The organism is Tyzzerella sp. An114 (assembly GCF_002161055.1).
Lineage (GTDB): Bacteria > Bacillota > Clostridia > Lachnospirales > Anaerotignaceae > Fimicola > Fimicola cottocaccae.
Genome location: NZ_NFLT01000006.1, coordinates 57,672 through 115,342, shown reverse-complemented (window position 1 = coordinate 115,342; position 57,671 = coordinate 57,672). Strand labels below are relative to the sequence as shown.

Here is a 57,671-nt window from a genome sequence, read left to right as displayed (position 1 = left end):
AAAATTTTGATACTTCTTTTACAAGTACAGTTTATATTGATTTTGATTGGACTGAAAAATTTGATGTTAATTCAACAGAAAAAGGTGTCTTTAATAATGCTGATGGAACAAAATCAGATGTTATGTTTATGAATAAACTTTTGACAACTTCACAGTATTATAAAGATAATAATGTTGAGGCTGTTGTTCTTGATTATGTTGAAGATGCAAACAAAGGTGATTATAAAATGGTTATTGTCACATCAACTGATAATATTACAGCGGATGACATTAAAAATATAAACAATAATTCAACTGATAGATATGTAAAACTTAAAATGCCTAAATTTAGAATTGATAATACTGTTGATTTGGAGGAAAGTTTGAAAAATATGGGTGTAAATACTATATTTACAGATAGTGCAGATTTTTCAAATATGACAGATGAAAGTATTAATATATCTTCTTTGACACAACATAATATTATTGATGTGAACGAGGAGGGAACTACTGCTAGTTCTTTCACAGAAGCTACATATTACAGAGATGTGCCTGAAAATATTGTTGAAATTAATATTGATAAGCCTTTTACATATTATATATTTGAAAAAACATCAGGACAGATTATATTTGCAGGTAAATATAATAAAGGGGTTAATTAATTATAAGGGGGATAAAATCCCCCTTTTTTAATAATACTTTTTATATATATCTTCTCTGCGGTCTAATTTTAATTTGAATGATTTTCTGTATTCAACAGCTTCTTTAGGTTCTATATCATATATTATAAGGCTTTCTTCTTCTGTTAATTCTGTCAGACTTTCACCAAAAGGATTTATTATTCTAGAATGACCGTTATAATTTAATGTAATGTCCTTTCCTGTTCTATTTACTCCCACTATAAAACATTGATTTTCAATAGCTCTTGATTTTAATAATAAATCCCAGTGGTTTATCCTCTCTGAAGGCCAATTTGCTATTACAAATATTATAAGGCTTTCTTTTGAACATATTTGAAAAATTTCGGGAAACCTTAAATCATAACATATTAAAGGTGAGCATTTTATTCCTTTTAATGAGAAACTTTCAACACTATCTCCGCCCATATAATAGTCTTTTTCCATTCCGAAGGAGAAAGGGTGTATTTTGCTGTAATTACAAATTATATTGCCTTTGTCATCACATACAATAAACTTGTTTAATGATTTTTCATTTTCTTTTATTGATAAACCAAAGCCAATATATATATTATATTTTTTTGACATTTCAGAGAAAAATTTTATTGTTTTGGAGTTTTCAAAATTTTCAGACATTTTTTCTGTATTCATTGTAAATCCTGTAAGGCTCATTTCTGGAAAAACTATTATGTCACAATTATTTTTTGATGCCTTTTCAATCATTGTTTTGCATTTTTCAATGTTTTTGTCTTTATCTTCCCATATTATATTTGTTTGTCCTAAAGATATTTTCATATTATCACACTCCTTTATTAATAAGTATACTTTTTTTATGTAGATTAATATATACTTTTCTGTTAAAATTAAAAAAATAATAATTTATTTAAGGAGTAATGTATTTATGAAAATGATTTCTTGGAATGTAAATGGTCTTAGAGCCTGCGTTGGAAAAGGCTTTGAGGACTTTTTCAAAAATATAGATGCTGATATTTTTTCAGTGCAGGAAACTAAACTTCAGGAAGGACAGATTGATTTTAAGCCTGAAGGATATTTTGGTTATTGGAACTATGCAGATAAAAAAGGATATTCTGGTGTTGCTGTATTTACTAAAAAAGAGCCTTTATCTGTTTTTTATGGAATGGGTATTGATGAACATGACCATGAAGGACGACTTATAACTCTTGAGTTTGATGACTTTTATCATATTACAGCCTATGTTCCTAATTCTCAAGATAAACTTGCAAGAATTGATTATAGAATGAAATGGGAAGACGATATACTTTTATATATGAAAAAACTTGAGGAGAAAAAGCCTGTTATACTCTGCGGTGACCTTAATGTGGCACATAATGAAATTGACCTTAAAAATCCTAAAACAAACAGAAAAAATGCAGGTTTTTCTGATGAGGAAAGAGAAAAATTTACAAATTTAATTAATAGTGGTTTTATAGATACATTTAGATATTTCTATCCTGACAAAGAGGGTATTTATTCTTGGTGGAGTTATAGATTTAATGCAAGAAAAAATAATGCCGGTTGGCGTATAGATTATTTTATTGTTTCTGAAAGTCTTAAAGATAGACTTGTTGATGCTAAAATTCATACTGAAATTATGGGAAGTGACCATTGTCCTGTTGAGTTGGAAATAAAATAAAATTAAAAGCAGACTAAAATTTTTAGTCTGCTTTTTTATTAAAGTTCTGATGTACAGTTTGGACAGCGAGTAGCATCTATATGTATGTTTGTTTTACAGTAAGGACATTCTTTTGTTGTTATTTTTGGTGCTTCTTCTTGTTTTTTCTTAAATCTTGTTATGATTTTAAGTGCAACAAATATTACAGCTGCCATTATTAAAAAGTCTAAAACTTGTGATATAAAAAGTCCATAATTTATTGTATCTGTAACAGCTTCTGCCTCTGCTATTGTTGCATATTTGTTTCCGTCAACAGCATAAAAAAGTCCGCTGAAATCTGCCCCACCTGTGAATATACCTACTATTGGCATTATTATATCATTTACCAAAGATGTCACAATTTTACTAAATGCTCCACCTATTATAACACCCACTGCCATGTCTACTACATTGCCTTTAAAGGCAAATTTTTTGAATTCTGCCAGTGTAGTTTTAATTTTCTCCATATTTCCTCCTGTTACTTTAATTTAGTATATTTTTCTATGACATTATATATAATATAAATACATTTTGTCTATAAAATTTTTCTTAAATTTATTTTATATAAATTAAACGCTTTTTTAACCTAATTTTAAAAATTTTTGGTGTATAATAATGTTGACGTAAATTTTAATAGATAATATACTAATAATAAGTATGTTTATATACTTTTTTGAAAGTAATTTATTCGGAGGTGAACAGTCATGGACGGCAGTGGAAGTAGTTGCGGTGATGGTATACCGTTGTGTGAGTACATAATATATTGTTTGAATTTCGGCGAAGCTGCGTACATGGACGGTCGCCTTTATCAGTATGCCCTTTTTTGACCTGTCTTTAACCAGTACGATTTTTTTCTTTTTATGTCTAAATGAAAATCATTTCGCCACAACATTTCAATATTTTTGAAATGTTTTTTTGTTTGACTAATATTATGTGCTCTGTTGATAGAAAATATAAACTATAAACGGAGGTGGCATAAGTGGAAGAAATGGAAGTAGTATTTGATGAATATATAAAACTTATGGAGTCTGGAAATTATATTGAACTTAAAAGGGAGCTTAATGATGAAAATGCTGCAAACCTTGCAGAGTTTTTTGAGGAGCTTCCTGCTGATAAACAGCTTTTTATTTTCCGTCTCTTAACAAAAGATAATGCAGCTGATGTATTTTCATATATGGACTCTGACACACAGGAGCATATTGTGAAATCTATCACTGATAATGAGGTTAGAAATATTGTTGATGAGCTTTGCATGGATGATACTGTTGACTTTTTAAGTGAAGCTCCTGCAAATCTTGTTACAAAAGTTCTTAGAAATACAGATGAAAACAAAAGAGAGCTTATAAATAAATTTCTTAACTATCCTGAAAACTCAGCAGGAAGTATTATGACTATTGAGTTTGTTCAGTTTCATGAGCTTATGACTGTTGCAAGGGCTATGGAACAGCTTAGAAAAACAGGTGTTGACAAGGAAACAATTTATACTTGTTATGTTGTAGATAGCTCAAGAAAACTTCAAGGGGTTTTGCCTCTTAGAAGACTTATTTTAGCTGATGATGACACAATAGTTAAAGAGCTTATGAATGATGATATTATTACTGTTGGAACTCTTGATGACCAGGAGTATATATCACATCTTTTTAAGAAATATAATCTTATAGCTATGCCTGTTGTTGATAAGGAAAATAGACTTGTTGGAATTATTACAGTAGACGATATTGTGGACGTTATCGAACAGGAAAATACAGAGGATATTGAGAAAATGTCCGCTCTTTTGCCTTCTGATGATGAATATCTTAAAACAAGCGTTTTTGAACTGGCAAAAAATCGTATACCTTGGCTTTTGGTTCTTATGATTTCTGGTACAATTTCTGGAGCTATTATGGGATTATATGATGACCTTCTTGCTAAAGTTATTGCTCTTTCAACATTTGTTCCTTTACTTATGGGTACTGGAGGAAATGCAGGAAGTCAGGCTTCTACCCTTATAATTCGTGGTATGGCCCTTGGCGAAATTGAGATGAAAGATATTTTGAAAGTAATATGGAAAGAGTTCCGTGTAGGTATAATAAGTGGTGCAATACTTTCTATTGTTAACTTTATAAGACTTACTGTTATGCATCCAGAACAATTCTTTGTAAATATTACAGTTTCAGTAAGTATGCTTTGTGTTGTTGTGGTTGCCAAATCAATAGGTTGTACTTTGCCTATATTTGCTAAAAAATGCGGATTTGACCCAGCTATTATGGCAGGTCCCCTTATTACTACAATAGTTGATTCTGTTGCTTTACTTATATTCTTTAATATAGCAGGTATTCTTGTTTAAATATTGTTTAAATAAATGTGAGGTGAGTTTTATGGATGGCTGTGATGGGTGCAGTTATATTTATTTTTTGACGTTAAAATTTAATATTGTACACAGCAAAAAAAGCCTTCTATAAACATTTATATATTTGTTTTCCACAGGCTTTTTAATGCTGTGGGAAAGAGATATGGTGGCATATATGGATAAATTACTTGTTATCAAAGAACTTTTTAGACTTTTTCAGTCACAGGATTATGATACTCTTGTAAAAGAAATTGCTGATACAAATGCTGTTAATGTTGCAGAATTTTTGGAGGAGCTTTCCGATGAAAACAGAATTTTTGTTTTTAATATTATGGATAGCGAACAGTGTGCCGAAGTTCTTACATATATTGACGAGGATATCAGAGAAGATATTGTTGAAAAAATATCTGATGAAAAATTAAAAGATATTATAGACAATGCTTTTATAGATGATGCTGTTGATTTCTTATCAGATGCTCCAGCAGAACTTGTGTCAAAGGTTCTTAGAAATACTGACACAGGAAGACGAGAAATTATAAACAGACTTCTTAATTATCCTGAAAATTCAGCAGGAAGTATTATGACAGTAGAGTATGTTGAGCTTAATATTAAAAATACTGTCGATGAAGCTATGAAAATAATAAAAGTAACAGGTGAGGACAAAAAAACACTTTATAGCTGTTATGTTACTGATGATAACAGAAATTTGAGAGGTGTTGTTTATCTTAAAACTCTTATATTTTCAAAAGGTGATGAGATTATAAAAAATCTTATGAATGATGATTATATAAGTGTTAATGTTGATGATGATAGAGAGTATGTAGCACAGCTTTTTAAAAAATATAATCTCATAGCTATGCCTGTAACAGATATGAAAGGTGCTCTTGTGGGAATTATAACAATAGATGACATTGTTGATGTTATTGATGAGGAGAGTACAGAGGATATTGAAAAAATGTCCGGTCTTGTGCCTTCTGAAGACGAGTATTTAAAAACAAGTGTATGGACACTTTCTAAAAATAGAATACTTTGGCTTTTAATACTTATGGTTTCTGGAACTTTGACAGGAAGTATTATAGGAAAATATGAGGATATACTTTCCTCTGTTGTTATACTTGCCTCATTTGTTCCTTTACTTATGGATACTGGCGGAAATGCAGGAAGTCAGGCTTCTACTCTTATAATTCGTGGTATGGCTTTAGGCGAAATAAGAACAAGAGATATTTTTAGAGTAATATGGAAAGAAATGAGAGTTGGTGTTCTCTGTGGTTTATGTCTTGGTAGTGTAAACTTTTTAAGACTTATGATATTCAGTCATCAGAATTTTTTAATTAATTTTACTGTTTCACTGAGTATAGTTTGTGTCGTTGTTGTTGCAAAAACTGTTGGCTGTATATTGCCTATAATAGCAAAGAAATTAAAAATTGACCCGGCTATTATGGCAGGTCCTTTTATATCAACTGTTGTTGATGTTATTACTCTTCTTATATTTTTTAATCTCTCAAATATATTTATATTCTAAAATAAAAGACGGATTTTTCCGTCTTTTTTTATTTGTTATTGTTTTATAAAGTTTTTTTGAATATGTATTATGTAATGTAAAGTAGCTTTGTAATATATAGTGGTGTTTTACGCTAACAAAAAATTTGAATGATGTTTTTTATGTGTTTAAAATGGTCTTATAAATGTTTGGGAGGTTTTTAAAAATGATACTTACTCTTTTAAATATATGCACAAAAAAGACAGAGTTTATACGTGAAAGTATTGAAAGCGGAAAACAATTTTATTTGGATAGAGCTTTGAATATAAAAAATAGTTTTTTTATGAATTTTTTTGAGTTTTCAATAGAAAGTACTGAAGCTGATATATATGAGTATTTTGTTGAGACAGAATGTGAAAATAATTTTTTCTATGACAATATATTTCTTATGGATAGGGAGAGAGGAAGACGGTTTTTTAAAGTTATGGCAATTCACAATGCTTTGAAAACTGTTAAACTTGATAGTAAAGTTATAGATGCAAAATCTATGGAGAAATATATATTTAATGTGTTTCTTTTTAATGAGGGAGAAAAGAAAGTTTATAGACTTTTATATAAATGTATAATGGAATATGAAATGGAGTTTCAAAGACTTTTTTCCATTACAATAGCAAAATATGTTTTTCAAAGAGATAAGCTTAGCCCCTTTGCATTAGCCTTTATTGAAAATTTCTGTTATAATTCTTTTAACGAATTCTATAATTCATTTACAAAATATATTTCAATAAGTAGAAGACTTGAAAGAGTTGTTGAATAAATTAAAGGTAATTAATAAAGAGGTGTTAAAATGGGACAGGGAACTTGGACAAATGAACAATGGCAGGCTATAAATGAGAGAAATGGAGATATTCTTGTGGCAGCAGCGGCTGGTTCTGGAAAGACTGCTGTTTTGGTGGAACGTATAATAAGCCTTATAACAGAGGGTGAAAATCCTCTTGACATAGACCGACTTCTTGTTGTTACATTTACAAAGGCGGCGGCTGGTGAGATGTGCGAGAGAATAGGCGATGCCATAATTAAAAAACTTAATGAGGACCCTGAAAATCCACATTTACAAAAACAGCTTACTTATATAAATAGAGCCGATATAAAAACAATAGACTCATTTTTTCTTAAAATAGTTAAAGAAAATTATAATATTGCAGGAATAGACCCTTCTGTCAGAACTGCTGATACTGCGGAGACAGAGCTTTTAAAATCTGAAGTTATGGACGAACTTTTCGAGGAACTTTATAACAGTGAGGATAACGAAAAGTTTTTAGCCCTTGTTGAAAGCTATGGTGGAGGTACAAAGGATACGGGACTTCGTGATATTATTATGAAGGTTTATACATTTTTGCAGAGCAATCCTTATCCTGAAAAATGGGCTAATGAAATACTTGAGGATTTTGATATTGATGAAAATATTTCTATTGATGATACAAAATGGGGAAAACTTATATGTGAAAATATAAAGTTTGAGACAGAAGGAATAATTAACGATATTAAGGGGGCTTTTAATATAATTAATTCCCCTAGTGGTCCTGAAGGTTATAAAAATGCTGTTACAGATGACTATAATGCTCTTATGGATTTTTATAATAATATGGGTGATACTTTTTCATCATGCTATAATGCCTATCAAAATGTTGAGTTTGCAAAAAAGATAGGTATGTATAAAGGTGAGTATAAAGATATTGCCGAAATGGTAAAAAAATTGAGAAATGATGCTAAAGATAATTTTGTCAGTTTGGGAGAGAAGTATTTTAAAGTTGAACCTGAATTTTCTCTTTCTCTTATATCAAAAATGGCACCTGTAATAAAAGAACTTATTCGTGTAACGATGGTGTTCACTGAAAAATATAATAATGAAAAACGTGAAAGAATGATTATGGACTTTAACGACTATGGTCATTTCTGTATAAAAATTTTACTTGAGGAAGGTTCTACAATAGATAATCCTATACCTTCAAAGGTTGCTAAAGAACTTCAAGAAAGATATGATGAAATACTTATTGATGAATATCAAGACAGTAATTTTATACAGGAAATGGTTTTGTCTGCAATATCTAAAAAAGATATAGGAGAAAATAACAGATTTCTTGTTGGTGATGTAAAACAGAGTATATATCGTTTTAGATTGGCTAAACCTGAAATATTTATGGATAAATATGAAAAATTCAGTGTTGAGGGTAAAGGTCTTGAAAAACGTATTGACCTTTTTAAAAATTTTAGAAGTAGAGATAATATTCTATATGGCACAAACTTTTTGTTCCGTCAGCTTATGACAAAAAATTTAGGTGAGATTGTTTACGATGACAGGGCAGCTTTATATCCCGGTGCAAATTTTCCAGAAACTGAATATAATGTGGGGGGAGATATTGAACTTCATGTTATAGAAAAGAAAAATAGTGAAAATATTTCTGATGATGTGGCAGAAGTGGGAACTGCTGAGATTGAAGCATATTTCACTGCAAAGAGGATAAGAGAACTTATTGATAGTGGATATATGGTTTTTGATAAGAAAACTAAGGAATATAGAAAAGTAGAGTATAGAGATATTACTGTACTTTTGAGAAGTAAGAAAAATTGGACTGATGCTTTTTCTGAAGTTTTTGAAAAAGAACTTATACCTGCCTATGCTGAGGCGACAGCCGGATATTTTGACACTGTTGAAGTTGAAACTATAATGGACTTTCTTAAAATAATTGATAATCCATTACAGGATATACCTTTTATAGCTGTTTTAAGGTCTCCTGTTTTTAGATTTAATGGTGATGAACTTGTTGATATTAAACTTGCAGGAAAAAGTGAAAATTTCTTTGACTGTGCTAAAAATTATATAACTGCTGATGAAAATAATAATAAAACAGCTGAAAAACTTAAACATTTCTTTGATATACTTGAATATTTTAGAGATTTGTCAGAGTATACTTCTGTAAGTGAGATTATAAGAGAGATATATAATAAGACAGGATACTTTGACTATGTAGGTGGAACTTATGGTGGAAAAATAAAACAGGCTAATTTGAGACTTTTGATTGAAAAAGCTGAAGAATATGAAAATAGTAGCTTTAAAGGTCTTTTCCACTTTGTTAGATATATTGAGAGAGTAAGAAAAAATGATATTGAGGCGGGAGAGGCTTCTATAACAGGTGAAAATGATAATATAGTTAGAATTATGTCTATACACAAAAGTAAGGGACTTGAATTTCCTGTTGTAATAGTTGCTGGTATGGGTAAAAACTTTAATAAAACTGATATAAGAGACAGTCTCCTTCTTCATCAAGATTTGGGAATTGGTGGGGATTATATTGATTTTGAAAATAGAGCTAAATATTCAAATATAACAAAATTTGTACTTGCTCAAGAAATTGACAGAGAAAATATATCAGAAGAACTTAGGGTTTTATATGTTGCCTTAACTAGAGCTAAAGAAAAACTTATACTTATGGGAAGTATATCTGATATTTCTAAAAAATGTATGGGATATATTACTGATACATTGGGAGCTGGTCTTACACTTTCACCTTATAAAATGCTTAAAGCTTCAAATTATATGGATTGGGTTGTGCCTGCTCTCGTTAGACATAGAGAAGGTCAGAAAATATTTAATATTGCTGGTGCTGAAAATATTTCCTTTAACAGAGAGCTTTTTGATGATGTTTCAAATTGGAGTATATACTTCCGTGATAAAAGTGAAATTGAGTCCATGATTAAAAAAGATGATACAGAAAATATTTATGATTTTGATTTTAGAAATTTTGACAGTGAAAAAGATTACAGTGGTCATAAAAATGAAATAAGAGACAGAATGAATTGGACTTATCCTAATATAAAAGCTACTGTTCTTCCTTCAAATATATCTATATCAGAGATAAAAAGAAATGCCTATATAAGTGAGTATTCAGAGGACAGTATATTCTCAACAGATGAGGATTTTGAAATTCCTGATTTTAATAAACAAAAAGAGATTTCAAAAAAGGCTAGAGGTACTCTTATTCATACTGTTATGGAGAAAATTGATTTTTCAAAGGATTATACTATTTTGGAAATACAAAATTTTATAGATAGTCTTTTTGATGAAGGTATATTTGATAGTGATGAGGTTAAGGCTGTAAAGAATTATCCTTTTGTAAGATTTTTTAAATCTGAAACGGGAAAGAGAATAAGACAAAGTAATAAGGTGTTTAAAGAAATTCCTTTTACATTAAGTCTTACACCTTTTGAGGTCTTTGGTACAGATGAATACAAGGATATGAATGAAAGTATTATGATACATGGTATTATTGACTGTTATTTCTATGAAGGTGATAGTATTGTTCTTGTAGACTATAAGAGTGATAAAGCTGATGTTGATGAAATTAAAAAGAGATATAAAATACAGCTTAAACTCTATAAAAAAGCTCTTGAGAGAATAACAGGAAAAGTCGTTAAAGACTGTATAATATATTCCTTTGAAAATAATTGTGAGATATATATTTAATAAAAAAAAACAGCCATATTTTTATGGCTGTTTTTTTATTATTAAAATTTTATTAAGATATTTGTTTAATATTGACTTTAATAATATTAAAGTTTATACTTAATATTATTAAAGAAAGAGGTGATATAGTATGAATATTGTACCTGATTGGATGAATAATCTTGAAGATGAGGACATTGTTTTTATTAAAAAATTTATATTGGCTTCAGGTTCTTTAAAGGAGATTGCATCAGAATATAATGTAACATATCCTACTGTTAGACTTAGACTTGATAGACTTATTCAGAAAATAAAAATAAGTGAAGATACAGCTAATGAGCCTTATATAGCTCTTATAAAACGTTTAGCTATAAATGATAAAATTGATTTTGATACTGCAAAAATACTTATATCAGAATATAAAAAGATTAAAGATAAATAGTTTTGGGAAGGGGAGTTGTTTATGGAAACTATAACAAATGCAGGTGGAATGAATACTGCTGCTATAATAATTGCAGTTTATTTGATTATTACGATTTTGACACCTATTATATGTGTTTTGGTTCAGCGTAAATTGATAAAGAAAAAATCAAAAGGAGCTTTGTATTTTCCTATTGGTGTTTTGGCTTGTTCAATAATTTTTGGACTTTATACAATTGTTATTGCAGCAATTCTTTTTATTATGTATTATATTGATGATAAAAATTCAAAATCTAAAATTGATGAAATTGATAAAATGAATAAGCAGGATTTAGAGTGATTTTAAGGAGGCTTTTGCCTCCTTTTTTAATTTGTGGGTAATCTTGACATTAATTATATAGATTGTTATAATTTCATCAAATGAATAAATGTTAATTTAGTATAATTTTTTTATAATAAATCAAAATATTTATAAATTTTATATTTGGAGGGTTTTGTTATGAAGTTAAAAAAATTTACAGCATTGTTTTTAACAGCTTTTTTAACTGTGGGGGCTTTAGCTGGCTGTGGAAACAGTAATAATAATTCTAATAATTCTTCTGAAACTCAAACACAAAACAATGTTACAGAAGAAAATAAAGTTGAAAATAGTGAAAAAACAAATATAAATATTGCTGTTTTAAAAGGTCCTACGGGTATAGGTGCTGTTAAACTTATGGAGGATGACGAAAAGGGCACTTGTGATAATGATTATAACTTTACAATAGTTGCTTCTCCTGATGAGATTAACGCTAAAATTATAAATGGTGAAGTTGATATTGCTGCTGTTCCTACAAATCTTGGAGCTGTTTTATATAATAAGACAGAGGGAGAAGTGGAACTTGCCGCTTTAAATACTTTGGGTGTTTTATATGTTGTTGAAAAGGGAGATACAATTAAATCTATAAATGACCTTTCAGGAAAAAGTATTGTTGCTTCTGGAAAGGGTTCTGTTCCTGAATATGCTATAAACTATATACTTGAGAAAAATGGAATTACTGATGTTAATATAGATTATAAAACTGAACACGCTGAGGCTGTAACTGCTTTAACTTCCGGTGATGCTACAATAGCTCTTATACCTGAACCAAATGTTACTGCTGCTCTTGCTGCTGACCCTGAACTTAGAATTGCTTTAAATATCACTGATGAGTGGAATAAGGTTTCTGACGGTAGTGTTCTTTCTATGGGTGGAATAATTGCAAGAAAAGATTTTATTGATAATAATAAAGAGGCTTTTGATAATTTCCTTGATGAGTATGAGGACTCTATCGAGTTTGTAAATGAAAATAGTGATGAGGCTTCACAGCTTGTTGCTAAATACGGTATTATGCCAAAAGCTGAATTGGCTTTAAAAGCAATTCCAAATTGTAATATAGTTTATATTGATGATGAGGAAATGAAAAATAGTATTGAAGGATTTTATGAGGTTTTATATAGCTATGAGCCTAAATCCGTAGGAGGTAAACTTCCTGATGAAAATTTCTACTATATTTCAGAATAAAAGATTTATAAAGATATCTGTTATATTCATATGGATTTTAATATGGCAGCTTATATATAAAGCTGTGGGAAAGGAGATACTTATAGTATCTCCTTTTGATATGTTTATGAATTTATATGAAAAACTTTTTAAAGCTGATTTTTGGATTACTTGTTTTTATTCTGTATCAAGGATATTAAAAGGATATTTTTTAGGTATATTTTTAGGTGTCATAACGGCTTTTATATCCTATAAAGCTAAATGGTTTTACTATTTTGTGTATCCTTTTTTTAGTGTTATAAAATCAACTCCTGTTGCATCTTTTATAATACTTGCTCTTGTGTGGATAAAAACTGATAATGTGCCTGTGTTTATTGTTTTTATTATGGTAATGCCTATTGTGTGGACTAATATATATGAAGGCTTAATAAAGACAGATAAAGAACTTATTGAGACAGCCTTTATATTTGAGTTTAATATATTTAAAAAATTGAAATACATATATATTCCAAACCTTATACCTTATATTTCTGCAGCTTGTACAGTGTCTGCCGGTTTGGCTTGGAAATCTGGTATTGCAGCGGAGGTTATAAGCTCTCCTAAAATTTCAATAGGCTCTGCTATATATGACAGTAAAGTATATCTTGAAACCTTAGAGCTTTTTACTTGGACTTTTACTGTTATTATAATAAGTATTATTCTTGAAAAAATCATTGTATATTTAATAAAAAAGATTTTTGAAAGGAATTTAAAAAATAATGATAGAACTTAAAAATATATGTAAAAAATATGATGATAAAATTGTAATTTCAAATTTATCATTTCAATTTAAAGAAGGTTTAAAATATTGCTTTTTTGGTCCTTCTGGTATAGGTAAAACTACACTTTTTAGAATACTTATGGGACTTGAAAATATTGATTGTGGTAGCATAATACATAAAAAATGTAGAAAATCAGCTGTTTTTCAAGAGGATAGACTTTTTTTAAATTTTACAGTTGTTGAAAATTTGTTGGCTGTAAATAGTGATAAAAATTTTTGTGTTGATATAATTAAAAAAATGGGACTTTCGGGGGAGGAGAACACTCTTTGTAATAACTTAAGCGGTGGAATGAAAAGGAGAGTGTCTATTGCAAGAGCTTTGGCTTTTGGTGGTGACGAATATTATTTTGATGAACCTTTTAAAGGGCTTGATGAAAATATTAAAAAAGATGTTATAAAAACTGTAAATTGTATTACAGAGGGTAAAACTTGTTTTTTTATAACTCATGATATTAATGAAGCTTTTAATATAGCTGATGTTGTTATAAGTATAGATAAAACCCCTATTGAAAGTATTAATGTATTAGATATGTAAAAGGGGAGAGTTTTGTGAGAAAAAATATGGCTTATATACTTATACTTTTGGCGGCTATTATGTGGGGGACTTTGGGCGTTTTTACAAAAAATCTTACTTCTTTAGGTTTTTCAACAGTGGATTTGCTTTTTGTTAGAGCTGTTGTGACTTTTTTAGTTGCTTTTATAGCTTATTCTATAAAATATAGTAGTGAACTTAAACTTAAAAAAATTTCTGATATAAAGTATTTTATAGGAACAGGAATTTTTAGTTATCTTTTTTTTAATATGTGCTATATGAATGCTATTATTGAAACAAGTATGGGAGTTGCTGCTATACTTTTATATACAGCTCCTGCTATTGTTATGATTATATCTGTAATACTTTTTAATGAGAAAATTACATATAAAAAAATAATAATAGTTGCTATTACCTTTGGGGGCTGTTGTATGGTTACAGGAATAGGTGGAGGAAATTCTGTATCATTAAAAGGTATTATTTTAGGTTTATGTTCAGGTCTTGGATATGCTTTATATTCTATATTTGGAAAGTTTGCTATAAAAAGAGGTTATTCTTCAGCCGTTATAACTACATATACATTTCTTTTTGTTGCAATAGGTATATTGCCTTTTACAGATGTTTTTAGTCTTGTAAATCATATAAATCATGAAGGTGTATGGCTTCAGTTTATATTTTCAAGTATATTAACTGGTGCTTTGCCATATTTTGCTTATACTAAAGGTCTTACTTCTGTTCCTGCAAGTAGTGCTTCTGTCATGGCGTCTTTGGAGCCTGTTGTGGCTTCTATTTTAGGTGTAGTTGTTTTTTCTGAAAGTTTATCTTTTATGAAAATTTGTGGAATATGCCTTGTTATGGCTGGAGTTTTTGCTTCTGCTAAAAATTAAATTTTTACTGTTTTTATGTTGTAAATATAATAAAAACAATATAAAATTATTAGATAAAGTCTATATAAGGAGGAAAAATAATGGCTACTATAAAAGCTTTTAAAGGAATACGACCTGCAAAAGAGTATGCAAAAGATGTGGCAGCACTTCCATATGATGTTGTAAACAGTGATGAGGCAAGGGAAATGGTTAAGGGGAAACCATATTCATTCCTTCATGTCGATAAGGCTGAAATTGATTTGGATAAAAATATTGATATATATGATGATGCCGTTTATGAAAAAGCTAAAGAAAATCTTTATGGTATGATTGATAAGGGAATACTTGTTAAAGATGACGAGGATTGTTTATACATATATGAGCTTGTCATGGACGGAAGAAAACAGACAGGTTTAGTTGTTTGTACTTCAATAGATGAGTATATTGACGGTACAATAAAGAAACATGAGCTTACAAGAGAGGATAAGGAACAGGACAGAATTCGCCACGTTGACACTTTAAATGCCAATACAGGTCCTATATTCCTTGCATATAAAGATAGCTATGATATTGATACTGTTATTGAAAATTGGAAAAATACTCACCCTTGTCAGTATGATTTTGTTACTGATGAAGGTACAGCCCAGAGAGTTTGGGTTATAAATAACAGTGATGTTATAGAAAATCTTGTAAAACTTTTCGGTGATGTTAAAAATTTATATATTGCAGATGGTCATCACAGAAATGCTTCTGCTGTAAAAGTGGGACTTAAGAGAAGAAAAGAAAATCCTAATTATACAGGAAAAGAAGAATTTAATTATTATCTTTCTGTTTTATTCCCAGATAGTCAACTTAGAATTCTTGATTATAACAGACTTATAAAGGATTTTAACGGTTTATCAAAAGACGAATTTATTGATAAACTTTCAGAAAAATTTGAAATTATGCCTTTTGATGGTGTATATAAACCTTCAAGAAAACATACTTTTGGTTTTTATACAGATAAAAAATGGTATAGTATGAAGGCTAAACCTGAAATTATAAGTGGTGATGTTATAGAAAGTCTTGATGTTTCTATACTTCAAAATAATGTGCTTGTACCTTTACTTGGCATTGATGATATAAGAACAAATAAAAGAATTGATTTTGTAGGGGGAATAAGAGGTCTTTCTGAGCTTGAAAGACGTGTTGACAGTGGTGAAATGGTTGCCGCTTTCGCTATGTATCCAACTTCAATGGAAGAACTTATGGCTGTGGCTGATGAAAATAAAATTATGCCTCCAAAATCAACATGGTTTGAGCCTAAACTTCAAAGTGGTCTTTTTATACATTCTTTAGATTAAATAAAAAAAGTGCATTTACAATTTAATTGTAGTGCACTTTTATTTTTTAGTATCCATATATAATACTGTCGATGTCTTCAATAATATTTTTAATCTCATTGTTAATCCTTATTCTATCATCATAATTATCTTTCCATATATAGTAGGCTTTCATTCCGAGTCCTGGCTTTGTTGCGTTATTCCAATCCCATTTTACAAGGTCTAAAAGCTCATAGGAGTATTCACTGCCGCTTTTTATGCACATTTCAACATTTCTATTCATACGTTTTAGTATATTATAAAAGTCTGGAGTATTTCCTGTAATATTTACATCTATTACCTTAATAAATCTTTTTACAAGGCTTTCTAGTTCAAAAAATTCATATTCTTCAATATATTTCATAGTTTTACTCCTTTCTTTAAAATCAAAACCATAGTTCCAATTCTATGGAACTATGGCTTTTTTTATTAAAGTATACTACCTATTGTAATAAATAATGGTGCGAACACAAGAGAAACCACTGTCATAAGTTTTATGAGAATGTTTATTGAAGGACCTGATGTGTCTTTGAAAGGGTCACCTACTGTGTCGCCAACAACTGCTGCTTTGTGAGCTTCACTTCCTTTTCCACCATGATTTCCTTCCTCAATATATTTCTTTGCGTTATCCCATGCACCACCAGAGTTTGACATGAATATTGCTATAAGTACTCCTGTTACAAGAGAACCGGCAAGAAGTCCGCCGAGGGCACTTGTTCCAAGAAGTATTCCCACAACAAGAGGAGATATAACAGCCATAATTCCCGGTACAAGCATTTCTTTTAATGCTGCTGTTGTTGATATGGCAACACAACTTTTATAATCTGGTTTTGCTGTGCCTTCCATAATTCCCGGTATTGTTCTAAACTGGCGTCTTACTTCTTCTATCATCTGAAAAGCTGCTTTTCCAACTGACTGCATTGTAAATGCTGAGAAAAGAAATGGTAACATTCCACCTATGAAAAGACCTATTATTACTCTATAATTTAAAATGTCTATTGATGTAAGCTGTACAGCTTGAGCGTATGAAACAAAAAGAGCAAGGGCTGTTAATGCTGCTGAACCTATTGCAAAGCCTTTTCCTATGGCTGCTGTTGTGTTTCCAACTGCGTCAAGTTTATCTGTTATTTCTCTTACAGAATGGTCAAGACCGCTCATCTCTGCTATACCACCGGCGTTATCAGCTATTGGACCATAAGCGTCAACAGCTACTGTTATTCCTGTTGTTGATAACATTCCCACAGCTGCAAGGGCTATACCATAAAGACCTGCAAAAAAATATGCAACAAATATTCCTACACATATAAGTATTACTGGAAAGGCTGTTGACTCCATTCCAACTGCAAGACCACTTATTATTGTTGTTGCTGGTCCTGTCTCTGACTGTTCGGCTATTTTCTTTACTGATTTGTAATCTCCTGATGTGTAAATTTCTGTTATTATTCCTATTATTATACCTACAATTAATCCTGCTATAATTGCTATTGCATAATTAAATGTACCAAAAAACATATTGCTCAATATTAGAGATAATATAACTACAATTATACTTGCTACATATGTACCTGTCTTTAATGCTTTGTGTGGATTTGATTTTTCATCTCCTCTTACAAAGAATGTTCCTATTATTGCAGACATTATTCCAACAGCTGAAAGAATAAGAGGGAAAACCGCTCCGGCAAGAGTAAATTTTGAACCTGCAACACCTATTACTCCTAAAGTTATGGCTGAAACTATTGAACCTACATATGACTCAAAAAGGTCAGCTCCCATTCCAGCAACATCTCCAACATTGTCTCCAACGTTGTCAGCTATAACAGCCGGGTTTCTTGGGTCGTCCTCTGGTATTCCCGCCTCAACTTTTCCAACAAGGTCTGCTCCAACGTCTGCCGCTTTTGTATATATACCTCCGCCAACACGTCCGAAAAGTGCTATTGATGAGGCTCCAAGGCTGAAACCTGAAAGAACATTAACATTATTTGTTATGATATATACAGCACTTACTCCTAAAAGTCCTAAGCCTACAACAGACATTCCCATTACAGCACCGCCAGAAAATGCTATTGACAAAGCTTTGTTCATTCCACTTGTTCTAGCTGCATTTGCTGTTCTTACATTAGCTTTTGTTGCAACATTCATACCAAAATACCCAGCCAAAGTAGAGAATATAGCACCTACAATAAAACATACAGCTGTTATAACATTGATACCTATTGCTATAAGTATAAATAAAACAATGGCAAATATAATAAGTATCTTATATTCTGCTGTGAGAAATGCATTTGCCCCTTCGCGTATTGACCATGCTATTTCTTTCATTCTGTCTGTTCCTTCGTCCATTTTTCCTACCTTTGAGGCTAGTACAAAGGCGAAAAGTAGGGCGATAATACCCATTACAGGTGCAACATAAATCATACTTTCCATATTGTCATCATTCCTTTCAATTTGTATTTAATATATTTATGAAAACAGAAAACTGTATACATAAATAATTATGATTTAATTATAAACTATATTTCTAATAATACCCAGTAACAACATTAACTAAAATATTATGTTTATTTTATTAACTTATATGAAGTAAAAATATACAATAAATAACTTAGTATGCTAACTAAAATTAATATAAAGTTTATTAAAATAATGTCTTAAAAATGATATATTTTATATAAAAATAAAAAAGACCATATTTTAAATATGGTCTTTTAATAAATTTATTTAATTATAAGCTTTTCATTAAGTTTATCATTTCTATTGCAGATACTGCACAGTCAAAGCCTTTGTTTCCAGCTTTTGTTCCTGCTCTCTCAATTGCCTGTTCTATTGTATCTGTTGTTAAAACTCCGAAAAGTACAGGTATTTCTGTCTCAAGACTTACAGAGGCAATTCCTTTTGAAACCTCTGCACATACATAATCATAGTGGCTTGTAGCTCCTCTTATAACTGCCCCAAGACATATTACAGCGTCATATTTTCCTGATTTTGCCATTTTCTTTGCTGTTACAGGAATTTCAAAAGCTCCCGGAACCCATGCAACTGTTATGTCATCATCTTCAACTCCATGTCTCTTTAAACCGTCAACAGCTCCTGAAAGAAGTTTTCCACCTATGAACTCATTAAATCTTCCTACTATTATTCCTATCTTTGGATTTTGTGCTATAAGTTTTCCTTCTATTATATTCATTTTAAAATACCTCCTATGTATTAATATTTTTATTTTTAAAATTTTTTATTGGAATGTTTCAAGAATATGTCCCATTTTATGTTTTTTTGTTTCCATGTAAAATTCACATTCTGGTTTATGTACTGTTTCAATTGGAACTCTTTCTGTTATTTCAAGACCGTATACTTCAAGGTCATATATTTTTTGTGGATTGTTTGTTAAAAGACGAATTTGATTTACTCCTAAGTCTTTTAAAATTTGTGCTCCAACTGTATAATCTCTTAAATCAGGTGGGAAACCTAAAGCAACATTTGCTTCTACTGTGTCCATACCCATATCCTGAAGGGCATAGGCTTTGAGTTTATTTATAAGTCCTATTCCTCGTCCTTCCTGTCTTAAATATACTAAAATTCCTCGTCCTTCTTTTGCTATACTTCTCATAGCTGCGTCGTACTGGTCGCCACAGTCACATTTTGCAGAGCCTAAAGCATCACCTGTCAAACATTCTGAATGTACTCTTGTTAATACTGGACCGCCTTTTGATACATCTCCCATTACAAGGGCAATGTGATGTTCTCCGTTTCTTTTGTTCTGATAGCCATAAATTTTGAATTTTCCATATTTTGTTGGAAGATTTGCTTCAACAACTCTTTCCATTATTTTTTCACGTTTTCTTCTGTAATTTTGAAGGTCTTTTATTGTTATAAATTTAAGATTATGTTCTTTTGCAAATTCTATAAGCTCTGTTTTTCTCATCATTGTTCCATCATCTGCCATAATCTCACAGCAAACGCCTATCTCTTTAAGTCCGGCTAATTTCATAAGGTCAACTGTGCCTTCTGTGTGTCCGTCTCTCTCTAAAACTCCATTAGGTTTTGCTATAAGTGGAAACATATGTCCCGGTTTTCTGAAATCTTCAGGTTTTGCACTATCTTCTGTGGCTTTCATTATTGTTAAAGACCTTTCATAGGCTGATATTCCTGTTGTTGTGTCAACATGGTCTATTGAAACTGTGAAGGCTGTTTCGTGATTGTCTGTATTCTTTGCAACCATTGGATAAAGTCCAAGTCTGTCAGCTTCTTTTTCGCTTAAAGGCATACATATTAAACCTTTTGCATATTTTGCCATAAAGTTTATATTTTCTCCTGTGGCAAATTCTCCTGCACATATAAGGTCACCTTCGTTTTCTCTGTCTGGGTCATCTGTGCAAAGTATCATTTTTCCTGCTTTTAAATCTTCAAGGGCTTCTTCAACTGTATTAAATTCAAACATATTTAACATCTCCTTAAAATCCACATTTTTGTAAAAAATCCATGCTTATTGATGAACTTGTTTTTTCTTCTTTTTCTTTGTTAAAACCTAAAAGTTTTTCAACATACTTTGAAATAACATCATTTTCAAGATTAACCATATCACCAACTTTTTTTGAGAGTAGGGTGGTTTCTTCTCCTGTATGAGGTATCAATGAAACTTTAAAACAATTATTGTCAACATAGGCAACTGTAAGACTTATACCGTCTATGGCAATTGAACCTTTTTCGACTATGTATTTTAATATTGAACTGTCTGCTGAGATTGTTACCCAAACAGCATTTTTTTCTGCCTTGAAACTTTCTATTTTCCCTCTGCCGTCAATATGACCGCTTACTATATGTCCTCCAAATCTTCCATTGGCTTTCATGGCTCGCTCAAGGTTTACTTTACTTCCTGTTGAAAGCATACCTAAATTTGTTCTTCTCATTGTCTCTGCCATGACATCTGCTGTAAAACTTTTTTTTGTAGTTTTTTCAAAACTTGTCACTGTTAAACATACTCCGTTTACAGCTATACTATCACCTATGTTCATATCTTCAATTATTTTGTTGCACTTTATTCCTATTTTTCCGCACTCTCCATCAATTACTTTTAGAACAGTGCCGATTTCTTCAACTATTCCTGTAAACAAATATGTCACCTCTTACTGTTTCTTTTTGACGTAACCTGTAATTACAGTATCATTAAAAATATTTTTAACTGTTATATCTGAAAGCTCAACTGCATCTGAAATATGTTCTATACCTTTTCCCATAACAGATGTTTTTGCTTCCTTTCCACCTAATATTTTTGGAGCTATAACAGTTATAACTTTATCAACAATACCTTCTTTTAAAGCTGAAAAATTAAGTTCTCCACCACCTTCAATTAATATACTGTCAATTCCCATATTACCAAGTATTTTCATAAGCTCTTTAAGGTCAACTTGGTTTTTTCCGACTTTTATAATTTCAATTCCTTTTTCTTCAAATCTTCGGCATTTTTCAGAGTCCGCTTTCTCTGAAACGGCTATAATACATCTTCCTGTTGATATATCAAGAACATTTGAATTTTCAGGTGTTCTCAATGTGCTGTCTGTTATTATTCTTATAGGGTTTCTTCCACCTTCAATTCTTGATGTCAATTTTGGATTGTCGGCTATAACTGTATTTACACCTACCATTATTCCGGAAAGACTGTTTCTAAGTTTATGTACATATTCTCTTGATTTTTCATTTGTTATCCATTGAGATTCTCCCGTTACTGTTGCTATTTTTCCATCAAGAGTTACTCCTGTTTTCATTACTACAAAGGGGAGTTTGGTTTCTATATATTTTAAAAATACTTCGTTTAACTTTATACACTCTTGTTCACATATTCCACAAAAAACGTGTATTCCTGCATCTTCTAATATTTTTATACCTTTACCAGCTACTAGAGGGTTTGGGTCTTTTGTGCCTATAAATACACTGTTGAATTTATGTTTTACAAGAGCAAGAGCACAGGGTGGAGTTTTGCCGTAATGGGAACAAGGTTCTAATGTTACATATATGTCAGCTCCCTCAACACTTTCTGTTGCATTGTTTATTGCATCTATTTCTGCATGAGGTCCACCGAAATATCTGTGAAAACCTTCACCTATTATTTTTCCGTTTTTTACTATTACAGCTCCAACAAGAGGATTTGGATTTACTTTTCCTTCTCCCATTTTTGCAAGTTCTATGGCTCTTTTCATGTATTCCATATATAAAACACCCCCAAAATAAAACAATAAAAGCCATGAGAAAAAATCTCAGGGCTTACAAAAAATACCTTATAATAAGGTTGTATGTCTATTTATCTATTTTAGATTTTATACAAATAAAAATAAAAAAGCCTGAGAAAACATTTTCTCAGGGCAAAATTTTAACAAAAATAAATGTATATAAAATAAATAAAAAATAAAATTATACATACAAAAAAGTTGCTATCTTCTTCTATCCAGACTTTAACTGTTGGTTTTGGAATTGCACCAAATCATGCAAAAATGCTCGCGGACTTTACCGCCAATCGGGAATTACACCCTGCCCTGAAGATTATCCGTTATTTAATTACAAGTACATTATAGTACTATTTTTAACTTTGTCAATGGTTTTTTACAAAAACTTTAACATATAAATTTATTTTTATAATTTATTTTTGTGCATAAATACTCTAAAATCCTTTTAAATTAAAGGTTTTTGTTGACAATAAAAAAACAGGCATAAGCCTGTTTTTTTAAAATATTATTTTGAAAGTTTTTCTATACCAACAGCAATTCTTCTTAATGTCTCTTCTTTTCCAAGAATGTCTGCAAGTTCTATTGCTCCACCTGGAGATGTAGGCTCACCGGAAAGAGCTGTTCTTACTGGCCATAAAAGCTGTCCGTTTTTCATTCCAAGTTCAGCAACAAGAGCTAAAAGTTTATCGTGTATTGTTTCTTCGTTCCAAGTGTCAATACCTTCAATTACAGGTACAGCAGCTTTAAGAGCTGTAAGTGCAATTTCTTCTGTTGTTTTCATCTTTTTGTGAATATAAAGCTCTGTTCCATACTCTGGAAGTGTGTCAAAGAAATCCACAAGACGTGGAATATCGTTTAATGTCTCAAGTCTTTTCTGTAAGAGTGCAGCAATTTTTCTAAGGTCTAATGTTTTTGTTTTAACTGCTTCTTCAAGACGTGGTTTTACTAATTCAAAGTATTTTTCAAATTCCATGTTTTTAATGTATTCACCATTCATCCATGTGAGTTTCTTTATATCAAATATTGATGGTGATTTGCTTAAACCTGAAATTGTGAATTTTTCTATAAGTTCATCAAGTGAGAATATTTCCTGATTGTCTGATGGACTCCAACCAAGAAGAGCAATATAGTTTACTATTGCTTCTACAAGGAAACCTTCTCTTACAAGGTCTTCAAAAGATTTATCTCCATGACGTTTTGAAAGTTTGTTGTGAGCATCTCTCATTACTGGTGGAAGATGAACGTATTCTGGAGCTGTCCAACCAAAAGCATCATATAAAAGATTGTATTTTGGTGTTGATGAGAGATATTCGCTTCCTCTTACAACGTGTGTGATTTCCATAAGATGGTCATCAACGACATTTGCAAAGTTGTATGTTGGGAAACCGTCAGCTTTTATAAGTATCTGGTCATCAAGTTCAGAGTTATCAACTGTTATGTCTCCATATACAACATCGTGGAATGTTGTTGTACCTTCATTAGGCATTTTCTGACGAATAACGTAAGGCATACCTGCATCAAGGTTTTTCTGTATTTCTTCTTTTGAAAGTGAAAGACAGTGACGGTCATATTTTGCGAAAGCGTCACCTTCTTTGTTGCTTACTTTGAGACTTTCAAGTCTTTCTTTTGTACAGAAACAGTAGTATGCTTCACCTTTTTCTACAAGCTGGAGAGCATACTGAAGATACATTCCCATTCTTTCACTCTGAATATATGGACCATAATTTCCGCCGATGTCTGGACCTTCATCATGTTTAAGTCCTGTCATTTTAAGTGTATTGTAAATTATTTCAGTAGCACCTTCAACATAACGTTCCTGGTCTGTATCCTCTATTCTAAGTATAAACTTACCGCCCTGTGATTTTGCAATAAGAAACTCATAAAGTGCTGTTCTTAAATTTCCGATATGCATATAACCTGTTGGGCTTGGTGCAAATCTAGTTCTTATTTCCATTAAATTTCGTCCTTTCATTAGATATTAAACGTAATTTTCAATAAATATAATATACTTTTATCGTTAATCTGTAAAGGTCTTTACGTGTCACTATTTAAGATATTTTTAATAATACTATTTGAAGTTCTTAAGAATGTAGATGTTATAATATATATAGCTATAATTGAAAGGGGCGTATTCTTATGGAGAGTGAATTTGAATTAAAAAGAAGGAGAAATGAAATAAATAAATCTAATCCATTTAAAATTATAATAGTACTTATTTTGATTATATTATGTATTGTGTTTTTGATTGGGAAATTTGGTATTAATGTTATTGATAATTTAAGTAGAGACCCTAATAGAATAGATGTTATTGTTAAAGATGAAATTGTTCCCGATGAACTTTCTATATACATTGTTGATAATGAAAAATATTTCTCTGTTGATTTTTTAAAAGAATATATTGATGATACTGTCTTTCCTGAAGCTGATGATAATACTTTGACTATAACTAATGAAAATAGTGTTATAAGACTTAGCACTGATGAACTTACATATTATGTGAATAGTGAACCTTTATCTCTTGAAATGCCTATAATCACAAAAGATGAAGTTATGCTTATTCCTTGTAATCTTACAGCTTCACTTTATAATCTTAATATAGAGTATATTGATGATGAAAAAACTGCTGTAATAGACTTTTATGGAGAAGAAATTTCAACTTCTGTATTACAGAAAAATGTTAAAATGTATTCTGAACCGGATATAAAAAGTCATACTGTAACGAGGGTTAAAAAGGGTAGTGAGATAACTATTTTTGGTAATGAAAATGGTTTTTATAAAGTTAGGTTTAATGAGTATGTCGGATATATTGAGGAAAAATATATTACTGATATTGTTAAAACTAATTTTGTAAATAATGAAGAAAATTATGTATCTTTGGGATTTACTCCTGAAAATGGTAAAATAACAATGGTTTGGGACCAAGTTTTTAATGTATCTCAAAATAAAAATGATAGTAAATTTACAGCAATAGAAAATCTTGATGTTATATCTCCAACGTGGTTTGCTATTTCTGATAATGAAGGTAATGTTTCTAATATTGCTGATAAAAGTTATGTTGATTGGGCACATTCTCAAGGTTATCAAGTTTGGGGTCTTTTATCAAACAGTTTTGACCCTGATATAACTCATAATACTTTGAGTAGCCCTGAAATAAGAGAGAAAATTATTAAACAGGTTCTTGCTTATGCTGAACTTTATGAGCTTGACGGAATAAATATAGATTTTGAAACTATAAGAAGTGATGACGGAGAATATTTTGTTCAGTTTGTAAGAGAGATAACACCTTATTTAAAAGCTCAAGGCTTGACTGTAAGTGTAGACCTTTCAAGACCTGAAGGTTGGAATTATTATTATGGCATGGAGGAGATAGGAGAGACTGTGGATTATGTTGTTCTTATGGCTTATGATGAGCATTGGGGAACTAGTCCTGAAAGTGGTTCTGTTGCCTCTATGGGTTGGACAGAAGAAAGTATAACTTCTACTCTTGATATGGTTTCACCTGAAAAAGTTATTCTTGGCATACCTTTTTATACAAGATTATGGGAAGAAAAAAATGTTGATGGAAATTTAACTGTTTCTTCTTCATCATTGGGAATGCAGGCTGCTTTAAATTATATAAATGAAAATAATATGGAAATAGTATATGATGAGGAGAGTGGTCAAAATTATTCATCTATTGAAAAAGATGGAACTACCTATAAAATTTGGCTTGAAGATGAACTTTCATTGAGAAAAAGAATGGAGCTTGTTGAAAAATATAATCTTGCAGGTTGTGCCGGTTGGAAAAGACATCTTGAAACGGATAATACTTGGAGTATTATAAATAGTTATATGAAAAATTAATTTAAAAAATAAAAAAGGCATCTTTTAAAGATGCCTTTTGTTTATTATTATTGGAAATATAACATGAATGTATTAGTACTCTCGTTTATATTGAGAATTACTACACTCCAATCATGGAGACCATATATCTTTCCACTGTATCTGTCAATAAGAAAACCTTCATTACAATCTTTCAATATATTTATAATATAGTATTTTCCAAGAGTTCCTTTGTATTCTATATTTATACTCTTAATATAATTTTGTATAGTGTCTTTTGAGAGATTATCAGGAAAATCTATTTTATACATTTCCTCAATTCGGTCTCTCATGTCTTTATTTACATATAAATCATTGTATACCATTGTTTTTACTGTTTCCACAGCGTCAGTTATTGTTATAGTAGGCTCATCTTTTATTTTTGAGTCTATTGATATTATACTAAATTTATCATAAAGTCCTGTTGATGCAAAAAATGAAAGTTCTAAACCTGTCTCGTCACATATTGTTCTTACAGGAATATATTGAACATGGTTTTTTATAAATGGAGCTGTTGGAGCTTCTTTTCTAATTCCGTCAGATAAATACTGAGTACTTCCAACTGTAAATATATATTTATGTCCGTCTTTTTCTATTATTATTATTGTATTATCAATTCTTACAGTAAATCCAAACTGTTCAGATAATAGATTTACAGGTATAAGAGTATAGTTTAATGTTATGTCGTAGGCTGACTTATACTGTGGTTTAAATTCACCGTTTACCATTACAAGCGGTTCTACTAAACTTGAATATATATATTTTTCTTGTGTTAATGTGTCTGGGTTTGTCTTTTCAACTTCTATAATATCATTAACATTTGTTATTGATATTTGAGGATTTGGCTGTGTATATGCAAAAGCTGTCTGTGGAAAAATTAAAATAAGTGATATTAAAAGTGCAGAATTTTTTTTGAAACTATTTAACATAATAAACACCCCCACTTAATTTTATACTTTTAACTATATTTTTATTATAATATTTTTTTGGTATATTATCTATTATTATTAAACATAAGAGGTGATTTTTATTAAAAATATGATAAAATAAATAGAAATAATTGTCAGTTTTCAACGATGGTATCTCTTTGAATTTTATAATTTTGAAGGTATTTTTTGAAGCTATTGATTTTTATATGTGTGTTGTTGTACCATTTAATATATGGAAAAATCATGCTAAAAATATAATTATAATTTTTCTGGAAATTTTAATGTTTGTACATAATTTTGAAAAGAGGGAAGTGCTTATGAAAAATTTTAAATATATACTTTTTGACCTTGACGGAACTTTAATTGATTCGGCTTTAGGTGTCAAAAATTCTTTTAAATATGCTCTTGAAAAAATGAATATAGATATACCTTCTGATGAAGTTTTAACTACTTTTGTAGGTCCTCCTCTTGAAGCTAGCTTTAAGTTTGTTGGTGTTGCTGATGAAAATATAAAAAAGGCTATTGAATTTTACAGAGAAAATTATACTCCTAGAGGAATGTATGAGGGTGAAACTTTTGAGGGAATTGAATATGTTCTTAAAAAACTTAAAGAGGCTGGAAAAACTCTTATTGTAACAACATCAAAAGTTGAATATCTTGCTGTTAAAGTCCTTGAATATAATAAAATAGCAAATTATTTTGATTATATATGCGGAAGTGATGTTGAAGGAAAACGAAATACAAAAGCTAAAGTAATTGAGTATGCTTTTGAGAGAGCTTATATAAAAAATAGAGATGATGCTGTGATAGTAGGGGATACAAAGTATGATATACAGGGAGCAAAGGAGGCAGGAATAAAATCATTAGGCGTTTTTTATGGTTATGGACAAAATTCCGACATTGAAAATGCAGATTATACCGCTGTTAATTCGTATAATATTTTAGATGTATTATTATAAGGAGGCGGTTCTTATGATGTTCGGAGATAGACTTAAAACAAATCTTGATACGGATTTTTTGAAAATTATTGCAGTTATAAGTATGTTTATAGACCATATTGGAGCAGTGTTTTTTCCTCAATATCCTGTTTTTAGATGGATTGGAAGATTGGCTTTTCCGCTGTTTTGTTATTGTATGACTGTCGGTGTGTTATACACTCACGATATTAAAAATTATTTGGCTAGAATTGGTCTTTTTGCTATTATATCACAGCCTTTTTATGTTTTAGCTTTTAATTATAATGATTTTTTAGGTAATATTTTTAACTTTAATATATTTTTTACACTTTTTATAAGTCTTTTGGGTATTTGGTCTTTTAAAGAGCGAAAAATTATATTTTTTATAATATCAATAATACTTTTGTTATTTTTTAATTTTGATTATGGCATTACAGGTCTTGTTCTTATGATTGTATTCTATGTTTTTAGGAACAAGCCTTTCATAGGTATGATATTATATATTTTATGCTATATAAGTGCTATATTTACAGGTTCTTTGGACAACCCTTTAAGCTTATGTATAGGAGATTTTTGTATAGGATTTGAGATATTTGCTATATTGTGTGTACCTTTAATATATATAAAAATGAATACAGATATAAAAATACCTAAAATGTTCTTTTATGTTTTCTATCCCGCACATCTTTTGTTTATTTTTGTTATAAGAATAATATTTAGAATATAATAAAAACCTCGGATATATCCGAGGTTTTTTGTTTATTAAAGATTTTCTAAATATTTTTTGTTTTCTTCAACAAGTTTTGACATATATTCTTTTGAAGGACCACCTACTACATTTCTTGCCTCAACACATTTCTGTACTTTTATTGCATCATAAACACTTTCATTGAATACAGGTGATATTTTTCTGTATTCTTCTATTGAAAGGTCATCAAGATTTGTATTGTTGTTTATACAGTAGAGTACAAGCTGTCCTATTATTGCATGAGCATCACGGAATGGAACTCCATTTTTAACAAGCCAGTCTGCTGCATCTGTTGCATTTGTAAATCCGCCTTTTGTTGCATGGAGCATATTGTCTTTGTTTACTGTCATTGTGTCTATCATTGCTGTAAATACAGGAAGACACATTTTTAATGTATCTATGGCAGCAAATACGCCTTCTTTATCCTCTTGCATATCTTTGTTGTATGCTAAAGGAAGTCCTTTCATTGTTGTTAAAAGTCCCATAAGATAGCCGTATACACGTCCTGTTTTTCCTCTTATAAGCTCTGCCATGTCAGGATTTTTTTTCTGTGGCATTATGCTTGAGCCTGTTGAATAGCTGTCATCAAGCTCTATAAACTTAAATTCGTGACTGCTCCAAAGTATTATTTCTTCACAGAAACGGCTTAAATGCATCATTATTATTGAAAGAGCTGATAAAAGCTCTATACAGAAATCTCTGTCGCTTACTCCGTCCATACTGTTTAATGTTACACTGTCAAATCCAAGAGCTTCCATTACATTGTATCTATCAAGATTGTATGTTGTTGTAGCAAGTGCTCCTGAACCTAAAGGAAGTACATTTGTACGTTTATATGTGTCAGAAAGTCTGTCATAGTCACGTTTGAACATTTCTATATATGCTGTAACATGATGTGCTAATGTTACAGGCTGTGCTCTCTGTAAATGAGTGTAGCCTGGCATTATTGTATCAAGGTTTTTTTCTGCTGTATTGTTAAGTACAGTCATAAGTTCTTTTAAAAGACCTTGTATATTTACAATTTCTTTTTTAACATACATACGAATGTCCAAAGCTACTTGGTCATTACGGCTTCTTCCTGTGTGAAGTTTCTTTCCAACATCTCCAATACGACTTATAAGTATTGTCTCTATGTTCATGTGGATGTCTTCGGCTTTTTCGTCAAATTCAACTTTGCCTTCTTCTATATCAGAAAGTATTTCTTTTAATGTTTTCTGTATTAATTTTGCGTCATCTTCAGGAATTATACCCTGTTTCCCTAACATTCCCGCATGGGCAATACTTCCTTCAATGTCCTCTTTGTACATTCTCTGGTCAAAGGATATTGAAGAATGAAAATGGTCTACAAAACTGTCTGTTGATTTTGTAAATCTTCCACCCCAAAGTTTCATTATATTTTCCTCCCTATACAAATTAGGACTGCATCGGAATTTCCTTTGCAGTCCGTTTTTTAATAGTTATTAATAATTATTTGTTTTCGTTTGCCTGTTTCATCATAGCACGAACTTTTAATGGAAGACCAAAGAGATTAATAAATCCGTCTGCGTCTTTGTGGTTGTAAAGTTCGCCTGTTGTGAAGCTTGCTATTGACTCATTGTATAATGAGTATGGGCTTTCTGAACCTGCTGGTATAATGTTTCCTTTGTAAAGTTTTAATTTAACTTTACCTGTAACTGTTTCGTTTACACTGTCAAAGTATGCTGATAATGCTTCACGAAGTGGTGTGTACCATTCTCCACTGTATACAAGCTCTGTAAATTTGTTGCTTGCAATTTCGTTAAAGCTCTGTGTCTGTTTGTCAAGGCAGAGATATTCAAGCTCTCTGTGTGCATAGTAGAGTATTGAACCGCCTGGTGTTTCATATACACCACGAGATTTCATACCAACAACACGGTTTTCACAGATATCCTGTATACCTACACCGTTTTCTCCACCTACTTTGTTAAGGTATGTGAGAAGTTCAACTGGTCCCATTTCTTTTCCGTCAACTTTTACAGGGAGACCTTTTTCAAACTCTAATTCAACATATGTTGGTTTGTCAGGAGCTTTTTCAGGTGATACACCAAGCTGTAAAAGATGTTCGTAGTTTGGCTCGTTTGCTGGGTCTTCAAGTTCAAGACCTTCATGGCTTAAGTGCCAGATGTTACGGTCACGGCTGTAGCTGTCACCTTTTTTAACTGGTGCTTCAATTCCTCTTGCTTCAAGATATGCAACTTCTGCTTCACGGCTGTCCATTTTCCATGTATCAAGTCTCCAAGGAGCTATGATTTTAAGGTCTGGAGCTAATGCTTTTATTGTAAGTTCAAAACGAACCTGGTCATTTCCTTTTCCTGTTGCACCATGGCATATTGCTGTTGCTCCTTCTTTACGAGCTATCTCAACAAGACGTTTTGCAATTATTGGTCTTGCCATTGATGTTCCTAAAAGGTATTTACCTTCGTATACAGCGTTTGCTTTAACACAAGGATAAATTGCATCTGTTATAAATTCTTCTGTAAGGTCTTCAATGTAAAGTTTGCTTGCACCTGTTTTTAATGCTCTTTCTTCAAGACCTTCTGTTTCATTTCCCTGTCCTACATTACCACATACTGCAATAACTTCTGCATCGTTGTAGTTTTCTTTTAACCATGGAATAATAACTGTTGTATCAAGTCCGCCTGAGTAGGCAAGTACGATTTTTTCTTTCATATCTATTTCCCCCTAAAATTCTCATTGACAAATAATAACAATAGTATTAAAACTAATATATATTTTTAGTTAAATTTTGTCTTTTTCGTTTATGTGAATTATTATACACCTTTTTTTACATATTTCAATAACTTTTTAAAAATAATTGCATATTATTTAAAATTTGTGTATAATTATTAAATAAATATGAATATATAAATATGAATTGGGGGAAATAACCATGATAAAGGCTGGAGTTGTAGGTGCTACTGGATATGCAGGAAGTGAACTTTTAAGAATACTTATGCAGCACCCACAGGTTGAAGTTAAAACTCTTACAGCTAAGAGTTATGTTGGACAGAAATATAATGAAATTTATGAAAATTACAGAGATATAAATGAAAGTGTCTGTGAGGAGATGGACATTTATAAATTAGCTGAGGAATGTGATGTAATATTTATGGCACTTCCTCACGGTGTTGCTGCTAAAGTTGTTGATGAAGAAATTCTTTCTAAAACAAAGGTTATTGACTTTGGTGCTGACTTCCGTATTAAAGACGCTGATGTTTATGAAAAATGGTATGGTGTTGAACATACGGGTAGAGAACTTCTTAAAAAAGCTGTATATGGTCTTTGTGAAGTTAATAGGGAAGATATTAAGAATGCTAGTCTTATTGCAAATCCTGGTTGCTATACAACTTGTTCAATACTCTCTTTAAGACCTCTTTTAGCTGAAGGTATTATAGAGGAAGACAGTATTATAATTGACGCAAAATCTGGTGTTACAGGTGCAGGACGAGGACTTAATACAACAAGTCTTTACTGTGAAGTTAATGAGACAATAAAGGCTTATAAAATAGCTTCTCACAGACATACTCCTGAAATTGAGGAACAGCTTGGATATGCTTGTGGAAAAAATATTAATCTTATATTTACTCCACATCTTACTCCTATGAATAGAGGTATTCTTGCTACTTGCTATGCAAAATTAAAAGGAAATTATACTTATGATGATATTAAAAAAATATATGAAAAATATTATGGAAATGAATATTTCATAAGACTTACAAAAGAAGGAGTTCTCCCGGAAACAAGATGGGTTAAAGGTTCTAACTTCCTTGATATAGGATTTAAGATTGACGAGAGAACAGGAAGAATTATTGTTATCGGTGCTATTGATAACCTTGTGAAAGGTGCTGCCGGACAGGCTGTTCAAAATATGAATATACTTTTTGGACTTCCTGAAAATACAGGTCTTCAGCTTGTTCCTGTTTTCCCTGCATAATTTAAGGAGGACAGTTTATATATGAATATTGTTGATGGAGGAATAACAGCACCGAGAGGGTTTAAGGCTACTGGAAGTCATATAGGTATAAAACGTATTAAAAAAGATATATCTCTTGTTACAACAGATACTCCTGCTGTTTGTGCCGGTTGTTTTACACAGAATATTGTAAAAGCTGCCCATATAATATGGGATGAAAATATAGTTAAAAGTGGAAAAAAAGTTAAAGGTATTATAACTGTAAGTGGTAATGCTAATGCCTGCACTGGTGAACAGGGTATCCGTGATAATGAGAAAATGGCTGAAATTTTCGCTTCTGAAATTGGTGCTGACAAAGACGAAATTATCACAGCAGCCACAGGAATTATAGGTCTTGAAATGCCTATGGATACAATTTCAAAGGGTATTAAAGAGACTGTTCCTTTTTTATCAAGAAGTCGTGATGATGCTAAAAAAGCTGCTGGAGGAATTATTACAACTGATACATTCCTTAAAGAAATAGCTGTTGAACTTAATATTTGTGGAAAAACTGTAAGAATAGGCGGTATGGCTAAGGGTTCTGGTATGATACACCCTAATATGGCAACAGTTCTTTCTTTTATAACAACTGATATTAATATTACTCAGGAACTTTTACAGAAGGCTTTAAGTTATAGTATAAAAGAAACATATAATATGATAAGTGTTGATGGTGCTACAAGTACCAATGATATGGCTGTTATACTTGCTAATGGTAAAGCTGGAAATCCTATTATTGATGAGGAAAATGAGTTCTTTGAAATTTTTAAAGAAACTCTTTATAAAATACATTTAAAATTTGCAAAAGACATTGTTCATGATGGTGAGGGGGCTTCAAAGTTTATGGAAGCCGCTGTTATAAATGCTAAAACTGAAAATGATGCAAAAATACTTGCAAAAAGTATTGTTACAAATGACCTTGTAAAAACTGCACTTTATGGAGAAGATGCTAACTGGGGACGAGTGGCTGCGGCTATGGGTGGCTCTGGTGCATATTTTAATCCTGATAATTTGAATATATTTTTTGAAAGTGAAAAAGGCTGTGTTCTTATGATGGAGAAGGGTAGACCTATTAATTTTGATGAAAATTATGCAGCAGAAGTTTTGAGCGAGAGAGATATTAAAATTGTAGCTGAACTTTCTGACGGTAATTTTAATGCAAAATCTTGGGGCTGTGACCTTGGACATGAATATGTAAGAATAAACGGTGAATATCGTTCAAGAACATAATTTTTGCCGCTTTTATCTATGTATTATATGTAGATGAAAGCGGTATTTTTATTTATAGTGTTGTATAAATATTCAGTATATATGTAAAAATATAAAAAAATACTCTGTATTTTTATTAATATTTGTAGATTTTTAGTCTATTAAAATATAAAAAAAAGGTTTATAATCTCTATATATTTTATATACATGAATATACATTTTTTGGGTATAAATAATCACAGGAGGAATAATTATGAATATTATAGATGGAGGCGTTACATCACCTAAAGGTTTTAAAGCTTCTGGAAATGCTGTTGGTATAAAAAACGGTGTTAAAGATTTAGCCCTTATTGCTAGTGATGTTCCTGCTGTTTGTGCTGGTGCTTTTACTACAAATGTTGTTAAGGCAACATCTGTTTTAAGAAATATTGAAATTGTAAAAAATAAAAAAAATAAAATAAATGGTATTGCTGTAAATAGTGGAAATGCTAATGCTTGTACAGGTGAGCTTGGTGTTTTGGGAAATCAGCAGATGGCTGAGGAGTTTGCAAAACTTTTAAATGTTCCTGCTGACACTGTTTTAACTGCTTCAACTGGTGTTATTGGTGCTACATTCCCTATTGACACTATTAAAAAAGGTATAAATGATACTTTTCCTATGATGGGATATGAAAGAAAAGATGGTCATGTTGCTGCTGAAGCTATTATGACAACTGATACATATTCAAAAGAAGTTGCTGTTGAAATTGAGATTGGTGGTAAGAAAGTTACTATTGGCGGTATGGCTAAGGGTTCTGGTATGATACATCCTAATATGGCTACAATGCTTGGATTTATTACTACTGATGTTAATATTTCACAGGAACTTTTAGAGAAAGCTCTTATGGTTACTATACCTAAGACTTTTAATATGGTTAGTGTTGACGGCGATACAAGTACAAATGATACTGTTGTTGTTCTTGCAAATGGTATGGCTGAAAATACTTTGATTGATACTGAAAATGATGATTATAATACTTTTGCTGAGGCTCTTTATTATATAAATGAAAGACTTGCAAAAGAGCTTGTTCGTGACGGTGAAGGTGCTACTAAATTCATTGAAATAAATGTTGATGGTGCTAAAACTGAGGCTGATGCTAAAACTATGGCTAAGTCTGTTGTGACATCAAGTCTTGTTAAGGCTGCTATGTTTGGAGAGGACGCTAACTGGGGACGTGTTCTTTGTGCTATGGGCTATTCTGGTGTTCAGTTTGATACTTCTAAGGTTGATATTGTTTACAGAAGTAATAAAGGAAATATTGACCTTATGACACAAGGTACTCCTATTGTTTTTGATGAGGATAAGGCTAAAGAAATTCTTAAAGAAAAAGAAATTTCAGTTGATATTAAAATCGGTGAGGGTACAGAAAAGGCTACTGCTTGGGGCTGTGACCTTAGTTATGACTATGTAAAAATTAACGGAGATTACCGTTCATAAAATAAAATAGCTTAAAAAATTAAATTTGGGGGAATTTAATTATGATAAATGAAAATAGCACAATGAAAGTGTTTATAGAAAAGGCTGAAGTGCTTATTGAAGCACTTCCTTATATTCAGAAGTTTTACGGAAAGACTGTTGTTATAAAGTACGGCGGAAGTGCTCTTATAAATCCTGAAATAAAAGAAACTATTATAAAGGATATTGCACTTATGAAACTTGTAGGAATGAAACCTGTTATTGTCCATGGTGGGGGACCGGATATAAATGCATTCCTTAAAAAAATGGATATTAAATCAGAGTTTATTAATGGACTTCGTGTTACTGACCCTGAAACAATGCAGATTGTTGAGATGGTGCTTGCAGGAAAACTCAATAAATCTATTGTTACAGATATTGAACTTCAGGGTGTTAAGTCTGTTGGTATCAGCGGTAAGGACGGCGGAATTTTAAAAGCTGAAAAGATTGAAAAGGACGGAATAGACTATGGTTGTGTAGGTGATGTTAAGGAAGTTGATACATCACTTATAGAGTCTCTTATAAACAATGATTTTGTACCTGTTATTGCTCCTATCGGAAAGGATGATGCAGGAACAACTTATAATATTAATGCAGATTATGCTGCTGTTGCTATTGCTGGTGCTTTAAAAGCTGAAAAACTTGTATTCCTTACAGATGTTGAAGGTGTTATGAGAGATGTTCATGACCCTGATTCAATTATGAGTTTTATAAGAGCTGATAAAGTACAGGCTCTTATTGATGACGGAACTATATCTGGTGGTATGATACCAAAAGTACAGTGTTGTATGGCTGGTGTTGAAGCTGGTGTTGAAAATGTTCATATTCTTGATGGTCGTGTTGAACATTGTCTTTTACTTGAAATATTTACTCAGAAAGGTATTGGAACTATGATTTCCAAATAAGGAGGTCCTTTGTATGTCTGAAAAAATGGATAAACTTGTTAAATTAGGCTCAGAAGTCGTTATGAATACATATACTCGCTATCCTGTGGCTCTTGACCACGGTGAAGGTGCTTATATGTGGGATATAGACGGTAAAAAATATGTTGATTGTGTTGGCGGTATAGCTGTAAACTCTCTTGGTTGTAATAATGAAAAACTTGTTAAAAAGATAAGTGAACAGGCGGCTAAACTCATACATTGTTCAAACCTTTATTATACAGAGCCTCAAATTCAGCTTGCTAATATGCTTGTTAAAAATAGTGATTTTGATAAAGTTTTCTTCTGTAATAGTGGTGCTGAGGCTAATGAGGCTGCTTTAAAACTTTGTCGTAAATATGCTAAACTTAAAAATAAAAAGGGTAGCGATATTATAACAATGATTAAAAGTTTCCATGGAAGAACTTATGGTGCTGTAACTGCTACTGGACAGGATAAATACCATAAAGGTCTTGACCCTCTCCTTCCGGGAATAAAATATGCTGAGTATAATAACATTGAGTCTTTAAAGGCTGTTGTTGATGAAAATACTTGTGCCATTATGATGGAAGTTATTCAGGGTGAAGGTGGTATTATACCAGCCGATAAAGAATATTTTAAAGAAGTAAGAAAACTTTGTGATGAAAATGATATTTTACTTGTTTTTGATGAGGTTCAGACTGGTGTAGGTCGTTCAGGTGAACTTTTTGCTTATCAGGCTTATGGTGTTGCTCCTGATATTGCCACTCTTGCAAAAGGTCTTGCAGGCGGTGTTCCTATTGGTGCTATGCTTGCTACTGACAATGCTGCTAAAGGTTTTAATCCTGGTGACCATGCTTCTACATTTGGTGGAAACTCCCTTGCTACTGCTGCTGGAACTGTTGTTATTGATGAATTACTTAACAATGGACTTCTTGATAATGTTAAAAAACAAGGTGTTTATCTTACTGAAAAACTTAATGGTCTTAAAGATAAATATTCAATTATAAAAGATGTAAGAGGTATGGGACTTATGCAGGGTATACAGATTACTGTTCCTGTTGGAGAAGTTGTTAAAAAATGTATTGAAAATGGTCTCTTAGTTGTTGGAGCTGGAGCTGATGTTGTTCGTTTTGTTCCTCCTCTTATAATATCAAGTGTTGAGATTGATGAGGCTATTAATATTATTGACAAAGTATTAAGTGAATTTTAATTTTTTAAAAGGACTGTTAATCAGTCCTTTTTTTATTATAATAAATTTAATTATATTGAAATAATTTGACACAGGAGGTATACTAAAAACATAGTTTAATATTGTAATCTAACAATAAGGAGAAATATGCCTATGATATTAAAAGAGTTATCAGAAATACTTAATATAGACCTTGCTACAACAGTTGCTAGATTTGGAAATAATGAGATGCTTTTTGTTCGTTTTATTAAAAAATTTCCTAATGATAAAACTTATAGTGCTTTATGTGAAGCTGTTGAAAATAAAGATTATAAAGCTATTGAGACTAGTGCTCATACCCTTAAAGGTATTGCTGCAAATCTTGGTCTTTCTGAAATTCAGTCTTTCAGTGACAATATTGTTATTGCTGTAAGAAATGAAAAATATGATGATATAGGTGAACTTTTTGTTACACTTAAATCTGTTTATCAAAAAGCTATTGATGCTATATCATGTCTTGAATAAACTAGTTGGGAGGTGTGTTTTTTGAAACCAAAAAACACCATACTCGTTGTTGATGATATTGAAATGAATAGAGCTATTTTAGCTGAAATATTTAAAGACGAGTATGAAATAATTGAGGCCGAAAATGGTGCGGAGGCTCTTGATTTAATAGAAAAATATCAAGATAAAATTGCTTCTGTTTTTCTTGATATTATTATGCCTGTTATGGGCGGTATAGAGGCTATGGAAGAGATTAATAAAAGAGGATTTGTAAATAAAATCCCTGTGTTTTTTATAACAGCAGATAACTCCGAAGATACTATGAAATATGGTTACGATTTAGGGGTTGTTGATATTATACAGAAGCCTATCAACCCATATTTTGTAAGAAGACGTATAGGAAATGTTATTGAGCTTTATCAGGCTAGAGAGAGACTTACTCATGTTGTTGAAATTCAAGAACAGGAGATTGTAAATAAATCTAAAGAGATTATTGAACTTAACTATTCACTTATTGAAACCCTTTCAACAGCCATAGAATTCCGTGATTGTGAGTCTGGAGAACATGTCCATCGTATGCACGACCTTACTTCTTTTATTCTCAAAAAACTTAGAGGAAAAATGAAAAATGTTGATTTTGATGATGAGACAATAGAGGAAATTGCAACTGCTGCAATTATGCATGATGTTGGTAAAATTGCTATTCCTGATGCTATATTAAATAAGCCAGGTAAGCTTACTTCTGAGGAATATGATATTATGAAAACTCACACTGTTAAAGGTTGTGAGATACTTGAGAAAATTCCACAGTATAGCAAAAATCCTATATATCAATATGCTTATGATATTTGTAGACATCATCATGAAAGATGGGACGGAAAGGGATACCCTGATGGAATTAAGGGCGATGATATTTCTATATGGTCTCAGGTTGTAGCTGTGGCTGATGTTTATGATGCTTTAACTGCTGAACGTGTATATAAAAAGGCTTTTGACCACGACACTGCTATAAGTATGATTGTTGAAGGAAAATGTGGAGTTTTCAATCCAAAACTTATGGAGTGTATAAAGAGCTTTGAAAAAGATATAAAAGATAAATTTTATAGAGCTTAATAATGAAAATCCGTCAAATATTAATTTGACGGATTTATTTATTTTTCTATAAATTTTTTACCTTCCTCTGTAAGTCCTTTTATTATATAATCTTCATCACAGCACATTTCTATTAAAACTGCATATATAAAATTTTTGCTGTCAGCTTCTTCAATAATGTCAAATATTTCTCTTGGTGATATATTGCCTATAAGATTTGAAATTTCTGATGTGCTTGTGTCATTACCATTTTTGCATATTGTGTAAACTGCATTTAGTACATCTTTTAATATTTTTTCTTCCATTGTAACACCACTTTCTTTTTTGATATTATTAAGAATATCATAATGGTGGTTTATATACAATTATTATTGTTTAATATTAAAATAAGTAAAATAGGAAGTATCAAATTATTCATGTGGTTTGATGTTCTTTCTTGTGGTTTGCACACTTTGTCACATTGAGTTTGTTCTTCGATTGGAATTATAGCTTCACATTTTTCTTCTGTTTTTTCTGAATTTTCATTGTTTGATATACTTTCGTCACATAGGTCATATCTAAATTGCTCAGGTATTGTATTCCATCTCTCTATTCTCATTATTTTAAAAATCCTCCTTGTTGTTATTATAAATTATATTATTGTTTGTGGCCTTTTATGTATAAGGCTGTTATTGTCAATTTACTAATCCCGTTTATTGTGTTAAAATAGTGCATTATGGAGGTGAGGGGTTTTATTTAAAAAATCCCATGCATGTCTTTTGACAATATATTTTTACTTATGGAGGTTACGAATGATAAAAAAATACATGCAGGATTATAAAACCATAAACCTTAAAACCAACCGTTTCGATATAATAGGAGATATACACGGCTGTTATGATGAATTGATTGAACTTGTACATAAACTTGGATATGTTAAAAGGGGTATGGCATATTTTCACCCTGATGACAGAAGACTTGTATCTGTTGGGGATATAGCAGACAAAGGTGATAAAAATATCGATAGCCTTAATTTCTGGATAAATCAGGTTAATTATGGCGGTGGTATGTGGGTTTATGGAAATCATTGTTTTAAATTTTATAGGTACCTTATAGGAAATAAAGTTAAACTTACTCATGGTATTGAAAAAACCGTAAAAGAGTTTAATAATCTTCCTTCTGACGAGAAAGAACTTTTTAAGGACAGATTTATTAAATGCTATGAGGGTAGATGTCATTATATTATGCTTGATAATAAAAAACTTATTGTTGTTCATGGTTGCCTTAAAGAAAAGGATATTGGGAATTTTGGAAAAAGTATAAAAACAAGATGTCTTTATGGTGACATTACAGGAGAATTTGATGAAAATGGAAAACCTATAAGAAATGATTGGGCTAAAGAATATAATGGTAAATCTCTTATAGTTTATGGTCATACTGCTGTTAAAGAGGCTGAGATTATAAATAATACTATTGATATTGATACAGGGTGTGTTTATGGAGGAAAACTTACTGCTTTTAGATACCCTGAAAGAGAGATTGTTCAGGTTAATGGTAAAGCCTATGCAGAATATAGAGGTTCAAAAAAAATAGATTTCTCATGTATTTAAAAACGAACATTTTATAATGTTCGTTTTTATTTTTTTGAATTTTTATTAAAAATAACCTAATGTAGACTGTTTAATTACATTATTTACAGTAGTATTTTAAAAATGTATATACAGTATTTTTAATAGTGACGAAAAGATATATGTTTTTATATGTAAATTTATATTTATGAATAATTATAAATTTATATACATTATATTGACTTTAAACCTACTAAAAGTGTAAAATATACAGTATTATAAAGATATTTGTTTTTGATACAAAAACACTGATGTATGTAGTATGTATATTATTAACTGTCTGTTTTTCAGATTTAGTTTTTGGAGGGATATATTAATTATGTTTGGTTATAGCAAAAAAAGTAATTTGCTTGAGAATACTCAGCAAGACTTTTCACTTATTGATGTTAAAGACCCTAATCTTTACAGGGATTTCTTCCCTTATGATGAGGTTCCTAAAGTTGTTTTCAATCACCGTGTTGTTCCTATGAACGTTCCGGAAAATATTTGGATTACTGATACTACTTTCCGTGATGGTCAGCAGTCAAGAGAACCTTACACAGTAAATCAGATGACTCACCTTTTTGACCTTATTCATAAACTTTCAGGTCCTAAAGGTATTATAAGAATGAGTGAATTTTTCTTATATACAAGAAAAGACCAAGAGGCTGTTTATAAATGTCTTGAAAAGGGTTATGAGTTCCCAGAGGTTACAAGCTGGATTAGAGCTTCTAAAAAGGACTTTGAACTTGTTAAGGAGATTGGACTTAAAGAGACTGGTATACTTGTAAGTTGTTCTGATTATCACATTTTCCATAAAATGCACATGACAAGACATCAGGCCCTTGACCATTATATTGCTGTTGTTCGTGAGTGTATTGAGACAGGTGTTATTCCTAGATGTCATTTTGAAGATATTACAAGAGCTGATTTCTATGGTTTTGTTGTTCCTTTTGCTTCTGCTCTTATGGAGCTTAGCCGTGAGACTGGTGTTCCTATAAAAATTAGAGCTTGTGATACTTTAGGTTATGGTGTTACATATCCAGGAACAATGCTTCCTAGAAGTGTTCAGGGAATTATGTATGGTCTTAATAACCATGCTGGCGTTCCTTCTGAGTATCTTGAATGGCATGGTCATAATGATTTTTATAGAGCTGTAAATAATGCCACATATGCTTGGCTTTATGGTGCTAGTGGTGTAAACTGCTCACTTTTGGGAATTGGCGAGAGAACAGGAAATACACCTCTTGAGGCCATGATTATGGAATATGCTCAGCTTAAAGGAACTCTTGATGGTATGGATACTACTGTAATAACTGATATTGCAGAGTACTATGAAAAAGAATTGGGATATAATATTCCTCCAATGACTCCTTTTGTTGGAAAGAACTTTAATGTTACAAGAGCTGGAATACATGCTGACGGTCTTCTTAAAAATGAGGAGATTTATAATATATTTGATACAGAAAAACTTCTTAGAAGACCTGTTAGAATTGCTATTTCAAATACTTCCGGTACAAGTGGAATTGCTCATTGGATAAATAGTTATTTCCACCTTACTGGAGAGGCTGCTGTTGAAAAGAAAGACAAAGTTGTTGAAATAGTGTATAATTGGGTTAATGAGCAGTATAATGACGGTCGTGTTACTGTTATTACAGACGGTGAGCTTGAAAGAGTTACACTTGATGCTATGAAAGAAATAGATGAAAACAAATAAGAGAGTAAATAGTTAAACTAAGGAGGACAATAGTATTATGGACAAAATTGCAGAGGCAAAGGAAAAGTTTGCAAAACTTATTGAGGAACAGCTTGTTAGAGTTGAAAAAATGAAAGCTCAGAAAGATTTTGTTGATTATAGCAAAAAAGACAAAATTATTATCGGTGTTGCTGGTGGTGACGGAATTGGTCCTGCTATAACAAAACAGGCTGAAAGAATTATGGAATTTCTTCTTAAAGATGAAATTGAAAAGGGAAAAGTTGAGATTAGAGAAATTGACGGTCTTACAATAGAAAAACGTGTTGAGGCTATGAAAGCTATTCCTGATGATGTTCTTGAAGAAATTAAAAAATGTGATGTTATTCTTAAAGGACCTACTACTACTCCTAGAGCTGGAGACCCTTGGCCAAACATTGAAAGTGCCAATGTTTCAATGAGAAAAGAACTTGACCTTTTTGCTAATGTTAGACCTGTTAAAGTTCCAGAACAGGGCATTGACTGGGTATTTTATAGAGAAAATACTGAAGGTGCTTATACTCTTGGTAGCAAGGGATTTGCTGTTGATGATGATATATCAATTGACTTCACTGTTGCAACAACAGAGGGCACTGAAAGAATTATAAGAGCTGCTTTTGAGTATGCTAGAAAAAATAATAGAACAAGAGTTACTGCTGTTACAAAAGCTAATATTATAAAAGCTACTGACGGTAAATTCTTAAAGATATTCTATGAAATAGCTAAGGAATATCCTAATATTTCTGCTGATGACTGGTATATTGACATTATGACTGCTAAACTTGTTGATGAAAAACGTCGTCAGGATTTCCAGGTTGTTGTTCTTCCTAACCTTTACGGTGATATTATCACTGATGAGGCTGCTGAATTCCAGGGTGGTGTTGGTACTGCTGGAAGTGCTAATATAGGTAAGAGATATGCTATGTTTGAGGCTATTCATGGTTCTGCTCCTCGTATGGTTAAAGAGGGTAGAGATATTTATGCAGACCCTTGTAGTATTATTCGTGCTTCTGTTATGCTTCTTTCTCATATAGGATATCAGGAGGAAGCTGATAAGCTTGAAAAAGCTCTTGATATATGTACTAATGTTGAAAAGAAAATTTATACAACAGGTCGTTCTGATGGTGCTACTTCAGCAGAAATGGCTGATTACATAATGGATACAATAAATAAATTATAATAATAAATTATTTTTTTGGACTTCATCTTTTTAAGATGAAGTCTTTTTTTGTAATTTATAATAAGCATTGTATCTAGTGTAATATTATTGTAATATAATTTATAGCATATTAAATACTGAAAGGGGCTATTAATTTGAAGAAACAAAAAACAATAGTATTTGCTAATGTTTTATTTATAATAATTTTGTTAATAGTAGCTATTTATGTTGTTTGGTCTGCTGTTCAAGTTTCTATTAATAAATCTGAAAGTATAAGTAGACAGATTGCTGAAAATTATAAATTGAAAGATGATAAAATATTTACAGAATATAATGTTGTCCTTGAAATAGGCTCTTATAAAATACAATCTATGAGAGAAGAAGGAAAGTCTATTGATGATATACATGAATGGATGAAAATGTTTACAAATGATGTTGTTTCATCAAATAATCTATTTTACACTGATTTGTATGGTGTTTTTGATGGTGTAATAGTTAATGGTGCTGAATGGAACCCTGATTGGAATGTTCCTTGGACTGAAAGACAATGGTATATTGGCGCTGTAAATTCTAAAGGCAAAGTATATTATTCTGATATATATACTGATATTAAAACTGGAGAAGAAGTTATAACACTTTCTAAACTTATAAATGATACAGATGTTGTGTGTGTTGATGTCAGTCTAAAAAGCATAAGAGAGTTACTTAAAAAAGATATTCTTAATGATGGAAATATATATGTGTCTTTTGACAGAAACGGAAAGATGATAGGTCATAAATGTTGGGAAGGTAGTTCCTGTAATCATGATGAGAATTATTTTTCAAAACTTCTTGAGGAAGCTAGATATAGAGAAAAAGATACTACATTTAGATATAAAGATTTTAATGATGTTGAACAATTATGTTATGTTTCATCTACTGATACAGGTTGGTTATCTGTAGCTAGTGTTACATATAGAAGTATGGAATTATCAGTTATGGGTGTAATAAGAAATAGTGTTATTCTTATAGCAATATATTGTAGTATACTTGGCATATTTATGTGGAGAAATTATAAAAGTCAAACTGAAGCTAGAAATACACAGAAAATATTATACTTTGTAGGTAATACATATTATGCTATATATCTTATAAATGTAAAGAATGATACTTGTAGTATGATAAAACCTTCATCAGATGTTTTGAATGATATGGGATATGATAAGACTTATACTAAACTTATAAGTGTTCTCTCAAAGTATGTTGAGCCAGAGGCTAAAGATGAATTTTGCCAAAGTTTTGGTATAGAAAATGTACGAAAACTTATGGATAATAAAATAAAAAATTTTGGTGGAGATTTTAAAAGAAAATTTTCTGATGAATATAAGTGGGTTAATATACAGCTTCTTTTTGATGATAATGAACTTCATAAAAATCAAGCTATACTTGCTTTTAAACTTATAGATAAAGAAAAACTTAAAGAGATTGAACAGAAAAAACTCCTTGAAGAATCTCTTGTTGCGGCTCAGACAAGTAGTAAAGCTAAAAATGATTTTCTTTCAAATATGTCCCATGATATGCGTACTCCTTTAAATGCTATTATAGGTCTTTCTGAATTGGCTGAAATGAAAGTTGAAAAAAATTCAGAGGTTTGTGAATATCTTAAGAAAATCAATTTTTCAAGTAAACATCTTCTTGCTCTTATAAACGATATTTTGGATATGGCTAAAATTGAGCAAGGTAAAATAGAGCTTAAAGAGGAAAATTTTGATATTATAAATCTTGTTAGTGATATTGTATCTGTTTTTAGAAAACAGAATGATAATAAAACTATAAATCTTATATTTGATTTGGAAAATAAAGAACTTAAAGGTGATACTTTGAGGATTTCTCAAATTTTAAATAACTTAATATCAAATGCTATAAAATTCTCTAGTGATGATGGTGTAATAGATATTTCAGTTATACAATCATCTTCAAATTATCGTGAATATGGTGTTTATCAATTTATAATAAAAGATAATGGAATAGGTATGTCTGAAGAATTTTTGAAAAGAATTTTTATGCCTTTTGAGAGGGAAGAAAGATTTGTTTCTGGATATATATCTGGTACTGGCTTGGGTATGCCTATTGTAAAAAATATTGTTAATGTTATGAATGGAAAAATTGATGTTAAAAGTAAAATTGGAGAGGGCACAGAGTTTACAATAACTATTCCTTTACATTTTGGAGAAAATGAAAATAAAAATGATAATGAAAATGTTAAAGAAATTAATGATATAAAATCTTTTGATTTAACAGATAAAAATATACTTCTTGTTGAGGATAATGAAATAAATATGGAAATAACAACAGAGCTTCTTGAAATGTATGGTGCTAATGTTTGTAAAGCTTGGAATGGACAAGAGGCTGTTGAAATATTTGAAAATTCCGATTATGAATACTTTGATGCAATACTTATGGACATGCAAATGCCTGTACTTGATGGTTGCGGTGCTACTGAGAAAATAAGAGCTTTGGATAGGGAAGATGCCACAAATGTGCCTATTATAGCTGTCACTGCTAATGCTTTTTCTGATGATATTGCTAAGTCCATGAAAGCGGGAATGAATGCTCATGTTCCTAAACCTATTGATTTTAATGTTCTTATGAAAATTCTTGAACAATATATTTAATTTTAAAATAAGTTGATTGGAGGGATAATTTTGAAGGAAAGACTTGCAAGCGTCAATAAACGCTTTATAAAGCAAAGTATATTTCTTTTTATTGCCGTTATTGCAATATCTTTTGTTGGAGTTGTTGTTACTGGTGTAAGTGCCATGAAAAATGCTAACCAATGGGGTATGCGAACTGCTGAGTCTCTTATGCTTAGAGAAATGCTTTTTATTGAGAAATATGAACGTGCAGTTGAACAAGTTGCTTACTCCATTGAACAGCTTTATGAAAATGATAATGTAATGTTTGATGAGTGGTTTAAAGAGTATACAAAAAATATGCTTGGGAATTTTGATTATAAAGAATATGGAATGTATGCTTATATTAATGGAGAATTTTTATGGGATGATGAAAGAGTTTTAAATCCTAATTATAATCCCACAGAAAGACCATGGTATACAAATGCTATTGAGAAAAATGGAAAAGTTTCATGTACTGGGGTTTATCGTGATACACGTAGAAATAAAGAAAAAATAAGTGTATCAAAAATGCTTAATGATGGAGAAAGTGTTGTCTCTGTTGATATATATATTGATGATATAGATATGGGGCAGGATATTTACGAAGGTGAGTTTATAGGTTCCCAGACTATTGTTGATAAAGATGGTAATGTTATATATCATAGGCCTTTGGGAAATATAGATGATGTTGAATGTGAATTTGAAAATTATACTTCTGAAGATTTTAAAAGTTTACTTTCTAATTTTGAAGGTGACAGTGGAAATGTAATGCTTGAAACTGAAACTGGAAAAACACGTTATTATTATTATGTTGATGATAATGGTTGGACTTCTTTCGTTAGTATTGATTATAATGCTATAACAAATGATGCCACACAATTATTTATTGTTATAATAACATTATCTGTGGTTTTTATGATTGTAATAATATACTTATGCTTTTTAAATTATAAAGATGCAAAATCCGCAGTTAAAACAATAGGATATTTTGAGAAACTTGGAAATACATATTATGCTGTTGTTTTATATGATATAGAACAAGATATTTGTACTGCTATAAAATCTTATAATAAGATTGATAGAGGTAGAGAATATAGGACTTATGATGAGTTTAAAATTAAAGCTTGTGAAGTTATAGAAGATAGTTATAAACTTGAATTTCAAAAAAAATTTACAGTTGAGAATTTTAATAAACTTCTTAAAGGTGAAATTGAAAGATGTTATATGGAATATAAAAGAATTTTTAATGAAGGTTCAAAGTGGGTTAGTCTTGAAGTTTTTACTCTAGACCATGAAAAATCTGAAGTTTTATTTGCCTTTAAAGAAATTCATTCTGAAAAAGTTGCTAACCTTGAACAACAAAAACTTCTTGAGGAGTCTTTGGAAATGTCTAAAAATGCTGCTCAGGCTAAAAGTGATTTTCTTTCAAGAATGTCTCATGATATGAGAACTCCTATGAATGCTGTAATAGGTTTTGCGGGAATTGCTGAAAATAATATAGAAAATCATGACAAGGTTAAAGATTGTCTTGTAAAAATTATAGCGGCATCAAAGCAGCTTTTGCATCTTCTTAATGAAATACTTGATATGGCTAAAATTGAACAGGGAAAAATGAATATAAATAAATCTAATGTTAATATTTTAGAACATATATGTGAGACTGCTGATATGTTTAAAGTACAATGTGATATACAACAAAAAGACTTTGAGTTTAAACATAATGAATTTAAGCATCATATTATAAATGCTGATATTTTGAGACTTGAACAGATACTTAATAATATATTATCTAATGCAGTTAAATATACAGAGCCTGGAGGAAAAATAACATTTGAGGTTATTGAAAATCCTATTGATAATGGCAATTCTCTTTATAAATTTATAATAAGTGATACCGGTATAGGAATGTCTGAAAGTTTTATGAAAAAGCTTTTTACACCTTTTGAGCGTGAGGAAACTTCCATGACAGGAAAAGTTAATGGAGTTGGTCTTGGTATGGCTATCGTTAAAAATACTGTTCAGCTTTTAGGTGGTCAGATAGATGTTAAAAGTAAACTTGGAGAGGGTTCTGTTTTTACTGTCATTATTCCTTGTGAGGTTGTTGACAATAAAGAATTTGTTGATGAAGAAAGTATGCAAGTCAATGAAAATGATGATGTCCTTAGTGGAAAAAGATTTCTTATTGTTGAGGATAATGTTTTAAATATGGAGATTGCAAGAGAGATACTTGAAATTGAAGGTGTTGAGACTGTTCCGGCTTATAATGGTCAGGAAGCTTTTGAAATATTTAATGAAAAAGATGATTACTATTTTGATGCCATTTTGATGGATATTCAAATGCCTGTTCTTGATGGATATGGCGCTTCAATAAAAATAAGAAATATTAATACAAAATATTCAAAAAATATTCCTATAATAGCTATGACTGCCAATGCTTTTGCTGATGATGTTATAAAATCTTCTGAAGCTGGTATGAATGCTCATATTTCTAAACCTGTTGATTATAATAAACTTAAAGAAATTTTGTCTGATATTTTTGAAAAAAATAGTTTTAATGAAAAAAGCGATGAATAATTTCATCGCTTTTTTCTATGAAGGGATTTTTATTTTTTTAACATATCAAATGTATGAGATATATATTCTTTTTGTTGTTCGTTAAACTGTCTGAATGTATCTATAAGTCTTTTTTCATCACCTGTAAGCAGTGTGTAAGAAGATTTATCTTTGGTTGAATTTTTTGTGTGACCTAAAATAGCAAAATCCGGTTGTTTTATGTCATATATATTACAGAGAGCTAAAAATGTGCTTATATCAGGCTGACTTCTGTTTACTTCCCAACCATAAAGGGTTTTTACTGCTGTATTTATGTTATATACAGATGAAAGTTCATTTACTACACTGTTTACTGATAGTTTTTTTCTTTTTCTTGAATGTTTCAATAATTCACCAATATTTCCTTCTAACATCTTATTTCACCTCTCTTTTTTATAATTTAATGATAGTTGTTTTATATTTAAAAGTCAATGAAAAAGTTATAAAAAAATATAATTTCGGAATATTATATTAAAATTATAACTTTATATACTTTAAAAATGGTTATTTTTCTTAAAAATTAAGATTTTTTATATAAAAAATATAATTTTATTACAGTGTTTATGTTTTGACTTTTTTTAAAATATATGATTAAATTATTATAATAAAATACTTTTTTAAGAGGTGCTTTTTATGGATAAAATTAAGGTTATGAGCGTTTTTGGTACACGACCTGAAGCTATAAAAATGGCTCCTTTAGTTAAGGAGCTTATGAAAAATGAACATATTGAGAGTATTGTCTGTGTTACTGCACAGCACAGAGAAATGCTTGACCAAGTTTTGGAAATATTCGATTTAAAACCGGACTATGACTTAAATATTATGCGTCAGAGACAAACTCTTGCAGGAATTACTACAAGAGCTCTTGAGGGATTAAGCGATGTTATGGCAGAGGCTAAACCTGACCTTGTTCTTGTTCATGGTGATACAACAACTACTTTTGCTGGTGCTTTGGCTGCTTATTATAATCAGATAAAAGTTGGACACGTTGAAGCTGGTCTTAGAACTTATGATAAATATCAGCCTTTCCCAGAAGAAATGAATAGAAAACTTACTGGTGGTTTAACTGATATTCATCTTTCTCCTACAAAACTTGCTAAAGAGCATCTTCTTTTGGAAAATGTTCCAGAGAAAGATATATACATAACAGGAAATACTGTTATTGATGCTCTTAAAACTACTATTGAGGAAGATTATAAATTCACTGTTGATGAGCTTAATAATATAGACTTTAAAAATAAAAAAGTTATTGCTATGACTGCTCACAGAAGAGAAAATCTTGGCGAACCTTTGAAAAATATATGTAATGCTGTTAAAGGTATAGTTGAAAAGTATGATGATGTGGAAGTTGTATATGCTGTTCACAAAAATCCGGCTGTTAGAGATGTTGTTTTCGATATACTTGGAGGCAATGAAAGAATTCATCTTCTTGACCCTCTTGACCTTAAAGATATGCATAATCTTATGAGCCGCTCATATCTTGTAGTTACAGATAGTGGCGGACTTCAGGAGGAAGTTCCTTCTATGGGTAAACCTGTTTTGGTTCTTAGAAATGTTACTGAAAGACCTGAAGGTATTGAAGCTGGTACTCTCAAACTTGCTGGTGTTAAAGAGGAAACTATATTTAATATGACTGAAACACTTCTTACAAATAAAGAGGAATATGAAAAAATGGCAAAGGCTAAAAATCCTTTTGGTGATGGACACGCTTCTGAAAGAATAGTTCAAATTATTCTCCATAGTTTTGGTATAAGAGAGGACAGACCTGAGGATTTTAAAATCGATTAAGGAGCTGAATTTTTATGAATGAAGAAAGAATGGCTGTTTTAAGAATGCTTGAAAAGGGCGTTATAAATGCTGATGAGGCTGAAAGACTTATAGTTGCTCTTTCTCAACCTTCAAGAAACTCTGACGCTTTAAGTCATCTTGGAGATGTTATAAATAAGGCTGGAGATGTTTTATCATCAGTGGCTAAAAATGTTGGTGATAAAGCCAAAGAGGCTGAGCCTGTTATAAAGAAAACTGTAAATGATATTGCTGATAAGGCTATTGATTTAAAACATGATTTAAAAACTTATGCTGAAAAAAGAAAAAAAGCTAAAGAGGCTGTTGATGATTTAGAGGATATAGAAGATATAGATGACTCTGATGATTTTGAATGTAATGATGAAGAAAATCAGTCAGAGAATAGTGATGAAAACAGCAATGATGACAGTGATGAAGATATAGAAAAATCTGTGGATTTTACTCAGGAAGCCTATTTGAATACTATTGCTGATATGCTTAAGGCGGCTGAGGAAAACTCTGATTTTCTTGATATGATGCAATCTGCTTGCGGTGGAGATGATTGTGATAGCTGTGACAGTTGTGGAAACTGTAAAGGCACATCTTTTGAACAGAGAGTTGTCTGTAATCGTACAGAGCCTTGTTGTGGTGAAAATGGCTATGAGTGTAAAAATGAGGAGCCTTGTTGTAATGATGAAAATATATGCTTTAAAGAAGTTCATTGTTGCGGTTTGAAAGAGGATTGTGGCAAACTTTCTCCTTGCTGTTGGGACGATGAAGGCAAAGAATATGCAAAGAAAATTGCTAAGGAGAATGGAACTGAAGTAGGGGACTTTATAGTTAAAAACCCTAGAAATGATGAAAATGTATTTTAATTTTTTGAGGAAGTCTTTTGACTTCCTTTTTTAAAGGGGGATTTTATGGGAGAGAAAATGCGTATTGATAAGTTTATATCTAATATGGGCTTTGGAAGTCGTAAGGATATAAAAGAATTTATAAAGAAAAAGAAAATAACTGTCAATGGTCAAATTGTAAAAAGTGGTGATTTGTATATTGATACTGATGACGATGTTTTCTGTTGTGGTAAAAAAGTGGAATATGAAAAATATATTTATATTATGATGAATAAGCCTGCTGGATATGTAAGTGCTAATGAGGATAAAAAAGAAAAAACAGTTTTTGAACTTATTGGGAATGAGTACAGAAAAAAAGATTTGTTTGTTGCAGGTAGACTTGATAAGGATACAGAGGGGCTTCTTATTATAACTAATAATGGTAAATTTGCTCATAATATGCTTTCACCTAAAAAACACGTTGATAAAACTTATTTTGTTAAAGCTGAGGGTGGAATGTTTAGTGATGATGATATTAATGCCTTTGAAAATGGTGTTGTAATTGACGATGGATATAAATGTAAACCGGCTAAAATAAGTGTTTTGAAAAATGGTGATATATCTGAAAGTCTTTTGACTATTTCTGAAGGTAAATTTCATCAGGTTAAAAGAATGTTTAAGGCTGTTGGTAAAAATGTTATTTATCTTAAAAGGGTTAAAATAGGGGATCTTGAACTTGATGAAAATATTCAGTTAGGTAAATTTAAAATATTATCTGATGAAGATGTAAAACTTATAGGTGCTGAAATTGAATAATTTTAATAGTTAAATTTTTAAAGGTGTTTTCCATATGGAAAACACCTTTATTTAATATATTTCTTTTATCCAATAACCCCATCCCTTGTTATCTGTATTTTTATGTATAAATGTTTTAAATCCTAAATGAGAAGCTGTTAAAGTGTAATCACTGTTATAATAATCTGGTATACCTATGTAATAAATATTGTTTTCATTGTTTCGACCTATTATTATATGACCATATTTTTTATAGCTATATAATATAAAAGGATTTTTCATTTCTGATATGTTGTTTTGTGGTAAAAGTATACTTTCTTTTATGTCACATATTATCCAATCTACTTCTGAATTGGGAAGATTTATTTTTTTATTTTCTTTAAATATTATATCTAATTCTTTGTTATTTGATTTATTTGCTTTACTTAATTTATTTGATTTTTTGCCGGAAGACATTATATTTTCTATATCTTCTTTTGTAAATACTCCGTTTTTTTCTAAAAGCTCCATTTCTTCTTTAAATCTTTTTGTTATTGTTGAAAATATATCTGCTGAGGGTATTTTTAATATTTCTGATATATCAGGCATTAATGTTATTTTTTCAGGATTATAAATTTTGTCAATTGCAACACATTCTGTTGAATGAATTGTATTGTTATGATTTGGGTTTTCTGCTGCTGAAATTGTTTTTTCTTTGTATATATCTTCAATTTCTTCTTGAGTATCACTATCTTCAAAAACACTCTCTAATTCTTTATAATCCTCAATTTCCATTACATCATTTATATTTTCGATAGAATTTTTATCAAATATTTTAAATCTGTTTTTCCAATTTATTTTTAAGTCAGTATATCCACAAGCTGGAACTAAAAGTGGTTCTTCTTCTGTTTCTCTTTTTGATATTACAGCAAATACATTTATTTTTTCTATTTCTTTTTGTGTGTTCATAAAATTGTCTGGTTCAAAATTAACTTGATATTCAAAAAATCCCGTTTTGTCCGGTGTTACATTACATATAAATATACCTTCGGAACTATTTTTTGATACTGATATTCCATACAAATAAAAATCAATGGATTTTGGTTTTCTTAAATCCTTTATGTAAAAACGAAGTGTACCTATGTTGTTTTTAATTTCTATTGTACAGCTTCCTGAAACTGACCTTTCTCCTGTTGAAAATCCATGAGTGTCCTGTTTCATCTGTATTAATATTTTATCATATCTACGGTTGTACATTTTTTCCACTCCTTTTTATTGATACACATTAAATGTATATGAGAGTGATATATTAAAAATGCAAAAAAAATAATGCCTTTTATAAGGCATTATTTTAGTTAGTTATTTATTAATGTAATCATATATACTGTCAGATATTTTTCCAAAATCTTCAAGGGTTAAAGCTTCTCCTCTGACTTTTTCATCAAGTCCACAGGATTTTATCATTTCTGTCAAATCTTCTTTTGGTATATTAAATCCGCCTTGATTAAAAAGACTGTTCATAAGTGTTTTTCTTCTCTGTCCAAAGGCACATTTTACAACTTTGAAGAAAAGTTCTTCATTCTTTACATCTATTCTTGGTTTGTCAAGAATTTTAAGTGTTATAACTGCTGATGCAACCTTTGGTCTTGGCATAAAACAACTTGGTTGTACTATTATGTCTATTGAAGCATCACAATAATATTGAACTGCCACTGATAATGCTCCGTATTCTTTGTTTTTTGGTCCTGCTTGCATTCTCTCGGCTACTTCTTTTTGAACCATTACAGTTATACTCTGTACATTTAACTTCTTTTCAAGAAGCTCCATTATTATTGGTGTTGTGATGTAGTAGGGTAAGTTTGCTACAACTTTTACTGGTTTTCCTTGATTTTTTTCTTCTATAAGTTTGTTAAGGTCAACCTTTAATATGTCATTATTTATTATTTCTATGTTGTCATAAGCACTTAATGTATCTTTGAGAATAGGTATAAGATTGTTGTCTATTTCCACAGATACAACACCACGAGCGTTTTCTGCAAGAACCTGTGTGAGACTGCCTATTCCCGGACCTACCTCAAATACAAAATCATCTTTTGTTACACCGGCTGAGTATACTATATTGTCAAGTACATTTGAGTCTATGAGAAAGTTTTGACCAAAATTCTTTTTAAAGTAAAATCCATACTTTTCTATAATCTCTTTCGTTCTTTTTGGTGTTGAAATTCTCTCTGTCCTTTGTGACATTTCTGACATTTTATTCCTCCTAGATTATCCTATTCCTATGGCACTTAAAAGACCAAATGAAAGTATTGAAACTATTATTCCTGCTGATATAACTCCAAGAGCTATTACAGGAAGTGTCTTTTTAGGGTCCATTTTTAACATACTAGCTATTAATGCTCCCGTCCATGCTCCTGTTCCTGGGAGAGGTACTCCTACAAAAAGGAATATTCCCCAGTATGCATACTTTCTTATGCTGTCACTTTTGCTTTCTGCTTTGTTTTCACACCATATTACAAATTTTCTCATTGGTGTTTTCTTTAATACTTTAAATATGAACTGTATGAAATACAGTATGAAGGGGATTGGTAGCATATTTCCTAAAAATGCTATTATAAATGTTGGAACAAATTCCATGCCTAAAGCATATCCGGCAATTATTCCTCCTCTGAGTTCAAGTATTGGCATAAGTGATACTATGAACACTATCAACTCCCTTGAAACTACTCCCCCAAGATTTTCAACAAAAAAATTTACCAGAGTTTCTGCCATTTATTTACCTCCATGGTATTAATATTATTAATATTAGTAATAGTAACATTAATATCTTAAACATATTATCATCACTGTATATATATGTCAAATAGTATGATTAAAAAAGGTGCAGTTTTTCTGCACCCTAAAAATATTTTCGTTTTATAGTTTATATATTAGTATATTTCATAGGCTTCTTCCATAAGATTTTTTGGAATTTCAATGCCTATAATGTCAGCGAATGTTTTGTTTATATATATTTTATTGTCCTTTGAAAGTTCTACTGGCATATCTTTTGGATTTTCTCCCTCAAGAATTCTTGCAGCCATTTTTCCAACTTGTTTTCCTGTGTCATAGTAGTCAAAAGCTGATGTTGCAAGAGCTCCTTGCTCAACCATTGCGGCTGCTCCTGTCACTATTGGAAGTTTATTTTCTTCACATATTGTTGATATTGTTGGCATTGCAGACGCCATTGTGTTATCAACAGGTATATAAAGTCCGTCAACTTTTTCAGCAAGAGTTGAAATTGCCTGAAGAACATCATTTGAGTTTGTTACTGTTGTTATTACAGTTTCTATTCCTTTTGACTCTAAATAGTCACAAGCTGTTTTTACTTGAACTTCTGAATTTACTTCATTTGTGCAGTAGGCTATGCCTATTTTTTTTGCATTTGGCACAAACTGCATAAGTATATCAATTTGTTCTTCAACAGGAGCCATGTCACTTACACCTGTAACATTTCCTCCCGGCTGTTTGATATCTTCAACAAGTCCAGCACTTACCATGTCTGTTATTGCTGCTCCTATTATAGGAATTTCTGTTGTCTCTGAGGCTACTGCTTGAGCCGCTGGAGTTGCTATTGCAACTATAACATCAGAATTTTCATTGACAAATTTACTGCTTATTGTTTTAAGGTTTGACTGGTCTCCTTGACCATTCTGGTAGTCTATTTCAATGTTTATTCCGTCTTCATAGCCTTCAGCTGTGAGTTCATCAACTATTCCTCTGTATATATCATCAAGAGATTGATGTTCTACATACTGAACTATACCAACTTTTAATGTATCATCTTTTTCTTTTGAAACATCAGAAGCGGCACTGGCTGAACAACCAGCAAAAAATACTCCTACCATACCTAAAGATAATAATTTCATAATTCTTTTTTTCATAAAAATTCTCTCCTCTTCTCGTCTAGTCTTAAATTTTCTAATCTATTCTAAATGTATATCACATTTTCCCTCTGGAAAGTGTCGATATTTATTTTTGATTATAAAAGCCATATATATTTTTGTCAATAGAATTTTATTATATAGATTTACTTTTTAGAAGTTCATATACTTCTTTTAAACTTTCACATTTCAATGCTTTCTCTGCGTCTTCCTTTGCACTTTCAAAATCTATTGAATTTATAAATTTTCTTATAGGAAGTACATGTGTAGGATTTACACTAAATGAAGTTATTCCAAGACCTATGAAAATATATACATTCTTTTGATTTGCTGCAATTTCACCATAAATATAACAGAATTTATTTGCTTTTTTTGCTGCATCATTTATGTATTTTATTGTCTTTAGAAGTGCCGGCTCTAAGCTATTAAATCTGTGGGCTACTATTGGATTTAATCTATCAACAGCTAATATATATTGTGTTAATGAATTTACACTTATTGCTATGAAATCAACATACTTTAAAAGTGAGTCTATCATTATTGCTGCTGATGGAACTTCTATTACTATACCAACTTTTATATTTTCATCAAAAGGAATTTGTTCTGCTCTAAGCTCATCTTTTGCTTTTTCTAATATTTTTAATGCTCCTTTTATATCTGTTATATTTGATATTAAAGGGTAAAGTATTTTTATGTTACCATAAGCTGATGCCCTGAGTATGGCTTTCGTTTGAGTTAAAAGTATACTTGGATTTCCTAAAGCTATTCTTATGGCTCTGTATCCTAAAAATGGATTTCTTTCATGTGTTAAATTTAAGTTTGTATGACTTTTGTCATCTCCAGTATCCATTGTCCTTATTACAACAGATGTTTTTTTATTTCTTTCAGCTATGAGTTTATATATATCAAATTGAAAATCTTCTGTTGGAAGTTCTTCGTATTCTGTATATAAAAAATCAGTTCTGAAAAGTCCTATTCCTTCTGCTCCAACAGTTCTATATCTTGCTGATGTGTTTATATCTATTACATTTCCAAAAAGATGAATTGTTTTTCCGTCTCTTGTTATTGTCGGCATATTGGCAAATTCTTTTATATCTGCTTTTTCTTTTTCATATATTGATATTTTTTTTAGACATTCAAAAATATCAGCTTCTGTTAAACCTATATCTACTGTTCCTTTTGTTCCATCAACAAATATTTGGTCACCATTTTTAATCATTTTGTTAATACCATCACAACCTATTATTGCAGGTATTTCCATATCAACTGAAATAAGTGTTGTGTGGCTTTTTGTACTTCCTTTACTTAATACTATACCTTTTACATGGTTATGGTCTACTGACCTCATCATTGTTGTTGGAATATCTTCTGCTACAAGTATTACATCTTCCTCTATATGTGAAATATCAGGATAATTTAATC

Annotated in this window: 52 protein-coding genes and 1 riboswitch (2 of these 53 cut by a window edge); of the genes, 32 read left to right on the top strand and 20 right to left on the bottom strand. The window is 30.8% G+C overall.

All coding sequences use genetic code 11. The annotated features are described in order from the left end of the window. Positions 1 to 641 carry the end of a serpin family protein gene (locus B5E58_RS07500; protein WP_088109070.1) on the top strand. It extends 895 nt beyond the left edge of the window, so the window shows 641 of its 1,536 coding nt (coding positions 896-1,536); its start codon lies beyond the left edge, outside the window; the stop codon is at positions 639 to 641. Between the two features lie 27 nt (positions 642 to 668). On the opposite strand, the gene B5E58_RS07495 is transcribed toward B5E58_RS07500, so the two are convergent. Continuing rightward, entirely contained in the window at positions 669 to 1,451 is a 783-nt protein-coding gene (locus tag B5E58_RS07495; protein WP_088109069.1) for a carbon-nitrogen family hydrolase, read from the bottom strand. Between the two features lie 106 nt (positions 1,452 to 1,557). On the opposite strand from B5E58_RS07495, the gene xth reads away from it, so the two are divergent. Then, positions 1,558 to 2,310 (top strand): exodeoxyribonuclease III, encoded by a 753-nt coding sequence (xth, locus tag B5E58_RS07490; protein WP_088109068.1) that lies wholly within the window; start codon positions 1,558 to 1,560, stop codon positions 2,308 to 2,310. Positions 2,311 to 2,348: 38 nt separating this feature from the next. Here xth and mscL read toward each other — a convergent pair whose 3' ends face one another. Continuing rightward, positions 2,349 to 2,795: a large conductance mechanosensitive channel protein MscL gene (gene mscL, locus B5E58_RS07485; RefSeq protein ID WP_088109067.1), complete on the bottom strand. Its 447-nt coding sequence runs from the start codon at positions 2,793 to 2,795 to the stop codon at positions 2,349 to 2,351. A 237-nt stretch (positions 2,796 to 3,032) separates the two neighbouring features. Between mscL and B5E58_RS13885 the strand changes: the two genes are divergently transcribed. The 12 genes from B5E58_RS13885 (at position 3,033) to B5E58_RS07430 (ending at position 16,144) form a co-directional block, all read left to right on the top strand. After that, entirely contained in the window at positions 3,033 to 3,155 is a 123-nt protein-coding gene (locus B5E58_RS13885; RefSeq protein ID WP_275532719.1) for a hypothetical protein, read from the top strand. Between the two features lie 161 nt (positions 3,156 to 3,316). Beyond that, positions 3,317 to 4,654 (top strand): magnesium transporter, encoded by a 1,338-nt coding sequence (mgtE, locus tag B5E58_RS07480; protein ID WP_088109176.1) that lies wholly within the window; start codon positions 3,317 to 3,319, stop codon positions 4,652 to 4,654. Positions 4,655 to 4,832: 178 nt separating this feature from the next. Continuing rightward, a complete protein-coding gene (mgtE, locus tag B5E58_RS07475; RefSeq protein WP_088109066.1) occupies positions 4,833 to 6,179 on the top strand; it encodes a magnesium transporter in 1,347 nt (448 codons plus the stop codon). A 184-nt stretch (positions 6,180 to 6,363) separates the two neighbouring features. After that, positions 6,364 to 6,954, top strand: a complete 591-nt coding sequence (locus B5E58_RS07470; protein ID WP_088109065.1) for a hypothetical protein — start codon at positions 6,364 to 6,366, stop codon at positions 6,952 to 6,954. A 30-nt stretch (positions 6,955 to 6,984) separates the two neighbouring features. Next, a complete protein-coding gene (addA, locus tag B5E58_RS07465; protein WP_088109064.1) occupies positions 6,985 to 10,662 on the top strand; it encodes a helicase-exonuclease AddAB subunit AddA in 3,678 nt (1,225 codons plus the stop codon). Positions 10,663 to 10,792: 130 nt separating this feature from the next. Beyond that, positions 10,793 to 11,083 carry a DUF2089 family protein gene (locus B5E58_RS07460; protein ID WP_088109063.1) on the top strand — a complete coding sequence of 97 codons (291 nt, stop codon included), beginning with the start codon at positions 10,793 to 10,795 and terminating at the stop codon, positions 11,081 to 11,083. Between the two features lie 21 nt (positions 11,084 to 11,104). Beyond that, positions 11,105 to 11,401 carry a hypothetical protein gene (locus B5E58_RS07455; RefSeq protein WP_088109062.1) on the top strand — a complete coding sequence of 99 codons (297 nt, stop codon included), beginning with the start codon at positions 11,105 to 11,107 and terminating at the stop codon, positions 11,399 to 11,401. 159 nt (positions 11,402 to 11,560) lie between these two features. Then, positions 11,561 to 12,604, top strand: coding sequence for an ABC transporter substrate-binding protein (locus B5E58_RS07450; RefSeq protein WP_088109061.1), 1,044 nt, complete (start codon positions 11,561 to 11,563; stop codon positions 12,602 to 12,604). Further along, positions 12,576 to 13,355 carry an ABC transporter permease gene (locus B5E58_RS07445; RefSeq protein WP_088109060.1) on the top strand — a complete coding sequence of 260 codons (780 nt, stop codon included), beginning with the start codon at positions 12,576 to 12,578 and terminating at the stop codon, positions 13,353 to 13,355. The genes B5E58_RS07450 and B5E58_RS07445 overlap by 29 nt, the downstream gene beginning before the upstream one ends. Continuing rightward, on the top strand, positions 13,342 to 13,938 hold the full coding sequence (locus B5E58_RS07440; protein ID WP_088109059.1) for an ATP-binding cassette domain-containing protein: 597 nt from the start codon (positions 13,342 to 13,344) through the stop codon (positions 13,936 to 13,938). The genes B5E58_RS07445 and B5E58_RS07440 overlap by 14 nt, the downstream gene beginning before the upstream one ends. Before the next feature lie 14 nt (positions 13,939 to 13,952). Beyond that, on the top strand, positions 13,953 to 14,822 hold the full coding sequence (locus B5E58_RS07435; protein ID WP_088109058.1) for a DMT family transporter: 870 nt from the start codon (positions 13,953 to 13,955) through the stop codon (positions 14,820 to 14,822). 80 nt (positions 14,823 to 14,902) lie between these two features. Continuing rightward, positions 14,903 to 16,144 carry a DUF1015 domain-containing protein gene (locus B5E58_RS07430; protein WP_088109057.1) on the top strand — a complete coding sequence of 414 codons (1,242 nt, stop codon included), beginning with the start codon at positions 14,903 to 14,905 and terminating at the stop codon, positions 16,142 to 16,144. Positions 16,145 to 16,190: 46 nt separating this feature from the next. On the opposite strand, the gene B5E58_RS07425 is transcribed toward B5E58_RS07430, so the two are convergent. The 7 genes from B5E58_RS07425 to gltX all read right to left on the bottom strand — a co-directional run bounded on the left by B5E58_RS07425 (position 16,191) and on the right by gltX (position 24,331). Next, the gene (locus B5E58_RS07425) at positions 16,191 to 16,526 is read right to left on the bottom strand and encodes a hypothetical protein (RefSeq protein WP_088109056.1); all 336 of its coding nucleotides are present in this window, start codon (positions 16,524 to 16,526) and stop codon (positions 16,191 to 16,193) included. 65 nt (positions 16,527 to 16,591) lie between these two features. Then, the gene (locus B5E58_RS07420) at positions 16,592 to 18,586 is read right to left on the bottom strand and encodes a sodium-translocating pyrophosphatase (protein ID WP_088109055.1); all 1,995 of its coding nucleotides are present in this window, start codon (positions 18,584 to 18,586) and stop codon (positions 16,592 to 16,594) included. A gap of 298 nt (positions 18,587 to 18,884) precedes the next feature. Beyond that, on the bottom strand, positions 18,885 to 19,346 hold the full coding sequence (ribH, locus tag B5E58_RS07415) for a 6,7-dimethyl-8-ribityllumazine synthase (RefSeq protein WP_088109054.1): 462 nt from the start codon (positions 19,344 to 19,346) through the stop codon (positions 18,885 to 18,887). Between the two features lie 45 nt (positions 19,347 to 19,391). After that, on the bottom strand, positions 19,392 to 20,597 hold the full coding sequence (locus B5E58_RS07410; protein WP_088109053.1) for a bifunctional 3,4-dihydroxy-2-butanone-4-phosphate synthase/GTP cyclohydrolase II: 1,206 nt from the start codon (positions 20,595 to 20,597) through the stop codon (positions 19,392 to 19,394). Between the two features lie 13 nt (positions 20,598 to 20,610). Continuing rightward, the gene (locus B5E58_RS07405) at positions 20,611 to 21,270 is read right to left on the bottom strand and encodes a riboflavin synthase (RefSeq protein WP_088109052.1); all 660 of its coding nucleotides are present in this window, start codon (positions 21,268 to 21,270) and stop codon (positions 20,611 to 20,613) included. A 12-nt stretch (positions 21,271 to 21,282) separates the two neighbouring features. After that, entirely contained in the window at positions 21,283 to 22,362 is a 1,080-nt protein-coding gene (ribD, locus tag B5E58_RS07400) for a bifunctional diaminohydroxyphosphoribosylaminopyrimidine deaminase/5-amino-6-(5-phosphoribosylamino)uracil reductase RibD (protein ID WP_242956626.1), read from the bottom strand. A 220-nt stretch (positions 22,363 to 22,582) separates the two neighbouring features. Continuing rightward, positions 22,583 to 22,698, bottom strand: a riboswitch (FMN riboswitch). Between the two features lie 184 nt (positions 22,699 to 22,882). Further along, the gene (gene gltX / locus B5E58_RS07395) at positions 22,883 to 24,331 is read right to left on the bottom strand and encodes a glutamate--tRNA ligase (RefSeq protein WP_088109051.1); all 1,449 of its coding nucleotides are present in this window, start codon (positions 24,329 to 24,331) and stop codon (positions 22,883 to 22,885) included. Positions 24,332 to 24,513: 182 nt separating this feature from the next. On the opposite strand from gltX, the gene B5E58_RS07390 reads away from it, so the two are divergent. Next, a complete protein-coding gene (locus tag B5E58_RS07390) occupies positions 24,514 to 26,220 on the top strand; it encodes a glycosyl hydrolase family 18 protein (protein ID WP_088109050.1) in 1,707 nt (568 codons plus the stop codon). Between the two features lie 47 nt (positions 26,221 to 26,267). On the opposite strand, the gene B5E58_RS07385 is transcribed toward B5E58_RS07390, so the two are convergent. Beyond that, the gene (locus B5E58_RS07385) at positions 26,268 to 27,167 is read right to left on the bottom strand and encodes a stalk domain-containing protein (RefSeq protein WP_088109049.1); all 900 of its coding nucleotides are present in this window, start codon (positions 27,165 to 27,167) and stop codon (positions 26,268 to 26,270) included. A 317-nt stretch (positions 27,168 to 27,484) separates the two neighbouring features. On the opposite strand from B5E58_RS07385, the gene B5E58_RS07380 reads away from it, so the two are divergent. Both B5E58_RS07380 and B5E58_RS07375 read left to right on the top strand, forming a co-directional pair. Further along, the gene (locus tag B5E58_RS07380; RefSeq protein WP_158097701.1) at positions 27,485 to 28,126 is read left to right on the top strand and encodes an HAD-IA family hydrolase; all 642 of its coding nucleotides are present in this window, start codon (positions 27,485 to 27,487) and stop codon (positions 28,124 to 28,126) included. A gap of 13 nt (positions 28,127 to 28,139) precedes the next feature. Continuing rightward, positions 28,140 to 28,850 carry a TraX family protein gene (locus tag B5E58_RS07375; protein ID WP_088109047.1) on the top strand — a complete coding sequence of 237 codons (711 nt, stop codon included), beginning with the start codon at positions 28,140 to 28,142 and terminating at the stop codon, positions 28,848 to 28,850. 35 nt (positions 28,851 to 28,885) lie between these two features. Here the strand turns inward: B5E58_RS07375 and argH are convergent, their stop codons facing one another. Then, positions 28,886 to 30,262 (bottom strand): argininosuccinate lyase, encoded by a 1,377-nt coding sequence (gene argH, locus B5E58_RS07370; protein WP_088109046.1) that lies wholly within the window; start codon positions 30,260 to 30,262, stop codon positions 28,886 to 28,888. 76 nt (positions 30,263 to 30,338) lie between these two features. Next, positions 30,339 to 31,559, bottom strand: a complete 1,221-nt coding sequence (locus tag B5E58_RS07365; protein ID WP_088109045.1) for an argininosuccinate synthase — start codon at positions 31,557 to 31,559, stop codon at positions 30,339 to 30,341. 220 nt (positions 31,560 to 31,779) lie between these two features. Here B5E58_RS07365 and argC point away from each other — a divergent pair, with 220 nt between their 5' ends. From argC to B5E58_RS07330, 7 genes are all read left to right on the top strand, one after another. Beyond that, positions 31,780 to 32,823 (top strand): N-acetyl-gamma-glutamyl-phosphate reductase, encoded by a 1,044-nt coding sequence (gene argC, locus B5E58_RS07360; protein ID WP_088109044.1) that lies wholly within the window; start codon positions 31,780 to 31,782, stop codon positions 32,821 to 32,823. 21 nt (positions 32,824 to 32,844) lie between these two features. Beyond that, the gene (argJ, locus tag B5E58_RS07355) at positions 32,845 to 34,071 is read left to right on the top strand and encodes a bifunctional ornithine acetyltransferase/N-acetylglutamate synthase (RefSeq protein ID WP_088109043.1); all 1,227 of its coding nucleotides are present in this window, start codon (positions 32,845 to 32,847) and stop codon (positions 34,069 to 34,071) included. Between the two features lie 232 nt (positions 34,072 to 34,303). Next, complete coding sequence (argJ, locus tag B5E58_RS07350; protein ID WP_088109042.1) at positions 34,304 to 35,527, top strand: bifunctional ornithine acetyltransferase/N-acetylglutamate synthase; 1,224 nt, start codon at positions 34,304 to 34,306, stop codon at positions 35,525 to 35,527. Positions 35,528 to 35,568: 41 nt separating this feature from the next. Then, positions 35,569 to 36,450, top strand: a complete 882-nt coding sequence (argB, locus tag B5E58_RS07345) for an acetylglutamate kinase (protein WP_242956625.1) — start codon at positions 35,569 to 35,571, stop codon at positions 36,448 to 36,450. Positions 36,451 to 36,463: 13 nt separating this feature from the next. After that, a complete protein-coding gene (locus tag B5E58_RS07340) occupies positions 36,464 to 37,657 on the top strand; it encodes an aspartate aminotransferase family protein (RefSeq protein WP_242956624.1) in 1,194 nt (397 codons plus the stop codon). Positions 37,658 to 37,789: 132 nt separating this feature from the next. Continuing rightward, positions 37,790 to 38,140 carry an Hpt domain-containing protein gene (locus B5E58_RS07335; protein WP_158097700.1) on the top strand — a complete coding sequence of 117 codons (351 nt, stop codon included), beginning with the start codon at positions 37,790 to 37,792 and terminating at the stop codon, positions 38,138 to 38,140. A 21-nt stretch (positions 38,141 to 38,161) separates the two neighbouring features. Then, on the top strand, positions 38,162 to 39,232 hold the full coding sequence (locus B5E58_RS07330) for an HD domain-containing phosphohydrolase (RefSeq protein WP_088109040.1): 1,071 nt from the start codon (positions 38,162 to 38,164) through the stop codon (positions 39,230 to 39,232). A gap of 38 nt (positions 39,233 to 39,270) precedes the next feature. On the opposite strand, the gene B5E58_RS07325 is transcribed toward B5E58_RS07330, so the two are convergent. Continuing rightward, positions 39,271 to 39,516, bottom strand: a complete 246-nt coding sequence (locus tag B5E58_RS07325) for a hypothetical protein (protein ID WP_088109039.1) — start codon at positions 39,514 to 39,516, stop codon at positions 39,271 to 39,273. Positions 39,517 to 39,566: 50 nt separating this feature from the next. Next, the gene (locus B5E58_RS07320) at positions 39,567 to 39,809 is read right to left on the bottom strand and encodes a hypothetical protein (protein ID WP_088109038.1); all 243 of its coding nucleotides are present in this window, start codon (positions 39,807 to 39,809) and stop codon (positions 39,567 to 39,569) included. A gap of 193 nt (positions 39,810 to 40,002) precedes the next feature. Between B5E58_RS07320 and B5E58_RS07315 the strand changes: the two genes are divergently transcribed. The 5 genes from B5E58_RS07315 to B5E58_RS07295 all read left to right on the top strand — a co-directional run bounded on the left by B5E58_RS07315 (position 40,003) and on the right by B5E58_RS07295 (position 48,916). Continuing rightward, positions 40,003 to 40,800 (top strand): metallophosphoesterase, encoded by a 798-nt coding sequence (locus B5E58_RS07315; protein ID WP_158097699.1) that lies wholly within the window; start codon positions 40,003 to 40,005, stop codon positions 40,798 to 40,800. Positions 40,801 to 41,137: 337 nt separating this feature from the next. After that, positions 41,138 to 42,514, top strand: coding sequence for a 2-isopropylmalate synthase (locus tag B5E58_RS07310; RefSeq protein ID WP_088109037.1), 1,377 nt, complete (start codon positions 41,138 to 41,140; stop codon positions 42,512 to 42,514). Positions 42,515 to 42,551: 37 nt separating this feature from the next. After that, entirely contained in the window at positions 42,552 to 43,709 is a 1,158-nt protein-coding gene (locus B5E58_RS07305) for an isocitrate/isopropylmalate dehydrogenase family protein (RefSeq protein ID WP_088109036.1), read from the top strand. Positions 43,710 to 43,843: 134 nt separating this feature from the next. Continuing rightward, positions 43,844 to 46,342, top strand: a complete 2,499-nt coding sequence (locus B5E58_RS07300; protein ID WP_088109035.1) for a hybrid sensor histidine kinase/response regulator — start codon at positions 43,844 to 43,846, stop codon at positions 46,340 to 46,342. Between the two features lie 30 nt (positions 46,343 to 46,372). Next, positions 46,373 to 48,916: a hybrid sensor histidine kinase/response regulator gene (locus B5E58_RS07295; RefSeq protein WP_088109034.1), complete on the top strand. Its 2,544-nt coding sequence runs from the start codon at positions 46,373 to 46,375 to the stop codon at positions 48,914 to 48,916. A 29-nt stretch (positions 48,917 to 48,945) separates the two neighbouring features. On the opposite strand, the gene B5E58_RS07290 is transcribed toward B5E58_RS07295, so the two are convergent. Beyond that, positions 48,946 to 49,308 carry a helix-turn-helix transcriptional regulator gene (locus B5E58_RS07290; RefSeq protein WP_088109033.1) on the bottom strand — a complete coding sequence of 121 codons (363 nt, stop codon included), beginning with the start codon at positions 49,306 to 49,308 and terminating at the stop codon, positions 48,946 to 48,948. Positions 49,309 to 49,567: 259 nt separating this feature from the next. Between B5E58_RS07290 and wecB the strand changes: the two genes are divergently transcribed. The 3 genes from wecB to B5E58_RS07275 are packed head-to-tail and all read left to right on the top strand — an operon-like array spanning position 49,568 to position 52,368. Beyond that, positions 49,568 to 50,722, top strand: coding sequence for a non-hydrolyzing UDP-N-acetylglucosamine 2-epimerase (gene wecB, locus B5E58_RS07285; protein WP_088109032.1), 1,155 nt, complete (start codon positions 49,568 to 49,570; stop codon positions 50,720 to 50,722). A gap of 14 nt (positions 50,723 to 50,736) precedes the next feature. Further along, positions 50,737 to 51,594: an SHOCT-like domain-containing protein gene (locus B5E58_RS07280; protein ID WP_088109031.1), complete on the top strand. Its 858-nt coding sequence runs from the start codon at positions 50,737 to 50,739 to the stop codon at positions 51,592 to 51,594. Positions 51,595 to 51,639: 45 nt separating this feature from the next. Next, entirely contained in the window at positions 51,640 to 52,368 is a 729-nt protein-coding gene (locus B5E58_RS07275; RefSeq protein ID WP_088109030.1) for a pseudouridine synthase, read from the top strand. Positions 52,369 to 52,419: 51 nt separating this feature from the next. Here the strand turns inward: B5E58_RS07275 and B5E58_RS07270 are convergent, their stop codons facing one another. The 5 genes from B5E58_RS07270 to ptsP form a co-directional block, all read right to left on the bottom strand. Next, entirely contained in the window at positions 52,420 to 53,583 is a 1,164-nt protein-coding gene (locus tag B5E58_RS07270) for a DUF7922 domain-containing protein (RefSeq protein ID WP_088109029.1), read from the bottom strand. A 102-nt stretch (positions 53,584 to 53,685) separates the two neighbouring features. Next, positions 53,686 to 54,570, bottom strand: coding sequence for a 16S rRNA (adenine(1518)-N(6)/adenine(1519)-N(6))-dimethyltransferase RsmA (gene rsmA / locus B5E58_RS07265; RefSeq protein ID WP_088109171.1), 885 nt, complete (start codon positions 54,568 to 54,570; stop codon positions 53,686 to 53,688). A gap of 24 nt (positions 54,571 to 54,594) precedes the next feature. Continuing rightward, a complete protein-coding gene (locus B5E58_RS07260) occupies positions 54,595 to 55,098 on the bottom strand; it encodes a COG2426 family protein (RefSeq protein ID WP_088109028.1) in 504 nt (167 codons plus the stop codon). Between the two features lie 158 nt (positions 55,099 to 55,256). Continuing rightward, positions 55,257 to 56,249, bottom strand: coding sequence for an ABC transporter substrate-binding protein (locus B5E58_RS07255; RefSeq protein WP_088109027.1), 993 nt, complete (start codon positions 56,247 to 56,249; stop codon positions 55,257 to 55,259). A gap of 136 nt (positions 56,250 to 56,385) precedes the next feature. After that, positions 56,386 to 57,671: the 3' portion of a phosphoenolpyruvate--protein phosphotransferase gene (gene ptsP, locus B5E58_RS07250; RefSeq protein ID WP_088109026.1), read on the bottom strand. It continues 430 nt past the right edge of the window; the window shows 1,286 of its 1,716 coding nt (coding positions 431-1,716); the start codon falls outside the window, past its right edge; it ends in the stop codon at positions 56,386 to 56,388.

Bases quoted from the DNA above. Each gene is read 5' to 3' on its own strand.
- B5E58_RS07325 (WP_088109039.1), bottom strand. From the start codon at position 39,516: ATGGAAGAAAAAATATTAAAAGATGTACTAAATGCAGTTTACACAATA.
- mgtE (WP_088109066.1), top strand. From the start codon at position 4,833: ATGGATAAATTACTTGTTATCAAAGAACTTTTTAGACTTTTTCAGTCA.
- B5E58_RS07340 (WP_242956624.1), top strand. From the start codon at position 36,464: ATGTCTGAAAAAATGGATAAACTTGTTAAATTAGGCTCAGAAGTCGTT.
- B5E58_RS13885 (WP_275532719.1), top strand. From the start codon at position 3,033: ATGGACGGCAGTGGAAGTAGTTGCGGTGATGGTATACCGTTGTGTGAG.
- wecB (WP_088109032.1), top strand. From the start codon at position 49,568: ATGGATAAAATTAAGGTTATGAGCGTTTTTGGTACACGACCTGAAGCT.
- argJ (WP_088109042.1), top strand. From the start codon at position 34,304: ATGAATATTATAGATGGAGGCGTTACATCACCTAAAGGTTTTAAAGCT.
- mscL (WP_088109067.1), bottom strand. From the start codon at position 2,795: ATGGAGAAAATTAAAACTACACTGGCAGAATTCAAAAAATTTGCCTTT.
- B5E58_RS07390 (WP_088109050.1), top strand. From the start codon at position 24,514: ATGGAGAGTGAATTTGAATTAAAAAGAAGGAGAAATGAAATAAATAAA.
- B5E58_RS07495 (WP_088109069.1), bottom strand. From the start codon at position 1,451: ATGAAAATATCTTTAGGACAAACAAATATAATATGGGAAGATAAAGAC.
- ribD (WP_242956626.1), bottom strand. From the start codon at position 22,362: ATGGAATACATGAAAAGAGCCATAGAACTTGCAAAAATGGGAGAAGGA.
- B5E58_RS07255 (WP_088109027.1), bottom strand. From the start codon at position 56,249: ATGAAAAAAAGAATTATGAAATTATTATCTTTAGGTATGGTAGGAGTA.
- B5E58_RS07455 (WP_088109062.1), top strand. From the start codon at position 11,105: ATGGAAACTATAACAAATGCAGGTGGAATGAATACTGCTGCTATAATA.
- argJ (WP_088109043.1), top strand. From the start codon at position 32,845: ATGAATATTGTTGATGGAGGAATAACAGCACCGAGAGGGTTTAAGGCT.
- B5E58_RS07460 (WP_088109063.1), top strand. From the start codon at position 10,793: ATGAATATTGTACCTGATTGGATGAATAATCTTGAAGATGAGGACATT.
- B5E58_RS07420 (WP_088109055.1), bottom strand. From the start codon at position 18,586: ATGGAAAGTATGATTTATGTTGCACCTGTAATGGGTATTATCGCCCTA.
- mgtE (WP_088109176.1), top strand. From the start codon at position 3,317: ATGGAAGTAGTATTTGATGAATATATAAAACTTATGGAGTCTGGAAAT.
- B5E58_RS07450 (WP_088109061.1), top strand. From the start codon at position 11,561: ATGAAGTTAAAAAAATTTACAGCATTGTTTTTAACAGCTTTTTTAACT.
- xth (WP_088109068.1), top strand. From the start codon at position 1,558: ATGAAAATGATTTCTTGGAATGTAAATGGTCTTAGAGCCTGCGTTGGA.
- B5E58_RS07320 (WP_088109038.1), bottom strand. From the start codon at position 39,809: ATGAGAATAGAGAGATGGAATACAATACCTGAGCAATTTAGATATGAC.
- argB (WP_242956625.1), top strand. From the start codon at position 35,569: ATGATAAATGAAAATAGCACAATGAAAGTGTTTATAGAAAAGGCTGAA.
- B5E58_RS07375 (WP_088109047.1), top strand. From the start codon at position 28,140: ATGATGTTCGGAGATAGACTTAAAACAAATCTTGATACGGATTTTTTG.
- B5E58_RS07270 (WP_088109029.1), bottom strand. From the start codon at position 53,583: ATGTACAACCGTAGATATGATAAAATATTAATACAGATGAAACAGGAC.
- B5E58_RS07290 (WP_088109033.1), bottom strand. From the start codon at position 49,308: ATGTTAGAAGGAAATATTGGTGAATTATTGAAACATTCAAGAAAAAGA.
- B5E58_RS07275 (WP_088109030.1), top strand. From the start codon at position 51,640: ATGGGAGAGAAAATGCGTATTGATAAGTTTATATCTAATATGGGCTTT.
- B5E58_RS07440 (WP_088109059.1), top strand. From the start codon at position 13,342: ATGATAGAACTTAAAAATATATGTAAAAAATATGATGATAAAATTGTA.
- B5E58_RS07380 (WP_158097701.1), top strand. From the start codon at position 27,485: ATGAAAAATTTTAAATATATACTTTTTGACCTTGACGGAACTTTAATT.
- B5E58_RS07365 (WP_088109045.1), bottom strand. From the start codon at position 31,559: ATGAAAGAAAAAATCGTACTTGCCTACTCAGGCGGACTTGATACAACA.
- B5E58_RS07335 (WP_158097700.1), top strand. From the start codon at position 37,790: ATGATATTAAAAGAGTTATCAGAAATACTTAATATAGACCTTGCTACA.
- B5E58_RS07385 (WP_088109049.1), bottom strand. From the start codon at position 27,167: ATGTTAAATAGTTTCAAAAAAAATTCTGCACTTTTAATATCACTTATT.
- B5E58_RS07470 (WP_088109065.1), top strand. From the start codon at position 6,364: ATGATACTTACTCTTTTAAATATATGCACAAAAAAGACAGAGTTTATA.
- rsmA (WP_088109171.1), bottom strand. From the start codon at position 54,570: ATGTCACAAAGGACAGAGAGAATTTCAACACCAAAAAGAACGAAAGAG.
- B5E58_RS07315 (WP_158097699.1), top strand. From the start codon at position 40,003: ATGATAAAAAAATACATGCAGGATTATAAAACCATAAACCTTAAAACC.
- B5E58_RS07445 (WP_088109060.1), top strand. From the start codon at position 12,576: ATGAAAATTTCTACTATATTTCAGAATAAAAGATTTATAAAGATATCT.
- B5E58_RS07305 (WP_088109036.1), top strand. From the start codon at position 42,552: ATGGACAAAATTGCAGAGGCAAAGGAAAAGTTTGCAAAACTTATTGAG.
- gltX (WP_088109051.1), bottom strand. From the start codon at position 24,331: ATGGAAATAAGAACTAGATTTGCACCAAGCCCAACAGGTTATATGCAT.
- B5E58_RS07280 (WP_088109031.1), top strand. From the start codon at position 50,737: ATGAATGAAGAAAGAATGGCTGTTTTAAGAATGCTTGAAAAGGGCGTT.
- argH (WP_088109046.1), bottom strand. From the start codon at position 30,262: ATGAAACTTTGGGGTGGAAGATTTACAAAATCAACAGACAGTTTTGTA.
- argC (WP_088109044.1), top strand. From the start codon at position 31,780: ATGATAAAGGCTGGAGTTGTAGGTGCTACTGGATATGCAGGAAGTGAA.
- B5E58_RS07425 (WP_088109056.1), bottom strand. From the start codon at position 16,526: ATGAAATATATTGAAGAATATGAATTTTTTGAACTAGAAAGCCTTGTA.
- B5E58_RS07260 (WP_088109028.1), bottom strand. From the start codon at position 55,098: ATGGCAGAAACTCTGGTAAATTTTTTTGTTGAAAATCTTGGGGGAGTA.
- ribH (WP_088109054.1), bottom strand. From the start codon at position 19,346: ATGAATATAATAGAAGGAAAACTTATAGCACAAAATCCAAAGATAGGA.
- B5E58_RS07430 (WP_088109057.1), top strand. From the start codon at position 14,903: ATGGCTACTATAAAAGCTTTTAAAGGAATACGACCTGCAAAAGAGTAT.
- addA (WP_088109064.1), top strand. From the start codon at position 6,985: ATGGGACAGGGAACTTGGACAAATGAACAATGGCAGGCTATAAATGAG.
- B5E58_RS07410 (WP_088109053.1), bottom strand. From the start codon at position 20,597: ATGTTTGAATTTAATACAGTTGAAGAAGCCCTTGAAGATTTAAAAGCA.
- B5E58_RS07310 (WP_088109037.1), top strand. From the start codon at position 41,138: ATGTTTGGTTATAGCAAAAAAAGTAATTTGCTTGAGAATACTCAGCAA.